General features: G+C 65.6%; 53 protein-coding genes, 1 pseudogene and 3 riboswitches (2 of these 57 running past the window's edge). Of the genes and pseudogenes, 24 read left to right on the top strand and 30 right to left on the bottom strand.

Translation table 11 applies throughout. From position 1 onward, the window contains the following. From LRP30_RS14625 to LRP30_RS14575, 11 genes are all read left to right on the top strand, one after another. Positions 1–305, top strand: partial view of a Dabb family protein gene (locus LRP30_RS14625; protein ID WP_091887674.1) — the 3' portion only. 19 nt of this gene lie to the left of the window's left edge; only the last 305 of its 324 coding nucleotides appear in the window; its start codon lies off the left edge, out of view; the stop codon is at positions 303–305. After that, a complete protein-coding gene (locus tag LRP30_RS14620; RefSeq protein WP_249760775.1) occupies positions 302–1381 on the top strand; it encodes a maleylacetate reductase in 1080 nt (359 codons plus the stop codon). Before LRP30_RS14625 ends, LRP30_RS14620 begins: the two co-directional genes overlap by 4 nt. Before the next feature lie 4 nt (positions 1382–1385). Further along, positions 1386–2753: an amidohydrolase family protein gene (locus LRP30_RS14615; protein ID WP_249760774.1), complete on the top strand. Its 1368-nt coding sequence runs from the start codon at positions 1386–1388 to the stop codon at positions 2751–2753. Positions 2754–2774: 21 nt separating this feature from the next. Next, positions 2775–3677: an NAD(P)-dependent oxidoreductase gene (locus LRP30_RS14610; protein WP_249760773.1), complete on the top strand. Its 903-nt coding sequence runs from the start codon at positions 2775–2777 to the stop codon at positions 3675–3677. A 15-nt stretch (positions 3678–3692) separates the two neighbouring features. Then, positions 3693–4577 (top strand): intradiol ring-cleavage dioxygenase, encoded by an 885-nt coding sequence (locus LRP30_RS14605; protein ID WP_249760772.1) that lies wholly within the window; start codon positions 3693–3695, stop codon positions 4575–4577. Between the two features lie 61 nt (positions 4578–4638). Continuing rightward, positions 4639–6033: an FAD-linked oxidase C-terminal domain-containing protein gene (locus tag LRP30_RS14600; protein ID WP_249760771.1), complete on the top strand. Its 1395-nt coding sequence runs from the start codon at positions 4639–4641 to the stop codon at positions 6031–6033. Beyond that, a complete protein-coding gene (locus tag LRP30_RS14595; RefSeq protein WP_249760770.1) occupies positions 6030–7556 on the top strand; it encodes a sugar ABC transporter ATP-binding protein in 1527 nt (508 codons plus the stop codon). The genes LRP30_RS14600 and LRP30_RS14595 overlap by 4 nt, the downstream gene beginning before the upstream one ends. Continuing rightward, on the top strand, positions 7549–8499 hold the full coding sequence (locus LRP30_RS14590) for an ABC transporter permease (protein ID WP_091887688.1): 951 nt from the start codon (positions 7549–7551) through the stop codon (positions 8497–8499). Before LRP30_RS14595 ends, LRP30_RS14590 begins: the two co-directional genes overlap by 8 nt. Beyond that, on the top strand, positions 8496–9473 hold the full coding sequence (locus tag LRP30_RS14585) for an ABC transporter permease (RefSeq protein WP_249760769.1): 978 nt from the start codon (positions 8496–8498) through the stop codon (positions 9471–9473). Before LRP30_RS14590 ends, LRP30_RS14585 begins: the two co-directional genes overlap by 4 nt. A gap of 42 nt (positions 9474–9515) precedes the next feature. After that, the gene (locus LRP30_RS14580) at positions 9516–10490 is read left to right on the top strand and encodes a sugar ABC transporter substrate-binding protein (protein ID WP_164934569.1); all 975 of its coding nucleotides are present in this window, start codon (positions 9516–9518) and stop codon (positions 10488–10490) included. A gap of 76 nt (positions 10491–10566) precedes the next feature. Beyond that, the gene (locus tag LRP30_RS14575; RefSeq protein WP_128939187.1) at positions 10567–10854 is read left to right on the top strand and encodes a YciI family protein; all 288 of its coding nucleotides are present in this window, start codon (positions 10567–10569) and stop codon (positions 10852–10854) included. A gap of 314 nt (positions 10855–11168) precedes the next feature. On the opposite strand, the gene LRP30_RS14570 is transcribed toward LRP30_RS14575, so the two are convergent. The 8 genes from LRP30_RS14570 to LRP30_RS14535 form a co-directional block, all read right to left on the bottom strand. Then, the gene (locus LRP30_RS14570) at positions 11169–12161 is read right to left on the bottom strand and encodes an oligopeptide/dipeptide ABC transporter ATP-binding protein (RefSeq protein WP_249760768.1); all 993 of its coding nucleotides are present in this window, start codon (positions 12159–12161) and stop codon (positions 11169–11171) included. Then, positions 12158–13147 carry an ABC transporter ATP-binding protein gene (locus LRP30_RS14565; RefSeq protein WP_164934568.1) on the bottom strand — a complete coding sequence of 330 codons (990 nt, stop codon included), beginning with the start codon at positions 13145–13147 and terminating at the stop codon, positions 12158–12160. The genes LRP30_RS14570 and LRP30_RS14565 overlap by 4 nt, the downstream gene beginning before the upstream one ends. 19 nt (positions 13148–13166) lie before the next feature. Beyond that, positions 13167–14090 carry an ABC transporter permease gene (locus LRP30_RS14560; RefSeq protein ID WP_128934788.1) on the bottom strand — a complete coding sequence of 308 codons (924 nt, stop codon included), beginning with the start codon at positions 14088–14090 and terminating at the stop codon, positions 13167–13169. Further along, complete coding sequence (locus LRP30_RS14555) at positions 14087–15028, bottom strand: ABC transporter permease (protein ID WP_249760767.1); 942 nt, start codon at positions 15026–15028, stop codon at positions 14087–14089. The genes LRP30_RS14560 and LRP30_RS14555 overlap by 4 nt, the downstream gene beginning before the upstream one ends. 17 nt (positions 15029–15045) lie before the next feature. Further along, entirely contained in the window at positions 15046–16650 is a 1605-nt protein-coding gene (locus LRP30_RS14550) for an ABC transporter substrate-binding protein (protein WP_249760766.1), read from the bottom strand. Between the two features lie 392 nt (positions 16651–17042). Then, positions 17043–18467, bottom strand: a complete 1425-nt coding sequence (locus LRP30_RS14545; protein WP_249760765.1) for an NAD-dependent succinate-semialdehyde dehydrogenase — start codon at positions 18465–18467, stop codon at positions 17043–17045. A 168-nt stretch (positions 18468–18635) separates the two neighbouring features. Beyond that, positions 18636–20069, bottom strand: a complete 1434-nt coding sequence (locus LRP30_RS14540) for a PepSY domain-containing protein (protein WP_249760764.1) — start codon at positions 20067–20069, stop codon at positions 18636–18638. A gap of 15 nt (positions 20070–20084) precedes the next feature. Then, positions 20085–22442 (bottom strand): TonB-dependent receptor, encoded by a 2358-nt coding sequence (locus LRP30_RS14535; protein ID WP_249760763.1) that lies wholly within the window; start codon positions 22440–22442, stop codon positions 20085–20087. A 114-nt stretch (positions 22443–22556) separates the two neighbouring features. Further along, positions 22557–22759, bottom strand: a riboswitch (cobalamin riboswitch). Positions 22760–22831: 72 nt separating this feature from the next. Here LRP30_RS14535 and LRP30_RS14530 point away from each other — a divergent pair. After that, positions 22832–23404, top strand: coding sequence for a histidine phosphatase family protein (locus LRP30_RS14530; protein WP_249760762.1), 573 nt, complete (start codon positions 22832–22834; stop codon positions 23402–23404). A 6-nt stretch (positions 23405–23410) separates the two neighbouring features. On the opposite strand, the gene cobT is transcribed toward LRP30_RS14530, so the two are convergent. The 8 genes from cobT to cbiE all read right to left on the bottom strand — a co-directional run bounded on the left by cobT (position 23411) and on the right by cbiE (position 30613). Further along, the gene (cobT, locus tag LRP30_RS14525) at positions 23411–24463 is read right to left on the bottom strand and encodes a nicotinate-nucleotide--dimethylbenzimidazole phosphoribosyltransferase (RefSeq protein ID WP_128947821.1); all 1053 of its coding nucleotides are present in this window, start codon (positions 24461–24463) and stop codon (positions 23411–23413) included. 10 nt (positions 24464–24473) lie between these two features. Beyond that, positions 24474–25223 (bottom strand): precorrin-6A synthase (deacetylating), encoded by a 750-nt coding sequence (gene cobF / locus LRP30_RS14520; protein ID WP_249760761.1) that lies wholly within the window; start codon positions 25221–25223, stop codon positions 24474–24476. Between the two features lie 46 nt (positions 25224–25269). Continuing rightward, positions 25270–25947 carry an energy-coupling factor ABC transporter permease gene (locus LRP30_RS14515; RefSeq protein ID WP_249760760.1) on the bottom strand — a complete coding sequence of 226 codons (678 nt, stop codon included), beginning with the start codon at positions 25945–25947 and terminating at the stop codon, positions 25270–25272. A 36-nt stretch (positions 25948–25983) separates the two neighbouring features. Continuing rightward, positions 25984–26204, bottom strand: a riboswitch (cobalamin riboswitch). A 45-nt stretch (positions 26205–26249) separates the two neighbouring features. Continuing rightward, positions 26250–26981, bottom strand: a complete 732-nt coding sequence (gene cobA / locus LRP30_RS14510; protein WP_091887719.1) for a uroporphyrinogen-III C-methyltransferase — start codon at positions 26979–26981, stop codon at positions 26250–26252. Further along, complete coding sequence (locus LRP30_RS14505; RefSeq protein ID WP_249760759.1) at positions 26978–28288, bottom strand: cobyrinate a,c-diamide synthase; 1311 nt, start codon at positions 28286–28288, stop codon at positions 26978–26980. Before LRP30_RS14505 ends, cobA begins: the two co-directional genes overlap by 4 nt. Further along, positions 28288–29070: a precorrin-4 C(11)-methyltransferase gene (gene cobM / locus LRP30_RS14500; RefSeq protein ID WP_249760758.1), complete on the bottom strand. Its 783-nt coding sequence runs from the start codon at positions 29068–29070 to the stop codon at positions 28288–28290. The genes LRP30_RS14505 and cobM overlap by 1 nt, the downstream gene beginning before the upstream one ends. Next, positions 29067–29435, bottom strand: a complete 369-nt coding sequence (locus LRP30_RS14495) for a cobalamin biosynthesis protein (protein ID WP_249760757.1) — start codon at positions 29433–29435, stop codon at positions 29067–29069. The genes cobM and LRP30_RS14495 overlap by 4 nt, the downstream gene beginning before the upstream one ends. Next, a complete protein-coding gene (cbiE, locus tag LRP30_RS14490; RefSeq protein WP_249760756.1) occupies positions 29432–30613 on the bottom strand; it encodes a precorrin-6y C5,15-methyltransferase (decarboxylating) subunit CbiE in 1182 nt (393 codons plus the stop codon). Before cbiE ends, LRP30_RS14495 begins: the two co-directional genes overlap by 4 nt. Between cbiE and LRP30_RS14485 the strand changes: the two genes are divergently transcribed. After that, a complete protein-coding gene (locus LRP30_RS14485; protein WP_249760755.1) occupies positions 30612–31358 on the top strand; it encodes a cobalt-precorrin-6A reductase in 747 nt (248 codons plus the stop codon). The two genes, cbiE and LRP30_RS14485, sit on opposite strands and share 2 nt — an antisense overlap. Here the strand turns inward: LRP30_RS14485 and cobJ are convergent. From cobJ to LRP30_RS14450, 7 genes are read right to left on the bottom strand one after another with little or no spacing between them, the layout of a single operon-like run. Continuing rightward, on the bottom strand, positions 31334–32068 hold the full coding sequence (gene cobJ, locus LRP30_RS14480) for a precorrin-3B C(17)-methyltransferase (protein WP_249760754.1): 735 nt from the start codon (positions 32066–32068) through the stop codon (positions 31334–31336). The two genes, LRP30_RS14485 and cobJ, sit on opposite strands and share 25 nt — an antisense overlap. Then, positions 32065–32796: a precorrin-2 C(20)-methyltransferase gene (locus tag LRP30_RS14475; RefSeq protein ID WP_249760753.1), complete on the bottom strand. Its 732-nt coding sequence runs from the start codon at positions 32794–32796 to the stop codon at positions 32065–32067. Before LRP30_RS14475 ends, cobJ begins: the two co-directional genes overlap by 4 nt. A 2-nt stretch (positions 32797–32798) precedes the next feature. Then, entirely contained in the window at positions 32799–33428 is a 630-nt protein-coding gene (locus tag LRP30_RS14470; protein WP_128947829.1) for a precorrin-8X methylmutase, read from the bottom strand. Beyond that, positions 33428–34591 (bottom strand): precorrin-3B synthase, encoded by a 1164-nt coding sequence (gene cobG / locus LRP30_RS14465; protein ID WP_249760752.1) that lies wholly within the window; start codon positions 34589–34591, stop codon positions 33428–33430. Before cobG ends, LRP30_RS14470 begins: the two co-directional genes overlap by 1 nt. Beyond that, positions 34588–37836, bottom strand: coding sequence for a cobaltochelatase subunit CobN (gene cobN, locus LRP30_RS14460; protein ID WP_249760751.1), 3249 nt, complete (start codon positions 37834–37836; stop codon positions 34588–34590). Before cobN ends, cobG begins: the two co-directional genes overlap by 4 nt. Continuing rightward, positions 37836–38885 carry a cobalamin biosynthesis protein CobW gene (gene cobW / locus LRP30_RS14455; RefSeq protein ID WP_249760750.1) on the bottom strand — a complete coding sequence of 350 codons (1050 nt, stop codon included), beginning with the start codon at positions 38883–38885 and terminating at the stop codon, positions 37836–37838. The genes cobN and cobW overlap by 1 nt, the downstream gene beginning before the upstream one ends. After that, on the bottom strand, positions 38882–39256 hold the full coding sequence (locus LRP30_RS14450; protein WP_128934809.1) for a DUF1636 domain-containing protein: 375 nt from the start codon (positions 39254–39256) through the stop codon (positions 38882–38884). The genes cobW and LRP30_RS14450 overlap by 4 nt, the downstream gene beginning before the upstream one ends. A 93-nt stretch (positions 39257–39349) precedes the next feature. Further along, positions 39350–39570, bottom strand: a riboswitch (cobalamin riboswitch). A 39-nt stretch (positions 39571–39609) separates the two neighbouring features. Here LRP30_RS14450 and cobO point away from each other — a divergent pair. Continuing rightward, on the top strand, positions 39610–40245 hold the full coding sequence (cobO, locus tag LRP30_RS14445) for a cob(I)yrinic acid a,c-diamide adenosyltransferase (RefSeq protein ID WP_128934810.1): 636 nt from the start codon (positions 39610–39612) through the stop codon (positions 40243–40245). A gap of 12 nt (positions 40246–40257) precedes the next feature. After that, entirely contained in the window at positions 40258–41706 is a 1449-nt protein-coding gene (locus LRP30_RS14440) for a cobyric acid synthase (protein ID WP_249760749.1), read from the top strand. Here LRP30_RS14440 and cobD read toward each other — a convergent pair. Both cobD and cbiB read right to left on the bottom strand, forming a co-directional pair. Next, a complete protein-coding gene (gene cobD, locus LRP30_RS14435; protein ID WP_249760748.1) occupies positions 41695–42660 on the bottom strand; it encodes a threonine-phosphate decarboxylase CobD in 966 nt (321 codons plus the stop codon). The two genes, LRP30_RS14440 and cobD, sit on opposite strands and share 12 nt — an antisense overlap. Positions 42661–42671: 11 nt before the next feature. Next, a complete protein-coding gene (cbiB, locus tag LRP30_RS14430) occupies positions 42672–43613 on the bottom strand; it encodes an adenosylcobinamide-phosphate synthase CbiB (protein ID WP_249760747.1) in 942 nt (313 codons plus the stop codon). A gap of 122 nt (positions 43614–43735) precedes the next feature. Here cbiB and cobU point away from each other — a divergent pair, with 122 nt between their 5' ends. From cobU to LRP30_RS14405, 5 genes and pseudogenes are all read left to right on the top strand, one after another. Further along, on the top strand, positions 43736–44239 hold the full coding sequence (cobU, locus tag LRP30_RS14425) for a bifunctional adenosylcobinamide kinase/adenosylcobinamide-phosphate guanylyltransferase (protein ID WP_249760746.1): 504 nt from the start codon (positions 43736–43738) through the stop codon (positions 44237–44239). Next, positions 44236–45018 carry an adenosylcobinamide-GDP ribazoletransferase gene (gene cobS / locus LRP30_RS14420; protein ID WP_249760745.1) on the top strand — a complete coding sequence of 261 codons (783 nt, stop codon included), beginning with the start codon at positions 44236–44238 and terminating at the stop codon, positions 45016–45018. The genes cobU and cobS overlap by 4 nt, the downstream gene beginning before the upstream one ends. Before the next feature lie 4 nt (positions 45019–45022). Further along, positions 45023–45655, top strand: a complete 633-nt coding sequence (gene bluB / locus LRP30_RS14415; protein WP_249760744.1) for a 5,6-dimethylbenzimidazole synthase — start codon at positions 45023–45025, stop codon at positions 45653–45655. Positions 45656–45949: 294 nt separating this feature from the next. After that, a pseudogene (locus LRP30_RS14410) lies at positions 45950–46648 on the top strand (response regulator); the annotation flags it as partial. Between the two features lie 610 nt (positions 46649–47258). Continuing rightward, on the top strand, positions 47259–48218 hold the full coding sequence (locus LRP30_RS14405; protein WP_249760742.1) for a c-type cytochrome: 960 nt from the start codon (positions 47259–47261) through the stop codon (positions 48216–48218). 135 nt (positions 48219–48353) lie between these two features. Here the strand turns inward: LRP30_RS14405 and LRP30_RS14400 are convergent, their stop codons facing one another. Continuing rightward, complete coding sequence (locus LRP30_RS14400; RefSeq protein ID WP_249760741.1) at positions 48354–48830, bottom strand: hypothetical protein; 477 nt, start codon at positions 48828–48830, stop codon at positions 48354–48356. 214 nt (positions 48831–49044) lie between these two features. Further along, a complete protein-coding gene (locus LRP30_RS14395; protein ID WP_249760740.1) occupies positions 49045–49971 on the bottom strand; it encodes a LysR family transcriptional regulator in 927 nt (308 codons plus the stop codon). A 129-nt stretch (positions 49972–50100) separates the two neighbouring features. On the opposite strand from LRP30_RS14395, the gene LRP30_RS14390 reads away from it, so the two are divergent. Continuing rightward, positions 50101–51039 carry a ring-cleaving dioxygenase gene (locus tag LRP30_RS14390; RefSeq protein WP_128934818.1) on the top strand — a complete coding sequence of 313 codons (939 nt, stop codon included), beginning with the start codon at positions 50101–50103 and terminating at the stop codon, positions 51037–51039. Continuing rightward, positions 51036–51662, top strand: coding sequence for an alpha/beta hydrolase (locus LRP30_RS14385; protein ID WP_249760739.1), 627 nt, complete (start codon positions 51036–51038; stop codon positions 51660–51662). Before LRP30_RS14390 ends, LRP30_RS14385 begins: the two co-directional genes overlap by 4 nt. Positions 51663–51703: 41 nt before the next feature. Here the strand turns inward: LRP30_RS14385 and LRP30_RS14380 are convergent, their stop codons facing one another. Beyond that, positions 51704–52678 carry a magnesium transporter CorA family protein gene (locus LRP30_RS14380; RefSeq protein WP_249760738.1) on the bottom strand — a complete coding sequence of 325 codons (975 nt, stop codon included), beginning with the start codon at positions 52676–52678 and terminating at the stop codon, positions 51704–51706. Between the two features lie 336 nt (positions 52679–53014). On the opposite strand from LRP30_RS14380, the gene LRP30_RS14375 reads away from it, so the two are divergent. Further along, positions 53015–53890: a site-specific integrase gene (locus LRP30_RS14375; protein WP_249757956.1), complete on the top strand. Its 876-nt coding sequence runs from the start codon at positions 53015–53017 to the stop codon at positions 53888–53890. 10 nt (positions 53891–53900) lie between these two features. Continuing rightward, a complete protein-coding gene (locus LRP30_RS14370; protein ID WP_249757957.1) occupies positions 53901–55100 on the top strand; it encodes an IS91 family transposase in 1200 nt (399 codons plus the stop codon). Between the two features lie 478 nt (positions 55101–55578). Here the strand turns inward: LRP30_RS14370 and LRP30_RS14365 are convergent, their stop codons facing one another. Next, the gene (locus LRP30_RS14365) at positions 55579–55878 is read right to left on the bottom strand and encodes a hypothetical protein (RefSeq protein WP_249760737.1); all 300 of its coding nucleotides are present in this window, start codon (positions 55876–55878) and stop codon (positions 55579–55581) included. Positions 55879–56240: 362 nt separating this feature from the next. After that, positions 56241–56478, bottom strand: the 3' portion of a protein-coding gene (locus tag LRP30_RS14360; protein WP_245473470.1) for a hypothetical protein. It continues 74 nt past the right edge of the window; 238 of the gene's 312 nt are visible here — the last part of the coding sequence; its start codon lies beyond the right edge, outside the window; the stop codon is at positions 56241–56243.

The raw sequence follows: 56478 nt of genomic DNA, 5'->3' as shown, positions 1-56478 counted from the left end.
ACATCGTGATGTGGCGGCTGCGCGGGGAGACCCCGGCGGAGCGCTCCGCCGCCCGGATCAAGGTCAAGACCCTGTTCGAAGGCCTGCGCGGCCGGATCGACGGCCTCACCCATATCGAGGTCGGCATGGATGTCAGCGCGGTCGATTACGCCTGCGACGTCGTCCTGTTCTCCGAGTTCACCAACGAGGCCGCGCTCAGCGCCTACGCCAATCACCCCGAACATTTGCGCGTTCGCGAGGCGCTGGGCGACTTGCGGATCGGACGCTTCCAGGTCGATTATCCCATCAAAGAGACCGGCGCATGATCGGTTCGTTCACCTTTGAAAACCTACCCTGCCGTGTTGTGTTCGGCAGCGGAACGCTTGCCTCCGCCAAGGCTGAAGTCGAGCGGCTCGGCGGCAAGCGCGCGCTGGTGCTGACGACGCCGCAGCAGGAAACGCAGGGCAAGAGTCTCGGTGCGTCGCTCGGGCCGCTCTATGCGGGCCTGTTTTCCGGCGCCACCATGCATACCCCGGTCGAGGTCACGGAGCGCGCGCTCGCCGCCATGAAGGCATGCGAGGCCGACTGCGTCGTCTCGCTCGGCGGTGGATCGACCACGGGCCTTGGCAAGGCGCTCGCCTTGCGCACCGGCGTCAACCAGCTCTGCATCCCCACCACCTATGCCGGCTCGGAGATGACGCCGATCGTCGGCCAGACCGAGAACGGCCTGAAGACCACGGTGCGCGACGCGGCGATCCTGCCGGAGACCGTGATCTACGATGTCGACCTGACCCTGACGCTGCCGGCGAGCTTAGCTGCGACTTCAGGCATCAATGCGATCGCACATGCGGTGGAAGCGCTCTACGCGCGCGATACCAATCCCGTGACATCGCTGATGGCGGAAGAAGGCATCCGCGCGCTGGCCCGTGCCCTGCCCGCCATTGCCGCGAGGAGCGACGACCGCGAGGCCCGCACCGAGGCGCTCTACGGCGCCTGGCTGTGCGGCGTCTGCCTCGGCACCGTCGGCATGGCACTGCATCACAAGCTCTGCCACACGCTCGGCGGCACCTTCGATCTGCCGCACGCTGAGACGCACACGATCGTGCTGCCGCATGCGCTAGCCTACAATGCACCGGCGGTGCCGGATGCGATGGCGCGCGTCTCGCGCGCGATTGGCGCGGCCGATGCCTCCCAAGGACTGTACGACCTTGCGAAGCGGCTGGATGCAAAGCTTGCGCTGCGCGACGTCGGCATGCCCGAGAGCGGCATCGACAAGGCGGCCGATCTCGCCGTCACCAACGCCTATTGGAATCCGCGTCCGCTCGAGCGGAGCGCCATCCGCGACCTGATCGCGCGCGCCTGGGCCGGCGAGCCGCCGGGCGCTATCAAACCGGCGGCGTGAAGCGATGCGGCGCACGCTGATCAAATCGGCCACTGTCATCAGCATGGATGACGCGATCGGCGACCTCTCGACCGGCGACGTGCTGGTCGAGGGCAGCCGAATCGCCGATGTGCGGCCATCGATCGACGTCGGCAGCGGCGAGGCAGAGATCATTGACGGCACGGGACGCATCGTCATCCCCGGCCTGATCAACGCGCATATGCATACCTGGCAGACGGGCTTACGCGGCTATGCCGCGAACTGGACGCTGCTGGAATATTTCCGCCGCATGCATGCGGGCCTCGCGACTGTGTTCAGGTCCGACGACATCCACATCGCGACGCTGGTCGGCGCGCTGAACCAGATCAACTGCGGCACGACGACACTCGTCGACTGGTGCCACAACAATCCGACGCCAGATCACACCGACGGTGCGGTTCGTGGCCTGATCGAGAGCGGCATCCGCGCCGCCTTCTTTCATGGCTCGCCGAAACCGGAGCCGAAGCCCGGCGAGCCGCATTTCTCGGAGATCCCGCATCCGCGCCGCGAGGTGGAGCGGCTGCTGGCGGGCCCTCTCGCCGACCGCGACGGGCTCGTCACGCTCGGGCTCGCCATTCTCGGCCCGCATTACTCGACGCTCGACGTCGCCATGCATGATTTCCGCCTGGCACGGGAGCTCAAATTGATCGCCTCCATGCATCAGGGCGGCGGTCCCGCCAAGACGCCTGGTGGCTGGGAGAAGCTGATTGAGGCTGGCCTCGTCGGCGCCGGCATCAACATCGTCCATGGCAACGATCTGCCCGACGAGCTGCTGGACCGGATGGTCGATCTCGGCGTGTCCTTCTCGGTGACGCCGGAGAACGAGATGATCCAGGGCCATGGCTTTCCGATCACCGGACGGTTGCTGAAGCGCGGCGTGCGGCCGACGATCGGCATTGATCTCGAATCCGTGCTGGCCGGCGACCTCTTCTCCGCCGCCCGCGTCGCACTGTCGATGCAGCGGGCGCTCGACAATGCGGAAACGCGCAAGGCCAGCGGTATGATCCCGGCAACGACCACGATTCCGGTGCGCGAGGCGCTGCGCTGGATCACGACCGAAGGCGCCCGCATGCTCGGCCGCGAGAACCAGATCGGTTCGTTGACGCCGGGCAAGCTCGCCGACCTCGTCATCATCAACGCCTCCGATCTCAACCTCTTCCCGGTGCACGATCCCGTCGCGACGGTGGTGATGCAGACGAGCCTCGCCAATATCGAAGCTGTCATGATCGGCGGCGCCTGGAAGAAGCGAAACGGCCGGCTGCTGGTCGAAGCGCTCGAGAGCAAGAAAGAGCTGCTGGCGCAATCCGGCCGGCGGCTGGTGCAGGACATCGAACGACAGGGACGCGCCGCCTGAAGGCGCCAATGGACAAGAACAATGACTGATGCTTCAAGGAATGTCGCTTTCATCGGGATCGGCAAGATGGGCCTGCCGATGTCGGTGCTCGTCGCCAAGGCTGGTTACGCCGTCACCGCGTTCGATCAAAGCGCGGCGCGGATCAACGAGGCACGCGCGCAAGGTATTGCGATTGCCGCTTCGCCGGCCGAGGTCGTGAGCGGCAAGACCGCAGTCGTCACGTCCCTGCCCGACGATGCCGCCTTGCGCGGCGCGCTGCTCGGTCCTGCCGGCCTCATCGCCGCGATGGCGTCCGGAGCTGTTCTCATCGAGACCAGCACCGTGAGTGTCGAGGCTTCTACCGAGGTTGCGGCCGCCGCGCAGGCGCGCGGCATTGCCTATCTTCGCTCGCCGGTCTCCGGCAATGCCAGCATCGTGCACACGGGCGCGCTGACCTGCTTCGTTTCGGGGCCGAAGGATGCCTTTGACAAGGCAAAGCCGCTGTTCGCGGCCTTCACCCGTGCGCAGACCTATCTCGGGCCGGCCGAGGAAGCACGCTACGCAAAACTCTCGGTCAATTTGATGATCGCGGTCTCCGCGGCGATGATGGCGGAGAGCCTGGCGCTGGCGCGCAAGGGCGGCATCGCCTGGCAAGACATCTTGAAGGTGCTCGACGACAGCGCGATCGCCTCGCCGATGGTGAAGTACAAGACCGCGCCGCTGCGCAACCGCGATTTCGATTCCACTTTCTCCTGCAAGCAGATGGCCAAGGATCTCGACCTCATCCTCGGCGCCGGCCACGCCGTCGGCGTGCCGCTGCAGCTCGCGGCGCAAGTGCGCGAGACCTATGGCTCGTTGGTCGCGCAGGGCGACGGCGAGACCGACTTCATTGCGACCGTCAAGCATCTCGAACGGTTGTCCGGCCTCGGCGAGCCGAAGCTGTGATCAACGGAGGCACACATGCGTAACTTCAACGAGAACACGATCACGGACGCGGTACTGGAGCGGATCGCGGGCGCGACCGATCCGCGCATCAAGCAAATCAGCGAGGCGCTGGTCCGTCACCTTCATGCCTTCGTCCGAGAGGTGCGGCCGACCCAGAAGGAATGGGAATACGGCATCGACTTCCTGACCCGCACCGGGCACATGTGCGACGACAAGCGTCAGGAGTTCATCCTGCTGTCGGATACGCTCGGCGTCTCCATGCTGGTCGACGCGATCAACCATCCGGTGCCGGAGGGCGCAACCGAGACAACGGTGCTCGGGCCGTTCTTCGTCCAGGCCGCGCCGGAGAAGGAAAGCGGCGCCGATATCTCGGGTCCGATGGAAGGCGATCCGATGCTGGTCACCGGCTCGGTCTCGACCGTGGACGGAAAGCCGCTTGCAGGCGCCGTGGTCGACGTCTGGCATTCCGACGACGACGGCTATTATGACGTGCAGCAGCTCGACGCCATCGGCGATCTCGCGATGCGTGCCCGCTTCCACACCGACCAGAACGGCCGCTTCCATTTCTGGTCGATCAAGCCGGCTGCCTATCCGATTCCGCATGACGGCCCGGTCGGCGAGATGCTCGAGGTCCAGGGCCGCCATCCCTGGCGTCCCGCCCATGTGCACTTCATGATCTCGTCGCCCGGTTTCGAGCAGCTCGTAACGCACGTGTTCGTCGCCGGCGACCAGTATCTCGACAGCGACGTGGTGTTCGGCGTCAAGGACAGCCTGATCCGCGAGTTCGTCCGCCGCCCTGCCGGCCGTGCGCCGGATGGTCGCATGGTGGACAGCGCATATTTTCATCTCAACTATGATTTCGGCCTGAAGCAGGTTGCGAGCAACGCGCAAGCCGCCTAAGCCGAATGAAAACGCAGCGGATCGACAAAGAGTCCGCCATCGGGGCAGAGAGGGAGCAAGGATGGGACCGCGGGTCAGCACGGCAGCATTGGCCGATCGCCTCAATGGCATGATCGGCCCGCGCGCCAGCGTCGCGCGCGGCGTGCTCGATCAGCATGGGCAGAGCGAGTCGCATTACCGTAATCTGCCGCCCGACATCGTCGTCTTCCCCGAAACGACGCAGGAAGTCGCCGAGATCGTGAAACTCTGCGCGAGCGCGGGGATGCCGATCGTCCCGTTCGGCGCCGGCACCTCACTCGAAGGCAACGCGGCCGCGGTCGCCGGTGGCGTCTGCTTCGATTTCGCGCGCATGAACAAGGTGCTTGCTGTGCACGACAGCGACATGGATGTCGTGGTGCAGCCCGGCATAACACGAAAACAGCTCAATGCGGAGCTGCGGGCGACCGGCCTGTTCTTTCCGATCGACCCGGGCGCGGACGCCTCGATCGGCGGCATGACGTCGACGCGCGCTTCCGGCACCATGGCGGTGCGCTACGGCACCATGAAGGACAATGTCATGGCGCTGGAGGTGGTGCTCGCGGATGGGCGCGTGATCCGCACCGCCAGGCGCGCGCGCAAATCGGCGGCCGGCTATGATCTGACGCGCATGTTCGTCGGCGCCGAAGGCACGCTCGGCGTGATCACCGAGATCACGCTGAAGGTACATCCCGTGCCGCAGGCGATCTCGGCCGCGGTGTGCAGCTTCGATAGCCTGCACAACGCCGTCGATACCGCGATCTCCGTGATCCAGTCGGCAATCCCCGTCGCGCGCATCGAGTTGCTTGACGACGTCATGATGCGCGGCGTCAATGCCTACGCCAAGCTCGGCTATCGCGAGGCCCCGACCTTGTTTTTCGAATTCCATGGCTCCGAGGCCTCCGTCGCCGAGCAGGCCGAGGCCGCGCAGGCCATCGCGGCCGACCATGGCGGCCATGGCTTCGCCTGGGCCAAGGCACCGGAAGACCGCAGCCGGCTCTGGCACGCCCGCGACAACACGCTCTATGCGGGCCTGGGCCTACGACCCGGTGCACGCGCGGTGATCACGGATGTCTGCGTGCCGATCTCGCGGCTGGCGGAATGCCTGATAGAGACGCGGCGCGATGCGGACGAGCATGGGTTTACAGCCCCGATCGTCGGCCATGTCGGCGACGGCAATTTCCACATGCTGATCCTGATCGATCCGGCAAAGTCCGAAGAGACCGAAGGCGCCAAGGCGCTCCAGGCCCGCATGGTCGCGCGGGCCATCGCCATGGACGGCACCTGCACCGGCGAGCACGGCATCGGGCTCGGCAAGATCGATTATCTCACCGACGAGCTCGGCGAGGCCGTCGACGTGATGCGGCAAGTCAAGACCGCGCTCGACCCGAACGGTCTCATGAATCCCGGAAAGATCTTTGCCAGCGGAGCGCAGGCATGAGCAGCGCAGCATTGGCCGTTGAGCCCTCCTCGCCCACACCGCTCTTGGAGCTGCGCGGCATCAGCAAGGAATTTCCAGGTGTCAAGGCGCTGGATGACGTGTCCTTCGCTGTCTATCCCGGCGAGGTCCATATGCTGCTGGGCGAGAACGGCGCCGGCAAGTCGAGCCTGATGAAGGTGCTGTGCGGCGCCTACCGCGCCGATGCCGGCCAATTCTTCTACAAGGGCGAGAAGGTCGAGATCAGCTCGACCGCGGATGCTCAGAAGCTTGGCATTGCCGTCATCTTCCAGGAATTCTCGCTGGTCCCCTATCTCGATATCGCCCAGAACATCTTCCTCGGCCGCGAGCCGAAGGGCCGCATTCCCGGCACCATCGACCGCCGCAAGATCCTGGCAGACGCGCGTCGTGTCCTCGGCACCATCGGTTTCGACATCGATCCTTCCACCACCGTCGACAAGCTCGGCGTCGCGCAGCAGCAGATGGTCGAGATCGCCAAGGCGATCAGCCAGAACGCCCGCATCCTCGTGATGGACGAGCCGACCGCAGCGCTGTCGGACCGGGAGACCGAGCTGCTGTTTGCGCTGATCGCGCGGCTGAAGGCCGATGGCGTGTCGATCGTCTACATCTCGCACCGCATGGCGGAAGTGTTCGCGCTCGGCGACCGGATCACCGTGCTACGCGACGGCCGCCGCATCGATGGCGTCCGCCCCGCCGACGTAACGCCGGACCAGCTAGTCCGCATGATGGTCGGCCGCAATGTCGACATGACCTATCCGCGCAACTTTGCTGACAAGCCCGGCGAGGTGCTGCTCGAGGTCAAGGGCCTGACCGCGCCGACCGGCATCTCCGACATCAACATCGAGGTGCGCCGGGGCGAGATCGTCGGCCTGTGCGGCCTCGTCGGATCCGGCCGCAGCGAGGTCGCCCGCGCCATCTTTGGCGCCGATCCCGTAACATCCGGCGAGATCGTCTTCGACGGCAAGACCATTTCCGGCGAGCCTGACCTTGCCGCCCGCCGCGGCATCGCCCTGATCCCCGAGAGCCGCAAGAGCGAGGGCCTCGCGCTGCTGCGATCAGTCAGCGACAATCTGGTGGTGTCGGCGCTACGAAAGCTGTTCCCGAGCGGCCTGTTCGACCAGCGCAGTGCGCAGCGCACCTCCGACGGACTGATCCGGCAATTGAGGATCGCGACACCGAGTGCGCGCCAGACCGTCGGCCTGCTCTCGGGCGGCAACCAGCAGAAGGTCGTGATCGGCAAGTGGCTGGCGGCTGGCTCAAAGCTGTTCATCTTCGACGAGCCGACGCGCGGCATCGACATCGGCGCCAAGTCGGAGATCTTCGCCCTGATCGACCGACTGGTGGCCGAAGGCGCAGCGGCCCTCATGATTTCGTCCGAACAGGTCGAGATCTGCCATGTCTGCGACCGCGCCTATGTGATGCGCGAGGGACGCATCGCCGGGCACCTGACACGCAACGAACTGACCGAGGAGAACATCGTGCGACTGGGGATGCATCATGCGTGAAGCCGCGGTCGTCTCTCAACCCAATCCACTGCAACGCATTCCCGGCGTTGCCATGGTGCTGGTGCTGCTGATCGCGCTGTTCAGCGCAATCGCGCCCGGCTTCCTGTCGGTCGCCAACCTCTCCAACGTGCTGGTGCAATCGACCATCCTGACCATGCTCGCGCTGCCGATGACCTTGATCATCATGACCGAGGGGCTGGACCTGTCGATGGGCGCGGTGCTGACGCTGACCTCCCTCTGCGTCGCGATCGTGTCGCTCGCGACGAAATCGATGTTGCTGGGTTTAGGTGCCGGCCTGCTGGTCGGCGCCGGATTCGGCATCGTCAACGGCTGGCTGGTTGCGATCCTGGGCATCCCGCCCTTCGTCGCGACGCTGGGCACGCTCGGCATGGCGCAGGGCCTGTCGCTGATCGTCAGCGACGGCCAAAGCGTGGTCGGCATTCCCCACAGCGTGCGCGACATCTACTCGGCGACGCTGCTCGGCATTCCCGTGCCGATCGTGATGGCGCTGGTGACCTACGCTGCGTTTCACGGCCTGCTCTATCACACCCGCTTCGGCACCTACATCTTCGCACTCGGGGGCAATCGCGAGGCGCTGCGCTATGCCGGACTCTCGCCGAACAAGCTGCTGATCGCGGTCTACGCGATCGGTGGCGCCATGGCGGGAATCGCCGGCCTGTTGATGACCGCGCGGATGAATTCCGGCCATCCCACCGCCGGGCTCGGCCTCGAATTTGACGCCATCGCGGCCGTCGCCGTTGGCGGCACGTCCTTCGAGCGCGGCAACGGCTGGCTGCTCGGCACCGTGCTCGGCGTCATCGCGGTCGGCGTGTTGCGCAACGGGCTGAACCTGATCTCACTGCCGTCCTCGGTGCAGGTCGCAAGCGTCGGCGTGCTTGTCATCGTCGCGCTGTTCCTCGATGGCCTCAGGAGCCGCGCATGACCGACATCACCAAAGACGCCATCGCGCCGCCCCGCTCGTTCCTGTCGCAGGACGCGATCCAGGTGTTCTATCGCCTGCTCGCGGCACTGCTGATCTGTGCGGTACTGGCCGTGCTCAGCGATTCCTTCCTGAGCCTCGGCAACATCCTCAACGTGCTGAGGCAGGCGAGCCTGACCTTCTTCATCGCCTCCGGCCTGACGCTGGTGGTCTTGACCGCCGGCCTCGACCTCTCTGTCGGCGCCAATGTCGCGCTGTCGGCCTGTATCGCCGGCACGGTGATCCACAAGACCGGCTCGCCGGCGCTCGGCATCCTCACCGGGCTTGCCTGCGGCGGCATCGTTGGCCTCCTCAACGGCGTCATGGTCACCGCGCTCCGCATCCCCTCCTTCATCGCCACCTACGGCATGCTCTGGGTGCTGAACGGCCTCACTTATTGGTACATGGCGGGCGAGACCCTTCACGGCTTCCCGGCCGGCTTCCGCCAGATCGGCAGCGGCTATCTGTTCGGCCTGCCGATCCCGGTCTATCTGCTGCTGGTGTTCCTCGGAATCGGGACGCTGTTCGCGCAACGGACGATCTGGGGCCAGGAGATCTATGCGATCGGCGCCAATCCGGTCGCGGCACGGCTATCAGGCATTCCGGTCGCGCGCCGCCTGCTGCTGGTCTACGCCGTCTCCGGCACCATGGCGGGGCTCGCCTCGATCATCTTCCTGTCGCGGCTGAATTCGGCCGAGGCCGACATCGGCGAAAGCCTGACGCTGCCGGCGATTGCGGCCGTGCTGATCGGCGGCACCTCGCTGTTCGGCGGCGTCGGCACCGTGTTCGGCACCTTCATCGGCGCTCTAATCCTGACCTTGGTGCTGAATGGCATGAACCTCTTGTCGGTCAGCGCCAACTGGCAGCCGCTGGTGACAGGCATCATCGTCATTCTCGCGGTCTGGCTCGACATGAAGACCCGCCGCCGCGCGCAATGAGCTTTTAGAAATCCAACAAGCAAAATGAGGGATGGAGGCTACATGAAACTGAAACTTGGCTATCTGACGCTGCCGCTGCTGATGGCGGCTGCGTTCACTACGGGGGCGCGCGCCGACGGCGAGACCATTGCCGTCTTCACCAAGAACCAGACCAACCCGTTTTTCCAGACGGTGCGGGTCGGCGCCGACAACATGGCGAAGACGCTGAACGCGAAGACGCTGCAGTACATCCCGACCAAGCCCGACAGCATCCCCGAGCAGCTCAGCCAGATCGAGGACGTCGTCGTGAAGAAGCCGAGCGCGATCGTCTTCACGCCGGTCGACTACAAGGCGATGGTGCCGGGGGTCGAGAAGATCAACGAGGCCAAAATCCCGGTCGTCAACATCACCGACCGCTCGGCCGGCGGCAAGTTCCTCTCCTTCGTCGGTGCCGACGATTACAGCCTTGGGCTCGAGACCGCGCGCTACCTGCTCAAGACGCTGGGCGGCAAGGGCAACATCGTCATCATCGAGGGCGTCAAGGGCTCGCTGACCAATGTCGACCGCGTCCGCGGCTTCAACGCTGCGCTGAAGGAGGCTCCGGGGGCCAAGCTCCTGGCCTCGCAGCCCGGCAATTACCAGCGGCTGCAGGCGCTCCAGGTGATGGAGAACCTGATGCAGTCGAACTCGCAGATCGACGGCGTGCTCGCCGCCAACGACGCCATGGCGGTCGGCGCGATCGAGGCGCTCGACGGCGCCAACCGCAAAGCCCAGGTGATCGGCATCAACGGCACCAAGGAAGCGATCGACGCGATCAAATCCGGCAAGCTGCTCGCGAGCGGCGACTATAACGGATTTGCGCAAGGCTGCCTCGGCACCATGATGGCGATCCGCTCCTTGCGCAACCAGCCGGTCATCAGCGAGATCGTGCTGAAGCCGACCGTCATCACCAAGGACAATTTTGGGCCGTTCGACGTGCCGCTGGAGCAGCGGACCTGCCCGACCTTCGAGGAAGCGGGCAAGCTCGGCGCCAAGTAGACTAACCGATCACGTCAAGCACGGACGGCCGCCGCCGCGGCCGTCCCAAGAACTAAAGCAAGAAACGGAGACCACCATGCTGTTCGCCATTCACGCCGTCGACCGCGCCGGCGCGCTGCCGACCCGGCTCGCCAATTACGACGCCCACAAGGCTTTCCTGAGCGACACATCGCGCTTCGGCGTCAAGATCGTGATGTCTGGGCCGCTCGTTTCCGACGACGGCGCGACCATGATCGGCAGCCTGTTCCTGATCGAGGCGCCCGGCCGTGGCGAAGTCGAGGCCTTCAACCGCGCCGATCCCTTTGCTGCCGCCGGCATCTGGGAAAAGGTCACGATCACGGGCTTCCTGCGCCGGCAAGGTTGAGGCCGGCCAAATCAAAAACGCAAAAACAACCCCATGCACAGTAGAACGGGGTTGTTTTTGCATACAAATTTCCGTCGCGTCGAGCGCGATTTAGCTCGTCGATCGCAAAGTGCAATGGCTTCAGGTTGAATCGATTCCGGGGCGGCTCGTTCACCTCTCCCGCTCGCGGGAGAGGCCGGCGCGCAGCGCCGGGTGAGGGCTTTCTCCTCTAGGGGACTGTCCCATTGCGGAGACACCCTCTCCCCAACCCTCTCCCGCAAGCGGGAGAGGGAGCGCACCCTCGGTGCAGCAAACAAGCCTGATCTCATCACGCTTTAGGCGCTCGTCGCGGCAACGCCCTCTTCGAGATGACAGGCCACCCACTGCTCGGCTCCAATCGCGCGAAGCACCGGCTCCTCGGTCCGGCAGCGATCGAAGACGAAGGGGCAGCGGGTGTGGAAGCGGCATCCGCGCGGCGGATTGACCGGGCTCGGCACGTCGCCCCTAAGAATGATCGGATTGCGCTGGGCGCCGGGCTCGGGCAGCGGCACCGCGGAGAGCAGCGCCTTGGTGTAGGGATGTCTCGGTGCCGCAAAGATCTCGCGGCGCGGGGCCACCTCGACGATCTTGCCGAGATACATCACCGCGACGCGGTGCGTCATGTGCTCGACGATCGCGAGATCATGGCTGATGAACAAGAGCGCGAGGCCGAACTCGCGCTGGAGATCCTGGAGCAGGTTGACGATCTGCGCCTTGACCGAGACGTCGAGCGCGGAGACCGCCTCGTCGCACACGATCAGTTCGGGCTCGGCCGCCAGCGCTCGCGCGATCCCGATGCGCTGGCGCTGGCCGCCGGAAAACTCGTGCGGCCGGCGGTTCAACGCCTCGCGCGGCAGGCGGACGGTATCCATCAGCGCGGTGACGCGCACCTCGAGGTCTTCCGCGGATTTGGCGAGACCGAAATTGCGGATCGGCTCGGCCAGGATGTCGCGCACGCGCATGCGCGGATTGAGGCTCGAGAACGGATCCTGGAACACGACCTGCACGCGGCGGCGCATCTGACGCATCGTGCTCGGCGCAGCATCGTCGATCCGCTGGCCGTCGAGGATGACCTGTCCCGCAGTGATGTCGAACAGCCGCAGGATGGCGCGGCCGACCGTCGACTTGCCGCAGCCGGACTCGCCGACCAGCGACAGTGTCTCGCCGCGCGCGATCTCGAACGACACGCCGTCGACTGCATAGACGAATTCGGACTTGCGGCCGAACAGGCCGGTCTTGACCGGAAAGTGCTTCTTGAGGTCATTGACCTGGAGCAGCGGAGGACTCATGCCGCGACAGCTCCCTTGGCCGCATAGTGGCAGGCGGCGATGTGACGGGGCCCCTTCTCTTCGAGCCCCGGCGCATATTGCCGGCAGAGATCGGTCGCAAGCGCACAGCGCCCGGCAAAGACGCAGCCGGTGATGGGCTTGCGCAGATCAGGCACCTGCCCCGGGATCTCGGCGAGCCGCGTTGCCGTCCCGGCGAGCGAGGAGCCAAGCTTCGGCACCGCGCCGAGCAGGCCCTGCGTATAGGGATGGCGCGGCGAGCGAAACAGCTCGGCGACTGGCGCTTCCTCGACCTTGCGGCCGGCATACATCACCATCACACGCTCGGCGATTTCGGCGACGACGCCGAGATCGTGGGTGATCAGGATGATGGCCGCGCCAACCCGGCGCTTGAGGTCCAGCATCAGCTTGAGGATCTGAGCCTGGATGGTCACGTCGAGCGCGGTGGTCGGCTCATCCGCAATGAGGAGCTTCGGATTACAGGCGAGCGCGATGGCGATCATGACGCGCTGGCGCATGCCGCCGGAGAGCTGGTGCGGATATTCGCGCACGCGCCGCTTGGGCTCGGGAATGCCGACAAGCGTCAGCATCTCGATCGCGTGTGTCTCGGCGGCCTGCTTGTCGAGGCCCTGATGGATCATCAAGGTCTCGCGGATCTGGCGGCCGACGGTGAGGACCGGGTTCAGGCTGGTCATCGGCTCCTGAAAGATCATCGAGATGTCGTTGCCGCGGATGGCGCGCATCTCACGATCGGACAGCTTCAGGAGATCCTTGCCGGCAAAGCGGATGCTGCCTGCGATCCTGCCCGGCGGCTCCGGGACGAGCCGCATCAGTGACATCGAGGTCACCGACTTGCCGCAGCCGGATTCGCCGACGATGGCGAGCGTCTCGCCCTCGTTGACATGGAAGGACACACCGTCGACGGCGCGGTTGATGCCGCCGGGGGTGCGGAAATGGGTCTGGAGGTTCTCGACTTCGAGCAGCGCCATCGCGATCAGCCTCAATACATCAGAGGCTCTTGGCCATGCGCGGATCGAGCGCATCGCGAAGGCCATCGCCAAGCAGGTTCACGGCGAGCACCGTGACGGACAGGAACGCCGCCGGAAAGAACACGATGTAGGGCTTGACCTGCCACAACGCACGGCCCTCGGCCATGATGTTGCCCCAGGACGGAATGGTCGGCGGCGTCCCGGCGCCGATGAAGGACAGGATCGCCTCCGTGATCATGGCGCTGGCGCAGATATAGGTCGCCTGCACCAGCATCGGCGCCACCGTGTTGGGCAGGATGTGGCGCAAAATGATCATCGGCGTGCGCGTGCCGCAGGCGACGGCTGCGTCCACATAAGGCTGCTCGCGCAGCGACAGCACCACGCTGCGGACGAGGCGTGAGACGCGCGGGATTTCCGCGATGGTGATGGCCAGGATGACGTTGCCGACGCTGCCGCGCGTCAGTGCCATCAGCGCGATCGCCAGCAGGATCGGGGGGATCGACATCAGCCCGTCCATGAAGCGCATCAAAATGCCGTCGGCCCAGCGGAGGAAACCGGAGACCATGCCGATGGCAAGGCCGGCCGCGGATGCGAAGATTGCAACTGAAAGCCCGACCGTGAGCGAGACCCGCGCGCCGAACAGCACGCGCGAATAGATGTCGCGGCCGAGCACGTCGGTGCCGAACCAGAAATCGGCCGACGGCGCCCGCGTGCGCTTGGCCGGCGCCAGCGCGGTGGGGTCGACCGTTCCGAGATGGGCTGCGAAAATCGCGATCAGGACCAACGTCAGCAGCAGCGCGCCACCAATCGCGACGGTGGGGTGGCCGCGCAAGAGCCCGATGAAGCCCCGCCGGATCGTGACCGGCCGCAGGATCTCGGGCAGTTGCGGCGCGACGACGAGGCCGGCGGGAAGCGATTGCGAATTGACGGTCGTATCGGTCAATAGCGGATCCTCGGGTCAACGAGCGTGTAGATGACGTCGATCATCAGATTGACGAGAACGTAGACGAAGCTGAACAGCAGCACGATGCCCTGGATGACGGGATAGTCGCGGCGCAGGATCGCATCGATCGTGAGCCGGCCAAGGCCGGGGATCGCGAACACGCTCTCCGTGACCACCGCGCCGCCGATCAGGAGCGCGATGCCGATCCCGATCACCGTGACGATCGGCACCGCCGCATTCTTGAGCGCGTGAATGAACAGGATGCCGCCCTGCCCGAGGCCCTTGGCGCGTGCGGTGCGGATATAGTCCTGCTGCAACACTTCGAGCATAGCCGCGCGGGTGATGCGCGCGACCAGCGCGATATAGACGCAGCCGAGCGCGATCGCCGGCAGGATCAGGTTCTCGAGCCATGGCCAGAAGCCCGCCGTGAGCGGCGTATAGCCCTGCACCGGAAGCCATTCCAATTCGAGCGCGAAGACGTAGGCGAGCATGTAGCCGACCACGAACACCGGCAGCGAAAAGCCGAACACGGCAAAGCCCATGATGGCGCGGTCGATCAGGCTGCCGGCCTTCCAAGCCGCCACCACCCCGAGCGGCACCGCGACCACGATCGTGAGCAGGAGCGTGACGATCATCAGCGACAGCGTCGGTCCGAGGCGCTGGCCGATCATCGCCGACACCGGCAGATTGGTGAAGATCGAGGTGCCGAGATCGCCGTGCAGGATGCGCCAGACCCAGCTTCCGAACTGGACCAGGAAGGGACGGTCGAGGCCGAGGCTCTGGCGGATGCGCTCCACATCCTCCGGGCTCGCCTGGTCGCCCGCGATCACCACGGCCGGATCACCCGGCGCGATGTAGAGCAGGCTGAACACAAACAGCGCGACGATCGCCATCACCGGCAAGGTCGCGACGATGCGACGGAGGATGTAAGAAGGCATCTGGCTTCAGCGCACGATCATGCGGACTTCGACACGCCCCAGAAGAACGGCAGCGGCCCCTTGGTGATGCCGGAGACGTTCTTGCGCCACGCCGTATAGGTCAAGAAGAAGCCTGTCGGCGCATAGACGACATCCTCGAGCGCCGCCTTATTGACTCGCCCGATCGCTGCCTTTTCTTCCTCGAGATTCTTGGCCTCGAACCAGGCCGTGATTTCCTTCTCGGTATTCGGGCTATTGGGCCAGCCGAACCAGGCCTTGTCGCCATTGGCGCGAATGGCGGTGTAGGCGGCGGGCGTGATGCAGTCGGCGCCGGCATGCCAGCTGTGGAACATGTTCCAGCCGCCCTGCCCCGGCGGCGTCTTCTGCGCCCGGCGAGAGCCAACCGTGCCCCAATCGGTCGCGACGAAGTCGACATTCATGCCAAGCCGTTTCAGGAGGTCCGCAGTGACGTCGCCTTGCGCCTTCGTGATCGGCTGGTCCTGCGCCACCAGACACGTCACCGGCTGGCCGGAATAGCCGCTCTCGGCGAGCAACTTCTTGGCCGCATCGAAGTCGCGCTTGCCCTTGAGGATCTCACCGCCCAGTTCGCTGTAGAGTGGCGTGTCCGGCGTGAAGAAGCCCGGCAGCGACTTCCACAGCGCGGTATCGTCGCCGACGATCGCGCGCATATAGTCTTCCTGGCTGAGCGCCATCAGCACCGCGCGCCGCGCCCGCACGTCGTTGAACGGCGCGAACAAATGGTTCATGCGGAACGAGCCGATATTGCCGAGGGGATCGCCGATGTCGACGCTGATGTTCTTGTTCTTCTTCAGCACGGGCACGAGATCGGCGATCGGGTTCTCCCACCAGTCGACCTCGCCGTTTTGCAACGCCGCGGCAGCGGTCGCCGGGTCCGGCATCACCACCCATTCCACGCGATCAATCAGGATCTGCTTGCCGCCGGCAAGCCAGGATGCCTTCTCCTGCCGCGGGACGTAGTCGGTGAACTTCTCGAAGACGGCCTTCGCGCCCGGCACCCATTCGCCCTTGGCGAACTTCATCGGCCCGGAGCCGACATATTCCGTGATCTGCTTGAAAGGATCGGTCTTGGCGATACGCTCGGGCATGATGAAGGAGCACGGCGCGTTATTCTTGGCCAGCGCATAGAGCATTTTCGGGAAGGGCTGCTTCAAAACCCATTTGAACGTGCGGTCGTCGACAGCGGTCAATTCCTGCTGGATCGCAATGATCATCAACCCCATCGGATCGCGCGCGGCCCAGCGCGATAGGCTCGCAACGACGTCCTTGGCCAGCACCGGCTCGCCGTCATGGAACTTGAGGCCGGGTCTTAAGCGGAATGTCCAGATCTTGCCGTCGTCGGAGGTCTCCTCGGACTCGACCATCTGCCGCTGGGGCTGGAGCGAGGAATCGATGCCATAGAGCGTATCCCAGACCATCGCGGCGGCATTGCGCACGACGTATTGGGTGCCCCAGATCGGATCGAAATTGGCGAGGTTCGCTTGCGGCACGAAGCGCAACGTGCGCGCCGCCGCGCCTTGCGACAGCGCAGGGGCCGAGAGGCCACCCGTCAACGCCAGGCTGCCCGCGCCAGCCAGTCCCTTCAATACGGTCCTGCGATCCATGAAGTCCTCCCACTATTGCCGTGATGCCGGCCATCATTGGCCAAGGGCAGGTGAAACCTGCCCGTTGGCGTGCAAATGGTATGCCACTAACTGCGCCTTCGCCAGCGGCGATTTGGGGGGACTTCGCGCCTCCTTGCAGACGCTGCCGCGATCAAGCGCGGCGCATCGCTGTCACGGCATGTCTTGCCGGAGCTTTTCGTTTCCTTAAGCGCTCGCCAGAAGGATGCAGGCAACGCTATATGCATCCGTGAAGGGACTTGCGGTGGCGACGGTCACGGCCACCGGCCGCGCTGATGTGCCCCGTCAAGCTGTCCGCGCGGGCACAGGATCGCAGGGGTTAGCCTTTGCAGACGGCGCCTCGCACAGTCGCAAGGCTAACCCGTACACTATCCTTACGCGCTCGCCTGGGTGACGAACTTCGTAGTGAGGTAACCCTCGATCGCCTCGAGGCCGCCTTCGGAGCCGTAACCGGAATCCTTGATGCCGCCGAACGGCACTTCCGGCAACGCGAGGCCATGGTGGTTGATCGACACCATGCCGCTCTCGATGTCGGAGCCGATCGCCTGCATCGTCTTGGTCGAGGTGGTGTAGGCATAGGCTGCAAGGCCGTAAGGCAGACGGTTCGCTTCCGCCACGACCTCGTCGTAGCTGCGGAACGAGGTGATCGGCGCAAGAGGTCCGAACGGCTCCTCGTTCATGATGCGCGCATCGCGCGGCACGTCGGTCAGCACGGTCGGCTCGAAGAAGAAGCCTTCATTGCCGATACGCTTGCCGCCGGCCTGCACCTTGGCGCCGCGCTGGACCGCGTCGGAGACCAAGCCCTCCATGGCGTCGACGCGGCGCGGGTTGGCCAGCGGCCCCATACGGGTGTCCTTGTCGAGGCCATTGCCGACCTTGAGGCTCTTGGCGGCCGTCACGAACTTGTCGACGAAGGGCTGGTAGACGCTTTCATGCACGAGGAAACGCGTCGGCGAGACGCAGACCTGGCCCGCATTGCGGAATTTGTTGGCCGACAGGATTTTTGCAGCGTTGTCGAGATCGGCATCCGCGAACACGATCGCCGGCGCATGACCGCCGAGCTCCATGGTGACGCGCTTCATGTGCAGGCCGGCGAGCGCAGCCAGATGCTTGCCGACCGCAGTCGAGCCGGTGAAGCTGATCTTGCGGATGATCGGATGCGGAATGAGATATTCCGACACTTCCGCCGGGACGCCGAACACCAGTTGGACAACACCGGGGGGGTCGGCATAGGCGCGCACCAGCTCCATGCAGCTCGCCGGCGTCTCTTCCGGGCCCTTGACGATGATCGAGCAGCCGGCGGCGAGCGCGGCCGAGATCTTGCGCACGGCCTGGTTGATCGGGAAATTCCAGGGCGTGAAGGCCGCGACCGGGCCGACCGGCTCCTTGGTCACCAGCTGTGAGACGTTGCCCATCCGCGGCGGCACGATGCGGCCATAGGCGCGGCGGGCCTCCTCGGAGAACCAGTCGATGAGGTCGCCGGCCAGCATGGTCTCGCCCTGGGCTTCCACCACCGGCTTGCCCTGCTCCATGGTCATTACCGGCGCGATCTCGGCGGCGCGCGAGCGGATGATGTCGGCCGCTTTCCGCATCAGCTTGTAGCGATCGAACGGCGAGGTCTTGCGCCAGACCTCGAAGCCGGCCTTGGCCGCCTCCAGCGCGCGGTCGAGATCCGCGCGCGAGGCGTGCGGGGTCTTGCCGATCGGCTGGCCGGTGGCGGGATTGAGGATGTCCTCCGACTTGCCGGACGTGCCGTCGGTCCACTCGCCGGCGATGAACATCTGAACTTTCGGGTACATCCTTGGGGTCTCCTGCATGATTTTCGGTCTCCGACGGGTTGGCGCCGCCGCTTCGAGCGAGCGCAGAGCTACACTGAAAGGCAGCCGGCGAAAAGGCGTCAATGATGATGGGGCAAGGCATTGCTGATCTGCTGACCCGACCGTATCGAGCCGCAGTTGCGCCTCAATTCAAGTTGCCAGCGAGGACCGCAAGCGCCGCCAGCCGATGACGATGCCGGTGACGGAGAAGGTCAGCCCGAGCGTACAGAGGCTCACGATCACGACATCACGCAGCCGCGGGTGGGCCAGCAAGACCGGGAGGTCGAGCGTGTGCAACGCGCTGTAAAGCCAGCGGTAGGCGCGCCGCGACGGATCCACTCTTTGCAGCACGTTGCCATCGGCCCCGTCGATGTCGAACCAGAGGTCGCCATCACAGCGCGAGCGGTAGACCGGTGCACCGGGCATTGTGGATAGCGCGGGGTAGTCGTCGCTATCAGGAAGCACGGACGGTGGGCCGCAGCCGACTGTAAGGCGCCCCGTCAGAGCCTGAATCTCGTGCACATCAAGGAATCCCGCCGATCCATCGCGCAGCGCATCCCCTCTCCTGCTCAAGGTCTGACCACCGAGGGCAACCCGATCGCGCCGATAGACATGGCCGTTAAACGCGAACCATTCCGCCTCGCGAGCCGCGGCAGATATTGGCTGCCGATCGAGCGATGAGGCCTCCCGCCAATCCGGCGCGGCGTTCACCACGCCGGCCTCTGTCGGGGTCAATTGCCCGCGCGAGAACAGCCGGCCGTGATCCATCGAGAGCCAGCCGCTGAAGATCCAGGTCAGCACGAAGACCGTCGCTGCGAGGCCAATCAGGTGATGCAGCGCATGCCAGCCACGGTAAGGCGAGGAGATTTGCCTTTTGCCAATCCTGATCCGCACGATCCCGAGCACCGCACCCAGCACAGCCGCGATCAGCGCCAGCAGCGACAAGGTCCAGACCACGCGGTCCCACAGGGTCCAATTGCTGCGCAGGATGGTCGGATAGATCCAGTGCAGCACGCTGCCGACAAGATTCCAGCCGCGCTCGCTCCGCGTCGTATCAAGCACGACCTCGCCGGTCGGCGACGAGACATAGACCTCCGTCCCCGCGGCATCGCCGAGGGCCATGCGAAACAGCGGGCGATGGCGATCGAAGCCATTCGGCACGCTCCACTGATCGTAATCCGCACGGCCGACAATCGTCGCATGCGAGGCATTGATCTCGCGCTGGCGCGCATGAGCCTGCGCAATAGCCAGTGCGACATCAGCGGATTTCACCGACGCGTCGTTCCCGTCGGCCGCGCGGATCGCGCGCTGATGCGATGGACCCGAGACGATGTAGACCGCGCCGTCCCTCCGCTGGATCAGCCGAACGCGCGTGGCATCCACGATCCCGCTCGCAGCAACGGCGTCCGCGACCGAAATCCTCCTCTCTCCGCGATCCACCGGCATGAGTCCGGCAAATCGCTCCGCTTCCGTCAGCGACGGAAACGGAACGAAGTGCATCACGATTCCGCTCGCGAACCACATCGCGAACAGCAGGCAGAACGCGATCCCGAGCCAGCGGTGCGAGAGGACGATCGCGCTCATCTTATGCTCGCGGCCTCACCATTTGAACGCTGCCGAGATCTCATAGGTGCGCGGCGCGCCCAGGAGGATCTGATCGGGATAGAACGGATCACCCCAGATTGCGTAGCGCTTGTCGGTGATGTTGCGGACGCGAAAGGTCAGGCGAACCTGGTCGACCGCATTGAACACCGTTTTGGGGATGTCGACGAAGGCATAGACGTCGGCGACGGTATAGGCCTTCATCGTCACCACGTTGGCATCGGTGTTGTAACGGTCGCCGACATGGCGGCCGGTGATGCCGAGCTCCACCGGCCAGGGCGTGAAGAAGCGCCAGGATGCGCCGGCGTTGGCCACGATGCGCGGCACGTTTGGCGGCGTATTGCCGGAGAACGAGCCACCGACAAAGTTGTAGTCGGCGTAGCGCGCATCGACATAGGCGATGTTACCCCAGAGACGCAGGGGGTCGATCGGGCGCACGGCCCCCGCGAGCTCCACGCCCTTCGACTCCTGCCGTCCGGCGATGTTGAGCTGCATGCCGCCAGCTGCGGCATAGACGTTCTTGCGCACGATGTCGTAGGCGGAAAACGACCACTCCGCACGGTTGTCCCAGAACAGGTGCTTGACGCCGGTCTCATAGGTGCGCGCGGTGGTCAGGTCGAGCGGCTGGGTCGGCCCGAGCAGAAAGATGTTGTTGGCTGCGATGTCGGCGCCGGTGGCGTACTGGCTGAAGAAGGTCAGGCCAGGAACAGCCTCCCAGGTATAGCCGATGCGTCCCGTCACCGGCGCCCAGTCTTTCGTGAACGGGAAGCCAGCCTTCTCCAGGCCGTTCTTATCGGTCGAGTTGCGGTCGAGCCCGATATGCTCGACGCGCAGGCCGCCGATCAGAGCGAAGGTCCGTGTCAGCTTCAGCCGGTCCTCGAACGACAGCGCCTCGTTGTCGATGCGCGCGGTTTGCTGCTGGATCGTGAGCGGGCCGTAAAAGCCGCGGTTGGGATCGACGAGCGAAACGGAATCGCCAGGGAAGTTCGCCGCGCCCGGCCTGACGAAATCGAGATAGCTTGACGAGAGAGTCGTGACCAGCCGGTTGTCGAAGCCAGCGATGTTCGCATCCCAGATCAGGTCGGTGACATTGCCCACCAGCCGCTGGCTGTGCGCGACATAGAAGCGTTCACGGTTGACCATGTTCGTCGTGGAATTGAACGCCTCGATCTCGTTGTTGAACCAGGTGCGCTCTGCGCCGTAGCCATAGGCTTGGCTTTTCAGCGTCAGATCGGGCGCCAGCTTCAGCTCGAAACCGCCGCGCAGCCACACCTCTTGCGCGACGTTGCGGTTGTCGAGGACGTTATAGTTGGTGTTGAAGGTACGATCATCGATGGTGACGGCACCGAGATTGGTTCCGTTGTAGTTCGAGACGTAATTGCCGGAGACGATCCCCGTCGTCGCGTGCGAGCCGCTGAAGGCGATCGGCACCAGCGGCGCGCCCCAATAGGCTTTGGAACGATCCTCCCGGTACTCGATCGCGCCCCAGATCTTGAGACTGTCGGAGATGCGGTAGTTGAGCTGGCCGGACGTGTCGAACGTCTTGACATTGGTATCGTCGGCAAAGCCGTTGAGCGTGGAACGGCTGAGGTCGAAGCGATAGTCCAGCCCCTGCACGTTGGTGCTGCCGCCGGAACCGTAATGGGCGCGGAACGAGTTCAGGGAATCCCAGGAGAAGTCAGCTTCGTTCCGAATCGGTCCGGTATGCGGCTGCTTGGTGACGAAGTTGATGGCACCGCCGGCGGCGCCCTCGCCCGAGATCAGCGAGGCCGGACCTTTCAGGAATTCCACCGCCTCCAGATTGGCGGTATCTGCGATCCGCGAGGTCATGTTCTGCGGACCGATCTTGATGCCGTTGTAGAGCGTGTTGATTTGGGTGTTGGTGAAGCCGCGCATCGAGAAGGCCGAAGGTTCAGCCGGATTGTCGCCGGAGGTGACACCGACTGCGCCCTGCGCCACCTCGGAGACAGTGCGATAGCCCTGCTCGCGCATCGTCGCGGCCGAGATCACCTCAACGGTCGCCGGCGTCTCGCGCACGGTGAGGCCGAGCCGCGAGGCGCTTTCGGCCACGGCATTGCTGTTGAGCGGCGTTGCTGCCGCGGCGGCCGGCACGACAGGCTTGGGCGCTGCGGATGCGGCCGCCGGTCTGCGTGCAGCTGCACGGCGGGCGCTCTGCGCCTCCCGGCCCGCCGGCTTGGCCTGCTTGCGGGATTGCGCCGGCGACACCTCGACCGGCGGCAGGGGTTCGCCGGCCTGCTGCGCCAGCGCCACGGGCAGATCAAAAACGGCAAAAGATGTGAGCGCCGCGGAGGCAAGCAGGAAGCGGCGCTGTCGGACAATATGGATGAAAGACACGGTTCGAAACCTCGGTATGACGTCAGTGGCACGTCACAGCGAACGAGGTCTCACCCTGGGCCTGTCAGCCGTCCGATGAAGCCGAATGTCTGTACTCCCCGACCGACATCTTCGCGTGTGACCACGGCTGACGGCAGGTCTCCTGGCTCGCGGGTCGTGACCGCTTCGTCGCCTTCCCGGGACCGAGGACCCAGTGGCTTCTGACGAATGATTCACCGCTTACAGTTGCGGGGGCAGCCGCGGCATTGGGCACAAATTCCCCGCACCGCATTCCCTTTTCATCCCCTCTCGGGGAAACCGTCGAAGCCATCTAGGATTACGATCAAGACAGAGTCAATGTGCAAGCTGCGGCGCTATTGCAACAGCAACCAACTTCCTCGGAGATGAGCATGGAAGGCGAGACCTTCCTCTGGCTGATACGGCATGCACCGGTCGACGGCGTCGTGGGGACGATCCATGCGGCTGATGCGCCAGCCGATCTCGGCGATCGCGCGCAACTGCAGGCCCTGCGGCAGTGCCTGCCGCGAGGCGCAGCGAGCTACGCCAGCCCGTCGCGGCGCACGGTCGAGACCGCGCAGGCGCTGGGACTCGCGCCCGAGCTGATGCCCGAATTCGGCGAACAGGATTTTGGCGCATGGACCGGCCGTCGGCATGACGAGATCGGCGCGGCTGGCGACGAGGCCTATGCGCAATTCTGGAGCGATCCGGCGCGCGGACGTCCGCCGGGCGGCGAGAGCTTTGAGGATCAGGTCACGCGCGTCCGGCTTGGGCTCTCGCGGATCGGCGCGGGCTCCGCAGCGCTCGTCGTGCATTCCGGCACGATCCGCGCTGCGCTCTGCATCGCGCTGGATCTGACACCGCACGCTGCCTTGCGCTTCGTGATCGATCCGCTGTCGCTCACCCGGATCGACCGGCTCGCCACCGGCTGGCGCGTCGTTTCCGTCAATCAGCGCACGGCCTGAGCCGGATCAGGCCGGACGGTCCGGCACATTGGCCTGCGCAAATGTCGCCATGCCGTTGTGGAGCGCGCAAGCCGACCGCACCAGCGGCAACGCGATCGCGGCGCCGGATCCCTCCCCAAGCCTGAGATCGAGGCTGATCAGCGGCTGCACGTTCAGCGCACGCAGCACCAGCCGATGCCCCTGCTCTGCCGATTGATGCGACGGCAGCAGGAACGGCCGGCACGACGGGTTGATCCGCACCGCCGCCAGCGCCGCCACCGACACGATGAAGCCGTCGATCAATACAGGGATGCGGCGCTGCGCAGCTGCAATGATCGCGCCTGAGATCGCCGCGATCTCGAGACCGCCGACGGCGCACAGGATGCTTTCGGGCGAAGCCCCTGCAATGCCATGGCGCGCAATCGCGGCATCGATCACCCGCGCTTTGTGCGCACGGCCGGCCGCATCGATACCGGTGCCGCTGCCGGCGATCTCCTCGGCGCTGGTGCCGAGCAGGCTCGCCGCAATCGCCGCCGAGGTCGTGGTATTGCCGATGCCCATCTCGCCGAAGATCAGCAGATCGGGCTGATTGGCTGTTGCGCGCGCAACCGCGCCCTGACCGGCCTCAAACGCGAATGCCAGTTCCGCAGGTTCGAGCGCAGCTTCCACGCTGAAGTCGCGCGTGCCGCTGCGCGGCTTGTCGGTGACGACGCCCGCCATCCCCTCCTGCGCCAGCGTGCCGGCGTCGACCACCTCCAGGCTGGAGCCAAGCTCACGCGCCAGCACCGAGATCGCGGCGCCGCCGGAGGCAAAATTCGCCATCATCGCGATGGTGACCGCTTGCGGATAGGCCGACACGCCCTGCGCGACGATGCCGTGATCGCCGGCGAAGACGATGATCGGCACGCGCGCGGCTCGAGGAGATTCCGTCGCTTGCAGGCCCGCAAGCTCGATCGCGAGTTGCTCGAGCCGGCCAAGCGCGCCGGTCGGCTTTGTCAGTTGCGCCTGACGCGCGATGGCTGCCTCGCGATGATGCGCGGAGATCTCGGGACACTGTTGGTAGACCCATTCGGGGAGCATGCTGCCTCGCTTAACGCGTGCGCTTGAGAATGTAGCTGTCCATGATCCAGCCATGCCGCTCGCGCGCTTCCTGCCGCATTGCGACAATACGCGAGCCCACTTCGGCCAGCGCGCCGGACATGACGATCTGATCGGGCGTGCCGAGATAGGCGCCCCACCATATCTGAAGCCCAGCCGGATCGAGCGACTGGAACGCCGTGCCGCCGTCGAGCATCACCACCACGGTATCGACGCTCTGCGGCCAGCCGCCTTCGCGCAAGCGCCGCCCCGTCGTGACCAGGAACGGCTCGCCGATGTCATTGAGCGGCAGCGCATGCACGGCGCACAGCGCCTGGATTGAGGTGATGCCGGGCACGACCTCGATATCAGGCAAGGGATCGAGCCGCCGCGCGATGCGTAGCGAGGAGTCGTAGAGCGAAGGATCGCCCCAGATCAGCAGCGCAACCTTGCCCTCGCCGGCGAGATGACTTGCGATCGTTTGCGACCAGGTCACGGCAACCGCATCGTGCCAATCGTCCACGCCCTTGCGGTAGTCCGCCTCAGTCGCGTCACGCACTGGCAAGTCGAACTCGGCGATGCGGGTGCTCGCGCTGGTGAGCGCGTCCGCGCAGATCGTCCGCCGCAGATCCGCAAGATCGGATTTCGCCGTCTCCTTGCGCGGAATCAGGACGAGATCGGCGGCGTTGATAGCTTGGATCGCGGCGCGCGTGAGCTGCCCGGGATCGCCGCAACCGATGCCTATCAGGGAGAGCGTGAGCATCGCGAGCGCGAAGGGCGGCCGCGCCGGCCGCCCGTTCGCTTGTCTCTTAAGCGGCGTTATGCAGGCGCGGCGTGACGAGGCCGGGCGCGGTGACGCCACGCAGCGACTTCGCCAGCGCCAGCACGGCGAGATCGGCGAGCGGCTCGATCACGATGACCAGCGCATAGGATGCCGCAAACGTCGCGATGTTGGCGAGGTTGGTCGCGCCGAAGCCGGAGCCATAGAGGGCCCAGAACGCCACCCAGACGACGATGCCGGACTGATAGGCGGTCGAGAGCGCCAGCGCCTGGCGGTATTGCAGATCGACGTAAGCCGTGTTGCGCGGAATGATCCGCGTCGCCAGCGCCTGGATCGCGAACAGCGGCACCAGGAGCGTGGTGACGTTCATGCCATATTGCGGCAGGTCGGTCGGCACGAAGAAGACGCCCTGGAGCAGCAGGCCGAACGCAAGGCCGAAGGCGGCGGGCGCAGCACCGAACAGCAGGAACAAGGTCGAGCCCAGGATGAAGTGCACCTCGGAGACGCCGACCGGGAAGTGCGGCAGCACCTGGAAGAAAGTGAAGACGAGGCCGGTGGTGGCGAGCGTGCGCGTCGCGAGCGAGCCGATGCCCTGCTCGCGCACGGTCTCGACCGCGAGTTTCAAGGCAACACCACCTGCGGCGATGCCGGTTGCGTAACTCAACACGAGCTTGGCGCCCGTCACGATCCCTGGTTCGATATGCATGGTTCAGATCCTTCCTGCCGTCACACCCGACGGCCTTGGCCTCAAATCGTGCAGGGCCGGTCTCCTGGCTCGCGGTTCACTGGGGTTCTCCGGCCTTCCCGAGCCTTGCGGCCCAGTGGCTGATCGGAGCCCCTCACCGCTTACAGTCGCGGGGGCGGCTGGGGTTTTGGACGCCGCAGCTGGGTCCGCCCATCCCCATTCCCGATTATGCTCCGGCGCTTTGCGCCGTGTCGAGCACCATGCCTCTCCTGTGTGCCCCTTTCGCGAGCCGGGCGTCAAGGGGCGAAGGGCGACGGCGGCCATCATGACGGATCGTCTCCCGCCAGGGCGCCGAACAGGATGACGGCGGCCGTCGAGGCGGCGCCGCCCCGCGCAAGCTGCTCGGCGAGCTCGGCAATCGTGGTGCGGACCAGCCGCTCGTCGGAACGGCCGAGTGATTCCGCAAACAGCGCCGGCGTATCTGCGGCGAGGCCATGGTCGATCAATTTTGCGGCAAGCGCCGGAAAAGTGCGCCGGCCCATATAGACCACGGTGGTTGCCTCGGGATCGGCCAGCGCCGCCCAATTCAGGTTTGGCGGCAGTTCGCCGGTGACGTCGGCCCCGGTCACGAACTGCACCCGCCGCGAGGTGTGGCGCCGGGTCAGGGGGATGCCGGCTTGCGCGGCGGCAACGCAGGCGGAGGTGACGCCGGGAATGATCTCGTAGCCGATGCCGGCCTCGCGCAGCGTCTCCAGCTCCTCCTCGAGCCGGCCGAAAATTCCGGCGTCGCCCGACTTCAGCCGCACCACCCGCGCGCCGGTTGCGGCATAATCGACGAGCAGGCGATTGACATGGTGCTGCTTGGTCGAGGGCCGCCCTGCCCGTTTCCCCACCGCGACGAGATTGGCGCCGGGACGGGCGAGATCGAGGATCGCGCCGGAGGCAAGATCGTCATAGAGCACGACGTCGGCCTCACGCAGCCGCGCAGTCCCCTTCACCGTGAGGAGTTCTGGGTCGCCGGGGCCGGCGGAGACGAAAGAAACAAAACCGCTCACCGATCCTCCGCGATCAGATGGAAGAACGTGCCGGTGGCTTGGCCCCGCCGCGAGCCGGTCTCGGCAATGACCGTGCCGGTTGCATCGTGAACCACGGCCAGCGGCGTGTCCGGCTGGGCGATGATCGTCGAATAATGGAACTCGTGGCCGCGCAGGCGTGCGCCGACCTGATGCCCCGGCATCGGCGCGGCCAGTTCGGCGAGACGATAGCCCAGATGCATGCGGCGCTTGGCAAAGCTGGTCTCCAGGCCGAGCAACCCCGCCATCTCATGGCGCACGCCGTCGGCGTCGGTCAAAGCGATTCCCAACACCATATAGCCTCCGCATTCGCCGTGCACGGGGCGCGTCTCAGCAAAGACGCGCAAGCCGTCGCGAAAGCGTGCACTAGCCGCAATCTTGCCGGCATGAAGCTCGGGATAGCCGCCTGGCAGCCAGCAGACATCGGCGCATGCGTCAGGCGCTTCATCGGCCAACGGCGAAAATGTCGAGATCTCGGCGCCGGCCGCGCGCCAGGCTTCCAGCATATGCGGATACACGAAAGAGAACGCCGCATCGCGGGCCAGCGCGATGCGTTGGCCCGGCGGCGTCACGTTCAGGCCGTTCGCCCCGGATTGCGGCGCCCAGCTGGCTGCCGCTCGCAGCACCGCCTCGAGATCGACATGCTCGGCGACGAAGCGCGCGGCCTCGTCGATCAGCTTGCCGATCTCGACCTGCTCCTCGGCCTGCACCAGGCCGAGATGGCGCTTCGGCAGGCTGATCTCGGCATGGCGCGGCAGCGCGCCGAACACGGCGATGCCGGCATTGTTCAGCGCGCGCCGCACGAGATCTTCGTGGCGCGGGCTGGCGACGCGATTGAGCACGACGCCTGCGAGGCGCACCCCGGCGCGATAGTCACGAAGACCTGCGGCGATTGCCGCCGCGGTCTGCGCCTGTCCCGACGGATCGATCACCAGCAGCACCGGCCAGCCCAGCATCTCCGCAATGTCGGCGGTGGCGCCGGTGCCGGAGACGCCGCGTGCGGCAACACCATCGAACAGCCCCATCGAGCCCTCGGCGAGCACGACATCGGCATCCGCGCTGCGGCTGACGAGATGCGCGATTGCTGCGCGGTCCATCGCCCAGCTATCGATATTGACGGAGGCGCGTCCCGTGGCGGCGGCGTGGAAGGCGGGATCGATGTAGTCGGGCCCGCTCTTGAAGCACTGCACGTTCAATCCGCGATTGCGCCAGGCGCGCGCGAGCGCCAGCGTCAGCGTGGTCTTGCCGACGCCGGAGGCCGGCGCGGAGATGACGAGGCCTGCCGCCATCACGACCCCTCCGGAAAGCGTGGCTCGGCGCCGACCGGCCGATAGCGGCGATCATAATCGGCGGCATAGAGACGGCTCTCGTCAAAATCCGCGGCGCCAAGCGTCCGGCCGACCAGGATCAGCGCGGTGCGTTCCATTTCGCCGCCCACAGCCGCATCGAGCGTTGCGAGCGTCGCGCGCACGATGCGCTGGTCCGGCCAGCTCGCGCGCCAGACGATGGCGACCGGACAGTCCGCGCCGTAATGCGGCGTGAGCTCGGCGATGACCTTATCGAGCAGATGGATCGACAGGTGGATCGCGAGCACCGCGCCGGTGGCGGCAAATGCCGCGAGCTTCTCGCCCTCAGGCATCGCGCTGGCGCGGCCCGGCGTGCGCGTCAGCACCACGGACTGGGTGAGACCAGGCAGCGTCAACTCGGTCTCCAGTGCCGCTGCAGCAGCCGAGAACGACGGAACGCCCGGCGTTACCGAATAGGGAATGCCGAGCGCGCGCAGGCGACGGAGCTGTTCGCCCATCGCCGACCAGATCGAGAGATCACCGGAATGCAGCCGCGCGACATCTTTGCCGTCCGCATGCGCAGCGGCGATCTCGGCGATGATCTCGTCGAGCGACAGCGGCGCGGTGTTGACGATCCGCGCACCGGCCGGGCAATGCGCCAGCACGCCCTCCGGCACCAGCGAGCCGGCATAGAGGCAGACCGGAGAAGCGGCGATCAGATCGCGTCCGCGCAACGTCAGGAGGTCGGCAGCGCCCGGCCCCGCGCCGATGAAATGCACCGTCATGCGCCGTCTCCTTCAGCGATCGCCGCGGTCGCGGTGCGATCCTGCGAGACCGCCCGCGTCGCAATCAGCCGCGCACGAGGGCCGGCCGCTGCGAGCGCCGCCGCTTCAGCGACTGATCCCGTGCCGAACTTTTTGGCAACAAGCTTCGACTGCGTCGGCGTGTCGATGCCGGCCAGCAATTCGGCCGGGATAGCCCTGATCGGCACACCGCATTCGCGCGCGAGCTGCTCCAGTGCTTCCGCATCCGCCTTGTCGCTGACGGTCGCCACGGCGGCAAGGCCTTCAAAACCGCCGGCCGCCAGCAGCGCTTCACGCAGCGAAGCCAGCGTAACGTCGCGCTTAAATCCGAGCCCGGCAACTTTCATCGGACCACACTCCACTGCACCACCGGACGCGTCGCCTCCCAGGACCGGTAGCGGCCGAGCGGGCCGGCATGCGCGATCTCGACGCGCATCAGCTCGCCGCCGTGGCGCTGGTGCAGCTCGCCGAGCAGCGCTTCCGTCTCCAGCGTGACTGAATGTGCAACAAGCCGCGTACCCGGCGCGAGCCGGGGCCAGATGGCATCGAATATCGCAGCGCCGAGACCGCCGCCGATGAAGACCGCATCGGGCCCTTCCAGCGCAGCCAGAGCGTCGGGCGCATTCCCCGTGACGACGGTGATCCGATGCGCCAGCCCGAACGCCGTCGCATTGCTGCGGATGTTCGCAGCGCGATCGTCGCGCGCTTCGATCGCGATCGCCGTCCCGCCACACAGCGCCCACTCGATGGAGATCGAACCTGAGCCGGCGCCGACATCCCACAGCCGCTCACCGGGACGCGGCGCCAAGGCCGACAGCGCCAGCGCACGCACCGGACGCTTGGTGATCTGGCCGTCATGGACAAAGAGATCGTCCGACAAGCCCGAACTGCGGGGAATGCCCTGCGTCCCCCTCGCCAGCACCGCCACCGCAACCAGATTTCCAGCAATATCATCAGCAAAGAGATCGGCGCGATGCTGGTCAATGTATTCCCGTGGGCCGCCAAGCGCAGCAAGAGTCCACAGGATTGAAGCGCCCCATCCGCGTTCCGTCAGCCATTTCGCGAGATCATCTGCCGCCTTCCCGTTGCGCACGAGGCAAATGATGCGCGCATCTCGTGCCAGATGCGGCACCAGACGCTCGAATGGTGCGGCATGAAGCCCAAGACACACAACCGACTCGAGCCGCCAGCCGAGCCGTGCGGCGGCGAGCGAGAAGGTCGATGGCGCGGGGTACGCGATCCACTCGTCGCTACCGAGCTTCTCGACCAGGCCCGCCCCGGCGCCATGCCAGAATGGATCACCGGAGGCGAGCACCGCGGTCGGCCGGTCGCGGCAGCTCAGCACGATGTCCGCATCGAACGGCACCGGCCACGGACGGCCGCGGCTGCCAACTTCCGCGAGCGCAAGATGACGCTCGCCGCCGAAGACGGTTTCTGCCTTGGCAAGCGCCTTTCGGCTTGCCTCCGACAGGCCGGCAAGGCCATCTTCGCCGATACCGATGATGGTCAGCCAGGGATCAGCCATGACACGCGCCCTCATTCTGGGCGGAACAGCCGATGCGAGCCTGCTCGCCGCGGCGGTCGCGCGCGCCGGCATCCAGGCCATTTATTCCTATGGCGGCCGCACCCGCGCGCCCGCCGATCAGCCGCTGCCGACACGCATCGGCGGATTCGGCGGCGTGAGCGGGCTTGCCGACTACATTCGTCGTGAGGCCATCACGCATGTGATCGACGCGACGCATCCCTTCGCCGCCGAGATGAGTCGCAATGCGGTCGCGGCGTGCGCAGAGACGGGCACTCCGTTGATTGCGCTGGAGCGCGCGCCGTGGAGCAAAGCGCCTGGCGACGACTGGATCGAGGTCGTCGACGTCAATGCCGCCGTCGCCGCGCTGCCCGAGGCTCCGGCAAAAGTGTTCCTCGCCATCGGCCGTCAGCACATCGCGCCATTCGCGATGAAGCCGCAGCACACCTACACGCTGCGTTTCGTCGATCCACCCGAAACGACCCTGCCCTTTCCGGCCGACGTGATCGTGTCGCGCGGGCCCTTCACCCTCAACGGCGAGCTGGAGATGATGCGCATGCGCGGCATCATGTGCATTGTCGCCCGCAATTCCGGAGGCGATGGTGCGCGCGCCAAGATCGACGCGGCGCGCATGCTCGGCCTGCCCGTGATCATGATCTCGCGACCAGAGCTGCCCGAACGTCAGCGGGTCGAGAGCGCGGCTGAGATCATGCAGTGGCTCAGTCATCGCACCTGCCTCGGCGCATAGATCCAGCGGCCGACGCGCCGCGTCTGCGAATTGCCGACGATCACCAGCGTGCGCATGTCGGCCATCTCGGGCGCCACTTCGTTCAGCGTGACGGTTTCGATCTTTTCATCGGGCGTACTGATCGCGCGCGCGAAGATCACGAGCCGCTCGCCGCAGCCGGCCTCTCGAAGCGCCGCAAGCGCGCGGCCAAATCCTTCCGGCCGGCTGGCTGAGCGCGGATTGTACATCGCGATGGCAAAATCGGCTTCCGCGGCGAGCCGCAGGCGCTTCTCGATCACGGCCCAAGGCTTCAGATTGTCGGAGAGATTGATCGCGCAGAAATCATGGCCGAGCGGCGCGCCGGCGCGGGCAGCCGCCGCCAGCATCGCGGTGATGCCGGGCAGCACGCGGATCGGCAGGTCCCGCCATTGCGGTGCCTGCTCGAGCGCCTCGAACACGGCAGAGGCCATCGCGAAGACGCCGGGATCACCGGAGGAGACGACGACGACCTGGCCACCTTCGGCGGCAAGCCGCAGGGCTTCGCTCGCGCGATGCAGCTCTTCGCGATTGTCCGACGGGCGCAGGGTGAGCCCTGCTCGCGGCGACACGCGCGCGACATAGGGAGCGTAACCCAAAATGTCGGTCGCAGACGCAAGCGCGGCGGAGACTTCCGGCGTCACCAGCGCGTCGCTGCCAGGGCCAAGGCCTGCGATGGTCAGCGTGCCCGTCATTCGGCGGCGTCCAGATGCCGGCCCTTGCCGTGCACCAGCACTATCGCGAAATAAGGACAGTCGGCGGCATCGATCTCTGCGAGCCGCGTAACGCGCTCACCCGGCATGGTGCCGCGCTCGACCAGCCAGGCATCATCCAGTCGGCCGGCCGACGCGAGCGCGCGGCGCACCTTTGCGAGATTGCGCCCGGTCTTCATGATGACGAGCGCATCGGAATCACGCATGCGCCGTTCGAGCTCGTCTTCGGCAAGCGTTCCCATCAGCACCGTCGTGACGTCGTCGCCGAGCGCGATCGGCTGGCCGACGCCGTTCCAGCAGCCGACCATGCCGGGAATCCCCGCGATCACTTCGATCTCGACGCGGCCTTGCAGGCGCGTGTGCAGATGCATGAACGAGCCGTAGAAGTAAGGATCGCCCTCGCAGAGCACGACGACGTCGACCGCGCGCGAAAGCCGCGCCAGGCGCTCGGCCCATTCGTCGTAGAAGCCGGCGAGCAGCTGCACGTATTCAGGGCTGTCGAAGGCGATCTCAGTCGTGACCGGATATTCCATGGGATATTCGGTGACGTCGGCAGCCAGCATGCCCTCGACAATGCGGCGCGCCTGGCCGGGGCGTCCCTTCTTGCGAAAATAGGCGACGTGCTTGGCGGCGCGCACCGTTCGATCGGCGCGCACGCTCATCAAATCAGGATCGCCGGGGCCGAGACCGCAGCAGATGATGCGCCCCATGACTATTCGCTCCGGCTCGCCAGCGCGTTGACAGCGGCCACCGTGATCGCGGAGCCGCCGAGGCGGCCTTCAACCGTCAGCGCCGGCACCGGCGGATCGGCCATCAGCGCGGCCTTGGATTCGGCGGCGCCGACGAAGCCGACGGGACAGCCGATGATCGCCGCGGGCCGCGGGCAGTCGCGGTCCTCCAGCATGTTGAGCAGATGAAACAGCGCGGTCGGCGCGTTGCCGATGGCGACGATCGCGCCGCCCAGATGCGGCCGCCACAGCTCCAGCGCTGCCGCCGAGCGGGTGTTGCGCATGGATTGCGCGAGTGCGGGAACGGCGGCATCGCCGAGCGTGCAGATCACGGCGTTGGCTGCGGGCAGTCTCGCGCGCGTAATGCCTTCGGAGACCATGCGCGCGTCGCACAGGATCGGCGCTCCCTTCTGCAATGCTGTGCGCGCAGCGGCCGCCATGCCGGGCGTGAAGCGGATATGCGCCTCCAGGCCGACCATGCCGGCGGCATGGATCATCCGCACCACGACCTGCTCCTCGTCCGGCGTGAAGCGCGCAAGATCGGCCTCGGCGCGGATGATCGCAAAGGATTGCCGGTAGATCGCCGCACCGTCGGTTTCGTAAGTGTAGGGCATCAGTGCCCTCCGACCAGGATGGAGGGATCGCTGACGATGTCATCACCGTTCAGGCCGCGCAGAGCGGGCTCATCGCGGGTCGATCCACCGCGGACGAGATCGAATCCGGTGCGGGTCGCAACCAGCGTCACAGCGGCGGCGCCGGAATGCGCGCAGCCCTTGGCGCAGCCGGAGACGTGAAGCCGCGTATCGGCTGCAATGCGTGGCGCGAGCGCAGCGGCGAGCGCGCGGGTATCGGCATGCGCCTCGCGGCAGCGCGGCGCACCGCTACAGGCGATGACGCGTAGCGCGGGATCGTACGGCTCCGTAATGAGACCCGCCCCCTTCGGCATCGCACGCTTGCCCTCGCTCAGAACCATCCGCCATGGCGTCATGCGCAGGGCATGTCCGCAAGCCGCGAATTGATGCAGCGTTGAATGCAGCATCTGTCCGAACGCAACCCCGACCATGGCGCCCTGCGGATAATGTCCGGGCCGCAGCGCGGCCATCACGGGGGCCGGTTCGGTCTCGCCGCGCAAGGTCCCGGGCAATGCCGCACCCGAAGCGATGTGGGCCGCCATGCGCCCTCGCCCGCCGCTGACGCCGCCGGACGTTATGAACCAGTTTGCGATCGCCAGCGCCGTGCTCACGGCGCCTCCGCGCCCGACGGAGCGACCGAGCCTCGCACCATCCGCGCGGACCAGGAGCCGGCCGCTGCGATCGCGCTCGATGCGCACGTCGGCGGAATCGCCGGCCAGCACGCGCGAGGTCCCGTCATCGATCGCGAAGCCGAATTTTGTGGGCAATTTGAGCGCGCTGTCGGCAAGCGCCTCCTCGAGCTCGGCGGCGAGTGCCTGCGTGTCGTCGCCCTCGTTCCAGAACGGCGTCACCAGGATGTTGCGCCGGGATTCGATATCGACGTCGGGATCGAGCAGCGCCAGTCGCGCAAGGCCATCGAGCAGCGGGCCGTGGCTTTCGTCGCTGACACCTCTGATCTGGAGATTGGCGCGGCTCGTCACGTCGATGAGACCACTGCCGAAGCGTTCGGCCAGCCCGGCAAGGCCGGAAATCTGTGCCGCTTCAAGGCGTCCACCGAACGGGCGCACGCGCACCACGAGCCCGTCGCCCGACCGCATCGGCCGCAGCGCGCCGGGACACCAGCCCTTGATCGCGGAAGCGCTCATGACGCCTCCTTCAGCGCAGCGGCGATCGAATTACGGCGCGTCTGCCAGAGCGAGGCCTCATGCAACCGCGTGAAGCAAGTCTCCATTGCGACGAGCGCCGTCGGATTCTCGCGTGCCATGAACGCGCGGACATCATCGTTGCCGAGCGTCGCATCGTAATAGAGATCGAACAGATGCGGCGGCACGGCGCCGGCAAGATGGGCGAAGGCAGCCATGTGCTCGAGCGTCGCGGTGATCTCGGCCGCGCCGCGAAAACCGTGGCGCATCATGCCGGCGATCCAGGCCGGGTTGGCCGCGCGCGCGCGGACGACGCGAGAGATCTCTTCCGTCAGCGTGCGCGCATGCGGCTCCTCGGGGCGAGTCGTGTCAATGTGATAGAGCGATGGTCCGCTCGCACCGAGATGTGCCGCAGCTGCGGCGACGCCGGCTTCATGCGCGGCATAGTCGGCAGCGAGCAGAAGATCGGTCTCCGGCAGATCCTGGACGTGGACGAAGGCATCGGCCGACGCAAGCCGCGCCTCGATGCCGGCGCGATCCGGCTGCAGCGCGCCATCCGCCGAGAACGCCCAGGACGATGCCGACAGCCAGGCTTCCCCGGCGGCATCACGCGTCTCGGGCGTGAATGCATCCGGGATCGCCGACAAGCCAACGCCGTATTGTCCGGGCCGCGGCGCAAATACGCGTGACGCTCGGTGGCGATAAGGATTCTCCTCGCCCTCCTCGTCGCGGCTTGCGAGTGCCTCGGATGCGGCCTCGAACAATTGCGCCAGCCCCGAAAACACGTCGCGGAACAGGCCGGACACGCGCAGTGTCACGTCGATGCGGGGGCGGCCGAGCTCGGCCGGCACGATGATGTCGTAACCGGTGACGCGGCCGGAGGCGTGGTCCCAGCGCGGCGCGAGGCCGGCCAGATGCAGCGCCATCGCGAACTCCTCGCCCGCGGTGCGCATCGTCGCCGAACCCCAGAGATCGACCACGAGCCCCTTCGGCCAGTCGCCATGATCCTGCAAGTGACGGCGCAGCAGCTCTTCGGCGAGCTTGATGCCTTGCGCATGGGCCGACGGCGTCGGCACCGCGCGTGGATCGACGGCGAAGAGATTGCGCCCGGTGGGCAGCACGTCCTGGCGTCCACGATAGGGTGAGCCCGACGGCCCCGGCGCAACGCGCTTGCCTGCAAGCGCCGCCTGCAGCGCCTCCCGCTCCGCTCCGCCGCAGGCGCCGCGGCCGAACACGTGCAGGCCGTCACCGAACTGGCTTTCCTTGAGATCGCAGACGAAGCGATCGATCCGCGGAATGGCTTCGGCTGGTGCGGCCGATGCATCGAGGCCGAGATCGTCTTCGAGACCCGCCGCGCGCGCCTCGTCGCGGATCGCTGAGATCAGACGCTGGCGGCGCGCGGGATCAAGACCATCGGCAGTCGAATATTCGTCGAGCAGACGTTCGAGCCGGCGCAGGCCTTCCGGCACGACGGATGCCGCAAGCGGTGGCGGCAGATGGCCGATCGTGACGGCAGCGATGCGCCGCTTGGCCTGCGCGGCCTCTCCGGGATCATTGACGATGAAGGGATAGATGACGGGGAGATCGCCGATCAGGGCTTCCGGCCAGCATGCCTGCGACAGCGCCACGGATTTGCCGGGCAGCCATTCCAGCGTGCCGTGCGCGCCCATGTGCACGACGGCATTGATGCCCTGCCCTCGGAGCCAGAGATAGAATGCGACATAGGCATGGCGCGGCGTGCGGGCGAGATCGTGATAGTCGGCATCGCGCGTCGTTGCATCGCCGCGCTCGGGCTGGACCGCGATGATCGACGCGCCGCAAGCAATGGCGGCAAAATGAAGCGCGCCGTCGCGACAGCTCGGATCATCCTCCGGCACGCCCCAGGCTTGCGCGAGATCATCCTGCAAGACTTGCGGCAGGCGCAAGAGCGCAGCACGGTACTCAGCGACGCTCCAGGTAAGCTGCTGCCTCAGCAGCGTCTCGCCGAGCGCATCGACCGGCGCAACATCGAAGCCGGCCTCCGCGAGATCAGACAGCAAGGCCTCGACCGAGGCCAGCGCATCGAGACCGACCGCATGCGCGATCTGGTGCGGACGTCCCGGATAGTTCGAGAGCACGATCGCCAGACGCTTCCTGGCGGCCGGCGTCTCCGCGAGCCGCCGCCAGGCGGCAACGCGTGCTGCGATGACCTGCACCCGCTCCTCATCCGCGCGATGGACAAGATGCGAGAATTGCAGATCGGGATCGCGCATCCCAGCGGATTTGAAGCTCACCACGCCCGCGAACAGGCGACCGTCGACCTCGGGCAGCACCACATGCATCGCGAGATCGCCGGGCGAAAGACCACGGAGCGAGGTGGCCCAGTCCTCACGCTGCGCCGTCGAGAGCGAGACCTGGAACACCGGACATGATGCGGTATCGAACGGCGTCGTGCCGTCATCGCTCATTGCCGAGAACGCCGTCGCATTGACGATCGCGGCCGGAGGGTCTTGCACGAGATGCGCACGCAGCCAATCGGCAACGCCCGCGGCCTTCAGCGAGGTGACGAAGACGCCATAAGCGTCAAAGTCCTTCTCGCGCAGCGCGGCGATCAGGGCATCGACCGGGCCGGTGTCCGCAGCAGTGAGATAGGAGCGATAGAACGTCACCAGCGCGCGAGGCTTCCCCTCGCCGCCTACCGGCGCAGCAATGACGCCACGCGCGGGATCATAAAATCCCATCTCAGGCACGGTCATCTCGCCGACGACTGGCCCGGCATAGAGGCCCGAGGCCAGCGCGAGCTGAGCGATCGCAGCTTGCGCCGCGACCGGGCCGCCGGTGTCGCAGAGCACCTTGAGCCGGCGCAGCGTCGAGACCGGCAAGGTCGAATACGCGTCCAGCCGCGTATCGTCACGGCCATCGGCCGGCAGCACGGCCAGTACGATGTTGCGGTCTTTGGCAAGTTGCTGGAGCGCCGCGAGACCGTACGGCCAGTAGGACTCACCGCCAATCAACCGCACCAGGATGCCGCGCGCCTGCGACAGCGTGCGCTCGATATAGGTGTCGACCGAGAGCGGATGACGCAGCTCCGCAAGATTGGCGAGCCGCAGCGACGGCAGGCTGTCGCGCCCGCGCCGCCAGCCGGCCGCGAACGCGGCAAGGTCGGAATCCGAATACGAGAGCACCACGAGATCGGCCGGGTCCTGGCCGATGTCCCTTGGCGTCGCGGTCTCCTCGAGACCGCGGCTCTCGCGGAAAACGACGTGCATCAGATGCCAGATCCTGAAAGACCAAGTCCTGACCTGATCGCGGCCTCGTCGATGTCGCCATGCTCGCCGATCACGACGAGCTTTGATTGCCGTACGCCGGCAGCCCAGGGCTTGTCGAACTGGTGTCGCACGCGTTCGCCGACCGCTTGCAGCAACAGGCGCATCGGCTTGCCCGCGACCGCAATATAGCCCTTGGCACGCAGCACGTTCTGCTCGCGCGCCAGGCGCTGGATGGAGGCGACCAGCGCCTCGACATTAGACACTTCCGGAAGATCGATCACGACCGAGGCAAAATCGTCGTGCTCATGCTCCTCCTCGCCGTCGTGATGCGAGGGCCGCGCGGCAAGATCGTTCTCGGCGGCAGCGCCGAGGCCGAGAATGACGCGCGCATCGATCGCGCCGTCGGTGACGGGCAACATCGGCACGCGGCGCGGCATCTCGGCCGTGATCGCCGCCTTGGCCGCTTCGATACCCGTGGCGCCCGCAAGATCGGCCTTGGTCAACAGCACGATGTCGGCACAGGCGATCTGGTCCTCGAACACTTCCGACAGCGGCGTCTCGTGATCGAGATTGTCGTCCGCTGCACGCTGCGCTTCGACCGCAGCCGGATCCGGCGCGAAGCGGCCGGCAGCGACGGCTTCGGCATCGGCCAGCGCGATCACACCGTCGACCGTGATGCGCGAGCGGATCTCCGGCCAATCGAACGCCTTCAGCAGCGGCTTTGGCAGTGCCAGGCCCGAGGTCTCGATCAGGATGTGATCGGGCCGCACTGGGCGCGCCAAGAGCTGCTCCATGGTCGGAATGAAATCGTCGGCGACGGTGCAGCAGATGCAGCCATTGGCGAGTTCGACGATGTTCTCCTCGGGGCAATTGGCGTCGGCGCAAGACTTCAGGATCTCGCCATCGACGCCCTCGCTGCCGAACTCGTTGACGAGCACGGCAAGCTTCTTGCCGCCCGCATTGCTGAGCAGATGCTGGATCAGTGTCGTCTTACCGGAGCCGAGGAAACCGGTGACCACCGTAACCGGGACTTTTGCGAGCGAATTCATTCGGCGGCCTCCGGCACGACGGCGATGGGGGGAATGCGCGCAAGCGATTGCTTGCGGAAGATTTCGGGACGGCTGCGCCAGGGCACGAGGCCGTCGGGCGCGGCCGCATAGGCCGCAGCGCCCGCGATCACGTCGCGCGCATTCGCATCCGACAGGCGGCCATAGACGTAGGACCAGCGGCCGGGCGCGCTGAGCGCGACTGAGCAGCCCTGGCTGCAGGCGGACAGGCATTCGACGGGAACCACGCTGACGCCATCGGGCACGCCGGCGTCCAGGATCGCGCCATGCAGCCGCTTGCCTGGCGTCGTCTCGCCCTGGCCAAGTGTCTCGCCGGCACGGCAGGTAATGCAGACGTGAAGTGTGACCGTCATCGCCTCTTCCAGAATAAACAGCGGGAGGCGAAGAGGCGCACGAACCACTTTTCAGGGGCCCGTTTCCCCGTCGCGGAACACCCCGTCCGCCGGTCCAAAATCGTCCGCGCTGGCAGGTCTCCCGGCTTGCGGAGCAGGGTCTTGCCCTTCGATCCCCGCCTTCCCGATCCCCTGGGGGATCAGTGGCTTCGGGCATCTCTCCGGTCACGGTCGCGGGGGCGGCTGCATTTTGGACCCAAATCTTGCCGATTCGGACCCTATCGCATTCCCTCTTCGCCTGTCATAGGACAGGAACCAACGCGGGCCCACCATTTGCCGCTGGCCGCCACTTGTCAAGCCGAAGGACTGGTACGATGACGCCTGAACCGGAGACCCAAACGGGCGAGGAAACCGACGCCCGGCACGCTGCGAAAATGGCGAAGAAGAAGGCCGCCCGCGACAAGATCATGGCGACCAAGAGCGGCGAAAAAGGCCTCATCATCGTCCACACCGGCGCCGGCAAGGGCAAGTCGTCCTCCGCCTTCGGCATGATCGTCCGCTGCGTCGCCCATGGCTTCCCCTGCGCGGTGGTGCAGTTCATCAAAGGCGCCTGGGACACCGGCGAGCGGCGCCTGCTCACCGGTCATTTCGGCGATCTCTGCCAGTTCCACGCCATGGGCGAAGGTTTCACCTGGGAGACGCAGGACCGCGCCCGCGACATCGCCGCCGCGCGCGCCGGCTGGGAGAAGGCCAAGGAGCTGATATCAGATTCCAACCTGCGCATGGTCGTGCTCGATGAGATCAACATCGCGCTGCGCTACGACTATCTCGATATCGCCGAGGTCGTCGAATTCCTCACCACGCAGAAGCCGCCGATGACGCATGTCGTGCTCACCGGACGCAACGCCAAGGACGAGCTGATCGAGATCGCCGACCTCGTCACCGAGATGACGCTGGTCAAGCATCCCTTCCGCTCCGGCATCAAAGCGCAAGCCGGCGTCGAATTCTGAGACGATCTCGCTATGGCGCGCGCGCTGATGATCCAAGGGGCCGGCTCGGACGTGGGCAAGTCGCTCATCGTCGCCGGCCTGGCGCGCGCCTTCACGCGCCGTGGCCTGCGCGTGCTGCCGTTCAAGCCGCAGAACATGTCGAACAACGCGGCCGTCACCGTCGATGGCGGCGAGATCGGCCGCGCCCAGGCGCTCCAAGCGCTCGCCGCCGGCGTCGAGCCGCACACCGACATGAACCCGGTGCTGCTGAAGCCGGAGACCGATGTCGGCGCGCAAGTCATCGTCCACGGCAAGCGCATCGCAACCGCCCGTGCACGTGACTATGCCGCGATGAAGCCCTCGCTGATGAGTGCCGTGCTGGAGAGCTTTGAGCGGCTGAAGGCACGCTCTGATCTGGTGCTGGTGGAAGGCGCCGGCAGCCCGGCCGAGGTGAACCTGCGCAAGGCCGACATCGCCAATATGGGCTTTGCGCGCAAGGCCGACGTGCCGGTCGTGCTGGTCGGCGACATCGACCGCGGCGGCGTCATCGCCCAGCTCGTCGGCATCAAGACGGTGATCGACCCCGATGATGCCGCGATGATCCAGGGTTTTGTCATCAACAAATTCCGCGGCGATCCCACGCTGTTCGATGACGGCTACAAGCTGATCGAAGCGAGGACTGCGTGGCGCGGTCTCGGCGTGCTGCCCTGGTTCGCACGCGCCGGCGAGCTGCCGGCAGAGGATGCGCTGGGCCTGCGCGATGCGCGAAAGCCGGGCCAATGCAAGATCGCCTGTCTCGCGTTATCGCGGATCGCCAATTTCGACGATCTCGATCCGCTCAAGCTCGAACCGGGCGTCGATCTCGTCATGGTGCGTCCGGGCGAAGCGATTCCTGGCGATGTCAGGCTCGTCATCATCCCCGGCTCAAAATCCACCCGCGGCGATCTCGCCTTTTTGCGGGCGCAGGGCTGGGACATCGATCTGCTCGCACATCACCGCCGCGGCGGCCATGTGCTCGGTCTCTGCGGCGGCTATCAGATGCTCGGACATAGAGTCGCTGATCCCGATGGCATCGAGGGCCCTGCGGGCGACACGCCGGGTCTCGGGCTGCTGGATGTAGAAACGGTGATGAGCCCGCAGAAGACGCTGACGCGTGTCGCGGCCGTGCATGCCGCCACCGACAAGCCGATCGAGGCCTACGAGATCCACATCGGCCGCACCGATGGGCCTGACCGTGCGCGGCCATTTGCGAAACTGAACGGCGAGCCGGAAGGCGCGATCTCGCGCGATGGCCGCGTGCAGGGCAGCTATTTGCACGGCCTGTTCACGTCGGATGATTTCCGCAAGGCGTTCTTGGCAAAACTCGATATTCCCGCGGGCGACGAGCCCTATCACGCCAGGGTCGAGAGCGCGCTTGATGCCCTCGCCGATCACATCGAAAAGCATCTCGACGTCGAAGGATTGCTCGCGTTAGCGCGCTAGCACCTCGGCAAGGCGAGCCCATTCGGCTTCGCTGCCGGGAAGCCCGAGGCGCAGCCATGTCGGCTCTCTCGCGAAGACACGCGACCAGATTTGGCGACGCGCGAGTTTTTCCTGCGCGGCGCGCGCGTCAGGCGTTCCATAAAGACGAAACAAGGGCGTGCCGCCGACAAGCGTCCAGCCTTGCGACTGCGCCATGGCGTCGAGGCGAGCACAGTCGCGTGCGAGCCGCGCTGACGTCGCCTCGGCCCAGGCATCATCGCGCAAGGCGCGGCAGCCAATCGCGATCGCTGCCCCCGAGACCGGCCATGGCCCCGACATCGATGCAAGCTTGCCGATATCGGCCGCATTGCCGAGCGCGAACCCAAGCCGCAGGCCGGCAAGGCCATAAGACTTTCCGAACGAGCGCAGGATCAGCAGCCCCGGCCGATCCGCTTCCGAAGCAAGCGACAGCTGCGGAACGGCGTCGGCAAAGCTCTCGTCGATCACGAGACGGCCGACGCGCGGCAGCAATGCCAGCAAGTCCTTCGGCATATGGCGGCGTCCATCGGGATTGTTGGGATTGACGATGATCGCGAGGTCTGCGCCGGCTAGCGCGTCGAGCCCCGAGACCTCCTGGACATCCCAGTCCGCAGCCGACAGGACCCCGGCATATTCATTGTAGGTCGGCGCGAGGATGCGCGCGCGGCCGGATGGCGCCAGTTGCGGCAGCAATTGAATGGCGGCCTGTGCACCGCCCATCGCAGCAACAGGTGCGCTCGTGCGATAGGCGTGCTGCGCGGCTTGAAGCAAGGCATCGACCTCGGCGCGCGAGGGCAACGCGCTCCAGGCGCGCGGGCTCACCTCGCCCACGGGATAAGGCAGGCGGTTGATCCCTGTCGAGAGGTCGATCCAATCCTCAGCGCGTCCGCCAAAACGCTGCTGGGCCTGATCGAGATTTCCACCGTGCTCGCGCATGCCCCGTTGTTTCACGCGAAGGCCAGGATCGCAAGCACCCCCGCGAGAAGCAGCATGGACCTACGATAGACCGCCAATCCGTGATTGATGTCCGCAGCGAGCGGATCGCGCGCGCCTTCGTTGAGCCAGGGCTCGTTCGTGATGCTGCCGTGATAGATGCGGGGACCGCTGAGCCGCACACCGAGCGCCCCCGCCATGGCCGCTTCCGGCCAACCGGCGTTGGGCGAGCGATGGCGGCGCGCATCGCGGCTCACGCACGACAGCGCCTCCGATCGCCGCGGCGCCAGCAGCACGAAGAGGAAGCCGGTCAGGCGCGCCGGAATGAAATTGGCGACATCGTCGATGCGCGCTGCGGCCCAGCCGAAAGCTTCGTGTCGCTCGCTGCGATGGCCGATCATGGAGTCGAGCGTGTTGATGGCCTTGTAGCCGAGGATGCCGGGTAAGCCTAACAGCGCGCCCCAGAATACCGGCGCCACGATGCCGTCGGAGGCATTCTCGGCAAGGCTCTCGATCGCCGCGCGCGCGATGCCGGGCTCATCGAGCGCCGCGGGATCACGGCCAACGATGCGCGAGACCGCGTCACGTGCAGCGGTGATGTCGCCGGCCTGCAAGGGATTTGCGACCGCCGCGACATGATCGTGCAGCGAGCGCAGCGCGACCAGGGGCCAGGCGAGGACGCCGACCAGCACGATCTGGGTCCAGCCCGACCAAAGCAAGGATTGAATCATCCAGCCGACCGCAACTGAGAGCGCGATCACGAGAAGTGCGCCGGCAATGCCCGCGCCGCGGCGAAGAGCCGGCGGATCGGACACGCGATTCCAGGCCGTGTCGATGGCCGCAATCAGGCGGCCGAGCCAAGTCACGGGATGGCCGATCCGCGCGAACAGCCACGACGGCCAGCCCAAGAGGGCATCCACCGCCATCGCCACCACCATCGCGCCCGCAAAGCCCACGCCGGCCTCCTGTCCCGCCCCTGTTGCGCAAAGCGAAGGCAGAGCGCAAGCCCCTACAGGCCTGATTTCGGCTTTGTCTTTGGCCGTGTTTGGTGATTAGTCAGGGCTGATAGGAGACCTTCATGGCCGTCATCTTGATCACGGGCGGAGCGCGATCGGGCAAAAGCAAGCGTGCGGAAACGCGCACGCGCGCCTTTCCCGGCCGGCCCGTCTATGTCGCGACGGCTGAGGCGCTCGATGCTGAAATGGAGGCGCGCATCGCCGGGCATCGTGCGCGCCGCGGAACCGACTGGATCGAGCGCGAGGTACCGCTTGATCTCGTGCAGGTGCTGGTCGCAACCGATGGCGGCGGCGCACGGCTGGTGGACTGCCTGACACTCTGGCTCTCCAATCTGATGCATGCGGAGCGCGACTGGGAGAGCGAGGTAAACGAGCTTGCCGGCGCCCTGCTCCATCTCAAGAGCCCGGTCGTGCTCGTCACCAATGAGGTCGGCCTCGGTATCGTGCCCGACAACGCGCTGGCGCGCAGCTTCCGCGACGCCGCCGGAATCATGAATCAGATCATTGCTGGTGTCGCGGACGAGGTCGAGTTCGTCGTCGCCGGCCTGCCGATGAAATTGAAATGATGCCGCGCGCCGAACTTTTGAAAGACGTCGTCGCCGATCTCAGGATGGCAGCATCGTTCGTCACGATCCTCCCCGTGGCATCGTCGAAGCCCGCAGGCGATGGCGCCATCGCGCGTGCAACCTGGGCCCTGCCCGTCGCGGGACTGCTGGTCGGCCTTGCCGGCGCGTTGGTCTATAAGGTCGCCAGCCGGCTCGGACTGACACCAAACCTTGCCGCCCTGCTCGCGCTGGCCGCGACCGCCCTCATCACCGGCGCGCTGCACGAGGACGGACTTGCTGATACCGCCGATGGGCTCGGCGGCGGCCGGACGCGCGAGCGCAAGCTCGAGATCATGCGCGACAGCCGGATCGGGACCTATGGCGTCTGCGCGTTGATCCTGTCGTTCGGCCTGCGCTGGAGTGCGCTCACCGCGATCGCTAGTCCCTGGGCGGTCACGCTGGCGCTGTGCGCGGCGCACATCGCTGCCCGCGCCGGCGTGCCGGCCTTCATGTCGCTGGTCCCTCCGGCGCGGCCGGATGGGCTTTCGGCGAGCGCGGGGCCGCCGCCGGGCCGCAGCGTCGCCATCGCCTTCGCGCTTGGGACGCTCGCTCTCGCCCTCGCGCTCGGGCCGGGCAAGGCGCTGGTCGGCCTGATCCTGCTGTCGCTCGCCGGTGTGCTCTTGGCACGGCTTGCCATCCGCCACATCGGCGGACAGACCGGTGACATCCTCGGCGCGTTCGAGCAGCTCGGTGAGATCCTGATCCTGCTGGTCGCAGCAGCCTTCCAGATGGGACGCTGACCTCATGGTCGAGTTCGACGATACCTTCCGTCAGCATTTGCGCGAGCTGTTCGTGTGGCGCCGCGACGTGCGTCGCTTCCGCAGCGATCCGTTGCCGGAGGGTGCCATCACGCGACTGATCGAGACCGCCTGCCTGTCGCCGTCGGTTGGGCTCAGCCAGCCCTGGCGTTTCGTCACCGTCGACGATGCCGCACGGCGCCGTGCCGTAATCGACGATTTCAGGACATGCAATGCCGATGCGCTCAATTGCTACTCCGGAGAGCGCGCGGCGCGCTATGCGACGCTGAAACTGTCGGGCCTCGAACAGGCGCCTGGCCATCTTGCGGTGTTCGCGGACAAGGCCAGCGATATCGGCCACGGCCTCGGCCGCGCCACCATGCCGGAGACGACGGAATATTCCGTGGTCGCCGCCATCACCACGATGTGGCTCGCCGCGCGCGCCGAGGGCATCGGTATCGGCTGGGTTTCGATCCTGACCCCCGCGCGCATTCACGCCGCTCTCGACGTGCCTGAAACCTGGAAGTTCATCGCGTATCTCTGCATCGGCTATCCGGAAATCGAATGCGATCAGCCGGAGCTTGAGCAGGCGAAATGGGAGCACCGGCGCAGTGCGGACGAGTTCACGTTGCGGCGTTAGTCAAGGCCTATGCCAAGTAGCGACATCTGAACTTCCGTGCTGGGCCGCCGAGGCTGCGAATGAACGTTCACATGCGCTCCTTTCGTCAATTGTGGGCACCCGGCTTTCGCCGCTAAGCATCCGGATTGGGACAGGGCCATCATGCAAAGAATTTCATGACTGAACGGCCTTCCGCTTTCGCGGTCGACCGCCGCGGCTTCATTCGCCTTGCCGGCGCGACCGCCGCGGGATGGCTCGCGCTCGGCGCGACGTCGGATCGCATGCGGATCGTCGCTTCGCTGACCGCATTGCCGCTCCATCCTGAACCGGCTCGGCCATCGCCCCATGATCGCCACGAACGGCGCCTCAGCGGTCGCACTCGCCCGCGATCACGCCTTCGACATCATCCTGATGGACCTGCACATGCCCGACATGGACGGCGTGGAGGCGGCGTCGCGGATCGGCAAGCTCGGTCTGCCGAAGATGCCGCACATCATCGCGGTGACCGCAGACGTGTCCAGCAGCGCCCGCGAACGGTTCGCCGGCGCCGGCATCGCCAAGGTCGTCAGCAAGCCGATCCTGGTCAACGCGCTGCGCGAAGCGATCGAGGATGATCCGGCGCAGGAGACGACCGCAACACAGCTTGCGGCCGGCGCGTTGATCGACCGGCATTTTCTCGACGACCAGAAAGAACTTTTGGGCCCGGCGCAAATCGAAAAGCTCCACCACTTGCTGGAAACGACGAGCGCAAAGCTGATCGAGGACATAGACAGAGCAGCGACGGCCGGCGATTCCAAGCGGCTGGCGCGATCTGCGCATCAACTCGGCAGTGCCGCCGGTGCACTCGGGCTTGTCCGCTTGTTCGATCGCAGCCGAGAGATCGAGCTGGCGGCACCCTCAATGTCCCTGCCCGAGTGCGAGGACGCTGCACGCGAGCTCGCCGAGCTTCAACAGGCGTCGATGCGCACGCTGAACGATCTGCTCCGGCCGGCCGAGCAGCATTCGGGGAGCTAGCCGACCCGCGGGGTCGACTGATCCCGAGTCATCGATCTGACCCTACCTCAGTATGGTCACGTCATACCCGCGCACAATGGCGACAACCAACTACGTCGTGCTAGCCATGAACGCAGAGTGAAAAGCAACGGAACCGGCCCTGCGAGCCGGCAGTTGCAGGACAAGTCCGGCGGCGTAGCGCCCGCCGGCCTTTCTCCTGATCGAACGGCGCGATGCCGCTCCAGTACTTGATGTCTACTTTCACAGTTGGCTGCAGAGAGTACGTCATGAGAAACATCGCCGATCTCCTTGTGCGGTTTTGGCAAGGGACCCAGCCCGCATCCGATACTCAGGTTGCGGCGGTGGCCGAAAACCGAGATCGATCCAGCATGGCCGATTTTGTCCGCATCCTGCAGGCCTACGATCAGGACCAGTGGGGCGACCACGTCCGTTGGTCACGACAACTGAATTGCACGTTGACGTCTGCGAATCCCGGGCGTTGAATGGTGTTTTCGATGTGGCGGAGGAGCTGATGCGTCCGTCGCCCGATGAGCGGTCGGTTAGCCGCTCCTGATCCTCGCCTTCGGAAAGTACAGTCTGGCTTCACCGACACGCTGGGAGGTCGAGAGCCATGAGATTTCCGATCGCTCTATGGGCGTTCGCGATGGCATTGCTCACCGCGGCAGGGGCGCGTGCGCAAATCCAGGAGGGTCCGCCGGCATGGGCCTACCCGGTAAACCCGCCCAATTTTCAACGCACCCCTGACGATGGCACGATCAGGCGCGTTCCTGACAGCGCCGCCGGTTTTACACTCACGCAAGTGCGCGATCTGTTCGCCGCGCCCGACTGGCATCCGGACGATCATCCACCAATGCCGGAAATCGTGGCAAGGGGGAGAAAGCCAGAGGTGTTCGCGTGCGGCGTCTGTCATCGGGCAGACGGACCGGGCGGTCCTGAGAATGCCAGCCTATTTGGCCTCTCCGCGGAATACATCATTCAGCAAACGGCGGAGTTCAAGACGGGCCTGCGCACGAACTCGGCGCCTCGCGTCGCCACCGACCTGATGATCAAGCTGTCCAAAGCGGTGACCGATCAGGACCTCGGCGACGCCGCTGCCTACTTCGCCTCCATCAAGCCGAGATCGAATATTGCCGTCGTAGAGACCGAGCTGGTGCCAAGAACGCAGGTGCGAGACTTGTTCTTGGCTCCGCTGGACGGCACCGAGAAAGAACCCATCGGTCAGCGCATCATCGAGATACCGGAAAACGTTGAACACTTTGTCAGCCGGGACTCGCGCGCTCGTTTCATCGCCTACGTTCCGCCAGGCAGCATTCAGAAAGGACGAACGCTGGCAGCGAACAGCGATCCGCGCGTCCGGTGCGCGGTCTGTCACGGTGCTGACCTCAACGGGACGGCCATCGCGCCAGGGATTGCGTCCCGTTCGCCCACCTACATGTTCCGGCAGCTCTATGACTTCAAATCGGGCGCGCGGAAGGGCGCCAATAGCGAACTCATGAAACTGGTTGTCGAGAATCTCAGCGTCGACGACATGATCGCGCTTGCCGCCTTTTCAGCATCGCTCAAGCACTAACAGTCTTCGGGACGAGCCAGCCGGCGCGCTTGGCGCGATGTCAGGTCGCCCGGCCGGCAAGGTGCCGCCGGCCGGGCCAACACGCCGCACAAGGGATCAACTTCCTTCGTGCGGCGAGCTGTGCACATTGCGCTGTCATGAGCCGGGCGTTTTAACGACGAGCTTTATGTTAAGCAGGTTGACGCCCTTGAACGGGTTCGGCGCGCTTTCGATCGTGCCCGTACCCGTGGCGTTCGCATAAGCACCTGTGCCCGATAGGATCGTGTATTCGCCCGTTGATTTGCCGTGCTTGGCCGAACCGGTGTAGCGCGCCGTAATCGAGCCTTCCTCGAACGTGTAGGTGCTATAGCCGAAGAAGGGGCCCGACCCTTTGAGCAAGTCCGAAGTATTGACGAACTCCTTCACTCCGATACGGCCATCGCTAAAGACGGCGACCCCGAAGAATTTACCGGACACAACCGTCTGTCCTTCGACGTTTGCGGCCTCTATGACCTTGAGGTCGATCGGCTTCGTGACCAGCTTGAACTCGAGCACCCGCTCGCCGGCTACGGCGGTTGACGCCGCGACGGTCAATGCCACGCCAGTAAGGAAAAAGGTGAGGGACTTCCGCATGGGCTCCTCCTGCGCTTGTTGAAATCAAGTCGAGAAGGCCGGCGAGCTACACATCATGTCGCCGCTATTCGCAGCGGCATGAAAGAGAGCCCTCGGCGACGCCCCGGCAGCGGCTGAAGCTCTCTGGTCGTAAGGCGCGAAGTCGGGACGCAAGTATGAGTCCCGAGAGATCGGAATAAAGTTCAGCTTTCCGTCACGGTATAATAGTATCCGGTCACCTAGCCTCCGCACGTCTGCGTCCGCCGGCTTCGTCCTCGTCGCGGCCAAAACGTTCGACCAGAAAATCGATGAACAGCCGCACCTTCACCGACAAATGCCGCGTCGGCGGATAGACCGCATAGAGCGCGAGCGGCGGCGCGAAATAATTGTCCAGCACCGTCCGCAGCTCACCCTTCCGCAAGGCATCGGCGGCGATGAACTCGGGCAGCAGCGCGAGCCCCCTGCCCTTGATCGCGACGTCGCGCAGCACCTCGGCGTTGTTGACGCAGAGCGACCAGGCCGGCTGGATCCAGTGATCGCCATCAGTGCCGGTGAGCTTCCACTGATTGCCGGTGAGCAGGAAGCCGTAGGTCAGCGAGACGTGCTCGCGCAGATCCTGCGGATGCTTTGGCGTGCCGTGACGCGCGAGATATTCCGGCGAGGCGCAGATCATGCGCGCCACCGGCATGATCTTGCGCGCGATCAGGCTGGAGGATTCCAGCTCCGCGATCCGCAACGTCACGTCAAAGCCGTCCTGGACGGGATCGAGCAGATCATCGCTGAGCACGATCTGGAGCTGAAGCTCGGGATAGCGCGCCATGAAATCGGCGAGCACCGGGCCGAGCCGCATCGTGCCGAACGACATCGGCGCATTGACGCGCAACAGGCCCCGCGGCGCGGATTGAGCCTGCGTCACGGCCTGGTCGGCAGCCTCGATCTCCGAGAGGATCACCACCGCGCGCTCGAAATAGCGCTGGCCATTCTCGGTCGGGCTCGCGTGCCGCGTGGTCCGGTTCAGAAGCTGGACGCCGAGGCTCTCCTCGAGGTCGGCGATGTATTTGCTGATCGCCGAGCGTGACAGCCGCAACTGCCGGCCGGCTTCCGCAAAGCTGCCGCTCTCGACCACTTTTACGAAGGCCCGGAGGCTGCCGAGCTTATCCAAGAGTTGGCCTCGGCGATTGTTTCCAAATCATAGACATAGCCGTCATATTTGCATGGATTGTCTCCAATCCAAAGCGGAACGATATTTCCGGGCAGAGCAAGACCGCTCCCCGAATTTTGGAGGACGACAATGTCTGGACTGCACCATGTCACCGCGATCGCCGGCGACCCCATCCGCAATTTTGGCTTTTACACCCGGGACCTCGGCCTGCGCTTCGTCAAGAAGACCGTCAATTTCGACGATCCCGGCACCTACCACTTTTATTATGGCGACGAGACCGGCCGGCCCGGCACCATCCTGACCTTCTTCCCTTGGGCGGGCGTTTCGGCCGGCCGCCGCGGCGTTGGCGAAACCCATCAGACCGCCTTCCGCGTGCCGCAGCGCTCGCTCGGTTATTGGACGCAGCGCTTCATCGAGAGGGGCATCGCTCACGAAGCCCTGGAGAAGCGCTTCGGCGAGTCCGTGCTGCCCTTCACCGACCCTGATGGCATGGCGCTCGCGCTCGTCGGCATTCCCGGTGCCGAGAACGAGCCCGGCTGGAGCAATGGCGAGGTGCCGGCCGAGCATGCGATCCGCGGCTTCCATGGCGTGACGCTGCTGCTCGACAGCGCGGCGAAGACGGCGGCCGTCCTCACCGACGTGCTCGGCTTCAAGGAGACCGGACGCGAGGGCTCGGTGATCCGCTTCAAGGCGCCGGGAGATGCCGAAGGCAGCGTCGTCGATATCTACGAAGCCAAGGGCTTTTTGCGCGGGCATCAGGGCGGCGGCTCTGTCCACCACATCGCCTTCCGTGCGGCCGATGACGCCGAGCAGGGCAAGATGGCCGAGAGGCTCGTGAACAATCACGGCCTGCACCCGACCGAGCAGAGGGACCGCAACTACTTCCGCTCCATCTACTTCCGCGAACCCGGCGGCGTGCTGTTCGAGATCGCGACCGACATCCCCGGCTTCGCCGTCGACGAACCCGTCGCGACCTTGGGACGCGACCTCAAGCTGCCGAGCTTCCTCGAACAACACCGCAAGCAGATCGAGGGCGTGCTGCCGAACCTGGAAGAGACCGCGTCATGACCGAAAGTGCATTCATCCATCGCTTCGAGCCCGCGGCCAACGCGGGCTCCCCTCCTCTGCTGCTGCTGCACGGCACCGGCGGCGACGAGAACGACCTGCTCGGCCTCGGCCGCATGATCTCGCCCGGCGCCGCCCTGCTCTCGCCGCGCGGCCGCGTGCTCGAACATGGCATGCCGCGCTTCTTCCGCCGCCTCGCCGAGGGCGTGTTCGACGAGGATGATTTGCGCCACCGCGCGCTCGAACTCGGCGACTTCGTCACGGAGGCGCGGCAACGTTACGGCCTTGCGGCGCCCGTCGCGGTCGGCTTCTCCAATGGCGCCAACATCGCCGCAGCGCTGTTGCTGCTGAAGCCGGAGGTGCTGGCAGGCGCGATCCTGCTGCGCGCCATGGTGCCACTGTCGGATCCTCCCAAGGCCGCGCTTGGCGGCAAACCCGTTCTGCTCCTCTCAGGACAGGCCGACCCGATCGTGCCGGCGAGCAATTCAGCCCGTCTCGCGGCTCTGCTCTCGCAAGCAGGTGCGAGCGTGACCCACAAGGTCCTGCCGGCGGGCCATCAATTGTCGCAAGCCGACGTGACGCTGGCCCGTGACTGGATCGGCAATGTCGACGCCAAGGCAGCGTGATCAAACGGCGGCGCATCGTTTTCAAATGGTGCGCCGCCGCTTCAATCGAACCAGCCGCGCCGCTTGAACCAGATCAGCGGCAGCACGCCACTGGCAATGACCGCGAGCCAGGCCAGCGGATAACCGAAGGTCCAGTCCAGCTCGGGTATGTGCCTGAAGTTCATGCCCCAGATGCCAACCAGGATGGTTGGCGGCACGCCGACGACGGACACGATCGTCAGGATCTTGAACAGCTCGTTCTGCTGGATGTTGACGAAGCCGAGCACCGCATCAAGCAGCAGCTGGATCTTGTCGGACAGTCGCGTCTCGTAGTCACTGAGCGAAACGACGTCCTTCGACACCGCCTCGAGGCGCTTCTTCGACGCGGCCTTGATCCATTCGCTGCCGACATCGCCGGCAAATGAGGCGATGCGGCCGACGCCGAGCAGAACGTCACGCGCCTTGGCCAGCCGATCGGCTAGCTCGCCGATGGTTTCCAGGGCCTCGCGCATCCTCCGGCTGGAGCGCACCGGCCGTTGGGTGCGAACCAGCCCGCCCTTGAACACGCCCCGCGAGAGCTTGTCGACCTTGGCGCCGAGATGCTCCAGAACATCGGCGCCACGCTCGATCATGGCTTCGAGCAGGCTGGTGAACACGCACATGCTGTTCTCCAGGCTGTCGTCGGAGCCGATGCGCTTGCCGACATCGTCGAAGATCGGCAGCTCGGCAAAGCGCACCGTCACCAGCACGCGCGGGCCGATGACGAATCCCACCGGCGTGATCTCGGCCTCGTTGTCCTCGGAGAGCCGGACCGCCGGCGAGCTGAGATAGAGCGTGCCGTGGTCGAGGATCAGCCGGCTCGACGCCTCGATCGCGCTGAGGGATTCCTTGGACGGAATACATATCCTGAGCAGCCGCTCGACGAACTGCTTTTCCTCTTCAGTCGCGTTCAAGAGATCAGCCCAGATGACCTCCGAGGGCATTTCCGCGCCGATGCTCTGCCAGTCGTCGGACGGCCATCTGTACAGCTTGAGCAAGAACCAAACTCCGTGGCCGCATCGTCATGCCGGATGGCGCATCCGGCCTTCATCCGCCCGGCTAACGCATGAGGGTTCCAAACGTTCAATATCCTTGCGGCGAGCGCCCCCTCACGGGCCTGGACAGTCCGGCCTTTCGGTTTACTTCTTCATTTTGCCACACGCTTAAGGCGGAGATCATCCGGCGGGCCCGGCAGGTCCGTTGCGGGCCAAAGGACTAAACCGCTCGCGCGGTAGGACCCCGGGGCTGGCGACACAGCCAAGACGATAGCGCGACGGGGCGTCCTGTCTTGAGATGAGGGGTTCGCAACCTTCATCCAAGACAGGAGCATCCCCATGACCGACGAGGCAATGAGCCCGTTGCGCCGGCGCATGATCGAGGACATGACGATCCGCAAGCTCGCGCCGAAGACCCAACATGACTACGTGCAAAGAATCAAGAACTTCGCCGCGTTTCTCGGGCGCTCGCCGGATACGGCGACCTTCGAGGACGTGCGCCGCTATCAGCTACATCTGACGGCAAGCGGCGTTGGCGTGCCGACCATCAACCAGACCGTCTCGACGCTGCGGTTCTTCTTTCGGGTCACGCTCAAGCGCCACGAGATCGTCGAACACACCCATGTCATTCACGAGCCGCGCAAGCTGCCGGTGGTGCTCAGCGTCGAGGAAGTGGCGCGGCTGCTCGATGCCGCGCCGGGGCTGAAGTACAAGGCGGCCTTGAGCGTGGCCTACGGCGCTGGCCTGCGCGCCACTGAAGTGGTCTCGCTCAAGGTCTCCGATATCGACAGCAAGCGCATGATCATCCGCGTCGAGCAGGGCAAGGGCGGCAAGGACCGTCACGTCATGCTATCGCCGAGCCTGCTGGACCTGCTGCGGGCCTGGTGGAAGGCGGCGCGTCCGCAGGGTTGGCTGTTCCCGGGACGCGATCCGGCGCAGCCGATGACCACGCGCCAGCTCAATCGCGCCTGTCACGCCGCTGCGCAAATGGCGGAGATCAACAAGCGCGTCTCGCTGCACACCTTGCGGCACAGCTTCGCTACCCACCTCCTGGAGCAGAACATCGATGTCCGCGTGATCCAGGTGCTGCTCGGTCATGCCAAGCTCGACACCACGGCGCTGTATACCCGCGTCGCGACCAAGACGATCAGCGAGGTCATGAGCCCGCTGGAGCACATCGCGCTCAAACTCAAGGAGATCCGGCCGCCCGGCTGACGCCAAAGCGGTGTCGCGCCCGGCTTTGGAGGTTGCGGATATCTTCCGCGACCATGGCCCGGCATGGCGCAAGGCCCATGCCGGCCATGTCAGCCTCCACCAGCTCAAGGTGATGTCGGCGATCGAGCGCTGCCGCACGGCAGCCCTCGGCGGCCATGTCGCGCGCTGTGAGGACTGCGCCTATACGACCATCGCCTACAACTCCTGCCGCAACCGGCACTGCCCGAAGTGCCAGGGCGCCGCCGCGAAGGAATGGCTTGCCGACCGCGCGGCCGAGCTGCTGCCGGTGCCGTACTATCATGTGGTGTTCACGCTGCCGGCGGCCATCGCCGACATCGCTTACCAGAACAAGACCGTCCTCTACGACCTCTTGTTCAAGGTCTCGGCCGAGACCATGCTGACGATCGCCGCCGATCCGAAGCATTTGGGGGCCAGGATCGGCATTACCTCCGTGCTGCACACCTGGGGCTCGGCGCTCACCCATCACCCGCATGTGCACATGATCGTGCCGGGCGGCGGCATCTCGCTGGACAATAAGCGCTGGATATCGTGCCGGCCGGGCTTCTTGCTGCCGGTGCGCGTACTCTCCCGCCTGTTCCGGCGCGTGTTCCTGGAGAAGCTCGTCGCTGCCCACCAAGCCGGCCGCCTCAGCTTCTTCGGCGATTACGCCCACCTCGCCGAGGCGCAATCCTTCGCAGCTTACCTCACCCCGCTGCGCAAGGCCGAGTGGGTCGTCTACGCCAAGCGGCCGTTCGGCGGTCCCGAGGCAGTGCTGGCCTATCTGTCGCGCTACACCCACCGTGTTGCCATCGCCAACAGCCGCCTGATTGCCTGCGACCAGCGTGGCGTCACCTTCAAGTGGAAGGACTATCGCATCGAGGGCCGTGATCGCTACAAGCAGATGACGCTCGGGACCTTCGAGTTCATCCGCCGCTTCCTCATCCACGTGCTGCCACGCGGCTTCCACCGCATCCGCCACTACGGCCTGTTCGCCAAAGGCGCTTGCGCCGATAACATCGCCCGCGCCCGTGAGCTGCTCGCCGTTGCAAAACCTCAAGATGAGCCCACCGCTGCCGCCATCGATCCCAGCAAGCCGAGCTGTCCGTGCTGCGGCGGTCGCATGATCGTCATCGAGGTCTTCGCGCGCGGTGCAACGTCACGGTACCAGCCAACAGGTCCTCAGAGCGTCATCAGGATCGACACCTCATGACCGCGTCAAAGTCCTACAAATCTGCTCGTTACACGCGCCGGCTCTCGACCGGCCACGGCAGAGTGCACTCAGATGTAAAGCTGTCGTCTAAAATCGCCCGACAATTTGCTGCGTTCGACGCAATCTGTCGCTCTTCCATCAGCCGCGGCATCGTCAGCCAGCTTGCTGCGTCGGCTCGATCCCAATCGCACGCTCCGCCCGCGGCGCTCAAATCCCCATAGCGCACGCCGCACCACCAACGTATCCCCTCCCGCGGTTTCCTCCCTTGGAGGCTTTCGGACGCCGACCCTCGGAGCCCGCGGCACCGTCAATCATTGGGCCGGCATCCGAAACCCTTCACAGAGCGGACTAGTTTAATGCTCTGCATTTCGAGGTTGCGGCGCCAGCGGACGTTTAAGCCGATATGATCTAACCACAAAGCAAGACCGACTCGACTTGGCCACGCGCTTTCCAATAGGCTCCTGCTTTCCAATTACAACTAGCGGGCAGCGAAATGGCAGAAAGAATCGATGTCGAGGTTACCGGCAAATCGCAGTTTGAAGTCGCCTACGACATGGCGAGATTCATTCTCATCAATATGGAAGGTCGTCAGGTGAAAAGCATAAAGCGGCAAGAGTTCTTGCATTTGGTAGCTGATTGCATCGAGGCCTTGCGCGGCATCAAGGCCAAGGAGATCATCAGCTAAAGGCTTGCACTCCTGCAGCGACCGTCCACCCGCACTCTGCAAGGCCCGTCGCAAAATTTCGCGGGAGGTCTTGGAGAGCGCGCTTTCGACCAAGACAGCTATGGGTCTTGGCTGCCCCGGTAGCTGCGCATGACGTTGATCGGTGCGCGAGCAAAGGGCGCACTCCGTTCTGGGTCACAATATGACCTTCCGCGGGCGGGACCGCGTGTCCGCATTGTCTGCAAAGGCAGACATCCGATTTTGTTAGTGCATGCCGTCCGGAGCACCTGCGCGCTAACAAGCGCGCAAGGAGTGAACTCTAAAGCGCGCTCAACCCTGGCGGCTTGCGCGGTCTCCCGCAGGCAGCCGACATGGCGGCGGCTCTTTCGTTGTTCAGTTGAGGGCCAACAACCGACATCGACCACGTAGCAGGAGACCGCCCGAGGGCGGTCTCGCATTTGCGCGAAGGCGCTCCGTCAAAGATCGACTTGGACGGCAACATTGGAGCGCACCCAATCCGATTGCCCGGCCTTCAGCCGCTTGGCTTGAAATTCAACGAAGGCCGGATCGGCGCCCAGTGACGCCAAGGTACGCCCATAAGCTTCTACACTATCGAAGCGAGCGACGAAGGCATAGTTCCCGATCTCGCCGCCGATCACGGACCAATAGCTGACATCGGCCCCGTGTTTCCTCCAAAGTGACGCGCCGTCCTTT

This window comes from Bradyrhizobium sp. C-145, assembly GCF_023375135.1.
GTDB classification, from domain to species: Bacteria; Pseudomonadota; Alphaproteobacteria; order Rhizobiales; family Xanthobacteraceae; genus Bradyrhizobium; species Bradyrhizobium zhanjiangense.
The sequence above is the reverse complement of the archived record's forward strand: the minus strand, read 5'-3'. Positions and strand labels throughout refer to the sequence as shown.

Coding starts and splice junctions, on each gene's coding strand:
- LRP30_RS14540 (WP_249760764.1), bottom strand. CDS start 20,069: ATGAGCGCGATCGTCCTCTCGCACCGCTGGCTCGGGATCGCGTTCTGC.
- cobS (WP_249760745.1), top strand. CDS start 44,236: ATGATGCCGCGCGCCGAACTTTTGAAAGACGTCGTCGCCGATCTCAGG.
- LRP30_RS14620 (WP_249760775.1), top strand. CDS start 302: ATGATCGGTTCGTTCACCTTTGAAAACCTACCCTGCCGTGTTGTGTTC.
- cobD (WP_249760748.1), bottom strand. CDS start 42,660: ATGCGCGAGCACGGTGGAAATCTCGATCAGGCCCAGCAGCGTTTTGGC.
- cbiE (WP_249760756.1), bottom strand. CDS start 30,613: ATGGCTGATCCCTGGCTGACCATCATCGGTATCGGCGAAGATGGCCTT.
- cobM (WP_249760758.1), bottom strand. CDS start 29,070: ATGACGGTGCATTTCATCGGCGCGGGGCCGGGCGCTGCCGACCTCCTG.
- cobO (WP_128934810.1), top strand. CDS start 39,610: ATGACGCCTGAACCGGAGACCCAAACGGGCGAGGAAACCGACGCCCGG.
- LRP30_RS14555 (WP_249760767.1), bottom strand. CDS start 15,028: ATGCCTTCTTACATCCTCCGTCGCATCGTCGCGACCTTGCCGGTGATG.
- LRP30_RS14605 (WP_249760772.1), top strand. CDS start 3,693: ATGCGTAACTTCAACGAGAACACGATCACGGACGCGGTACTGGAGCGG.
- cobU (WP_249760746.1), top strand. CDS start 43,736: ATGGCCGTCATCTTGATCACGGGCGGAGCGCGATCGGGCAAAAGCAAG.
- cobW (WP_249760750.1), bottom strand. CDS start 38,885: ATGAATTCGCTCGCAAAAGTCCCGGTTACGGTGGTCACCGGTTTCCTC.
- LRP30_RS14470 (WP_128947829.1), bottom strand. CDS start 33,428: ATGCCCTACACTTACGAAACCGACGGTGCGGCGATCTACCGGCAATCC.
- LRP30_RS14565 (WP_164934568.1), bottom strand. CDS start 13,147: ATGGCGCTGCTCGAAGTCGAGAACCTCCAGACCCATTTCCGCACCCCC.
- LRP30_RS14505 (WP_249760759.1), bottom strand. CDS start 28,288: ATGGCGGCAGGCCTCGTCATCTCCGCGCCGGCCTCCGGCGTCGGCAAG.
- LRP30_RS14590 (WP_091887688.1), top strand. CDS start 7,549: ATGCGTGAAGCCGCGGTCGTCTCTCAACCCAATCCACTGCAACGCATT.
- LRP30_RS14390 (WP_128934818.1), top strand. CDS start 50,101: ATGTCTGGACTGCACCATGTCACCGCGATCGCCGGCGACCCCATCCGC.
- LRP30_RS14610 (WP_249760773.1), top strand. CDS start 2,775: ATGACTGATGCTTCAAGGAATGTCGCTTTCATCGGGATCGGCAAGATG.
- cobJ (WP_249760754.1), bottom strand. CDS start 32,068: ATGACGGGCACGCTGACCATCGCAGGCCTTGGCCCTGGCAGCGACGCG.
- LRP30_RS14530 (WP_249760762.1), top strand. CDS start 22,832: ATGGAAGGCGAGACCTTCCTCTGGCTGATACGGCATGCACCGGTCGAC.
- LRP30_RS14400 (WP_249760741.1), bottom strand. CDS start 48,830: ATGCGGAAGTCCCTCACCTTTTTCCTTACTGGCGTGGCATTGACCGTC.
- bluB (WP_249760744.1), top strand. CDS start 45,023: ATGGTCGAGTTCGACGATACCTTCCGTCAGCATTTGCGCGAGCTGTTC.
- cobF (WP_249760761.1), bottom strand. CDS start 25,223: ATGCTCACGCTCTCCCTGATAGGCATCGGTTGCGGCGATCCCGGGCAG.
- LRP30_RS14585 (WP_249760769.1), top strand. CDS start 8,496: ATGACCGACATCACCAAAGACGCCATCGCGCCGCCCCGCTCGTTCCTG.
- cobG (WP_249760752.1), bottom strand. CDS start 34,591: ATGAGCGCTTCCGCGATCAAGGGCTGGTGTCCCGGCGCGCTGCGGCCG.
- LRP30_RS14405 (WP_249760742.1), top strand. CDS start 47,259: ATGAGATTTCCGATCGCTCTATGGGCGTTCGCGATGGCATTGCTCACC.
- LRP30_RS14580 (WP_164934569.1), top strand. CDS start 9,516: ATGAAACTGAAACTTGGCTATCTGACGCTGCCGCTGCTGATGGCGGCT.
- LRP30_RS14550 (WP_249760766.1), bottom strand. CDS start 16,650: ATGGATCGCAGGACCGTATTGAAGGGACTGGCTGGCGCGGGCAGCCTG.
- LRP30_RS14570 (WP_249760768.1), bottom strand. CDS start 12,161: ATGAGTCCTCCGCTGCTCCAGGTCAATGACCTCAAGAAGCACTTTCCG.
- LRP30_RS14515 (WP_249760760.1), bottom strand. CDS start 25,947: ATGCATATCGAACCAGGGATCGTGACGGGCGCCAAGCTCGTGTTGAGT.
- LRP30_RS14385 (WP_249760739.1), top strand. CDS start 51,036: ATGACCGAAAGTGCATTCATCCATCGCTTCGAGCCCGCGGCCAACGCG.
- LRP30_RS14575 (WP_128939187.1), top strand. CDS start 10,567: ATGCTGTTCGCCATTCACGCCGTCGACCGCGCCGGCGCGCTGCCGACC.
- LRP30_RS14450 (WP_128934809.1), bottom strand. CDS start 39,256: ATGACGGTCACACTTCACGTCTGCATTACCTGCCGTGCCGGCGAGACA.
- LRP30_RS14495 (WP_249760757.1), bottom strand. CDS start 29,435: ATGAAAGTTGCCGGGCTCGGATTTAAGCGCGACGTTACGCTGGCTTCG.
- LRP30_RS14440 (WP_249760749.1), top strand. CDS start 40,258: ATGGCGCGCGCGCTGATGATCCAAGGGGCCGGCTCGGACGTGGGCAAG.
- cobT (WP_128947821.1), bottom strand. CDS start 24,463: ATGCTCCCCGAATGGGTCTACCAACAGTGTCCCGAGATCTCCGCGCAT.
- LRP30_RS14485 (WP_249760755.1), top strand. CDS start 30,612: ATGACACGCGCCCTCATTCTGGGCGGAACAGCCGATGCGAGCCTGCTC.
- LRP30_RS14600 (WP_249760771.1), top strand. CDS start 4,639: ATGGGACCGCGGGTCAGCACGGCAGCATTGGCCGATCGCCTCAATGGC.
- LRP30_RS14475 (WP_249760753.1), bottom strand. CDS start 32,796: ATGGGGCGCATCATCTGCTGCGGTCTCGGCCCCGGCGATCCTGATTTG.
- LRP30_RS14545 (WP_249760765.1), bottom strand. CDS start 18,467: ATGTACCCGAAAGTTCAGATGTTCATCGCCGGCGAGTGGACCGACGGC.
- cobN (WP_249760751.1), bottom strand. CDS start 37,836: ATGCACGTCGTTTTCCGCGAGAGCCGCGGTCTCGAGGAGACCGCGACG.
- LRP30_RS14615 (WP_249760774.1), top strand. CDS start 1,386: ATGCGGCGCACGCTGATCAAATCGGCCACTGTCATCAGCATGGATGAC.
- LRP30_RS14375 (WP_249757956.1), top strand. CDS start 53,015: ATGACCGACGAGGCAATGAGCCCGTTGCGCCGGCGCATGATCGAGGAC.
- LRP30_RS14595 (WP_249760770.1), top strand. CDS start 6,030: ATGAGCAGCGCAGCATTGGCCGTTGAGCCCTCCTCGCCCACACCGCTC.